Source organism: Ruegeria sp. BHSB196, assembly GCF_059613135.1.
On the sequence record NZ_JBXWRY010000015.1, the window covers coordinates 1 to 56,599 of the forward strand.

Genomic DNA, 56,599 nt, shown 5'->3' on the forward strand with positions numbered 1-56,599 from the left:
GTTCTGGCGCTGGCGGCAGGGTACGAATTGGACGATGCCATCGCCGCTGCGGTCGAGCGTGTCAATGCATCCGGCCAGTTGACACCGTCCGTGCTGGAACGTGTCGTCGGCCCGGCGATCTGGGACATCCTGTGCCCCGAAGCGCCCCTGCGCCGTTGGCGCCTGATCGAGTTGGAGGATCGCGGGCCGCTCCGCGCCCGCGCCATCCGGCTGGACGAGCGCATCCTGCAGGCGTTGCTGGGCGTTCACTACCTCGACGCGCGTCTTCAGGGGCTGGTGGCCTTGTGCCCACCGGAAGCCAATAGACCTGTCCGCGAGCCGGAGCTGGCACAGACGATTGCGAAACTGTGGCAGGATCCGGCCCATTTGCCGCTGGTGCAATTGGCGGGGCGGACGCGCGCTTCGCGGCGCCAGGTGGCCCAAAACGCCGTGCGGCGGCTGAGTATCCCGCTGTTCCGCCTCAACGCCAGCGACATTCCCGGCGACTGGACTCAGCGTCAGGCGCTTGCCGTGCTGCTCAACCGTGAACTAGCCCTGTCGGCCGGCGCCGTCCTGATCGAAGCCGACACGGAAACCGCCGCCCCTGCCGCCGCGCTGGCGGAACTTCTGAACGGCCCGGTCATTCTTTCCGCCGACGAGCCCGTGCATGTCGAACGCACCCCGCGCGTACGGCTGGACCTCTGCGCGCCGGGTTTTGCCGAGCGGCAGGACATCTGGCGGCACGTTCTGGGTCCGCAGGCTGAGGCGCTTGGCCCGGCGCTGGACCGCCTGTCCGGGCAGTTCGCGCTCGACCCGCCCGCCATCGAAGCCGCAGTATCCATGGCCGGGCAACCGGGAGGCGATCTGACCGGCCAACTATGGCAAGCCGCGCGTGATCAGGGGCGGCGGGCGCTGGATGGGCTGGCAGAACGCATCGAAAGCCGCGCCAGGTGGAACGATCTGGTGTTGCCCCAAGGCCAGACCTCCGTCCTGCACGATCTGGCGGGCCATCTGCGCGACGCCTGGCGCGTCAACAACGCCTGGGGTTGGGAGAGCCGAAATCCGCGCGGGCTCGGCGCGGCGGCGCTGTTTGCGGGGCCGTCGGGCACCGGCAAGACGATGGCGGCGGAGGTGCTGGCGGGGGAACTGCAACTCGACCTTTATCGCATCGACCTGAGCCAGGTGGTCAGCAAGTATATCGGCGAGACGGAAAAGAACCTGTCCCGCATCTTTGCGGCGGCCGAGGATGGCGGGGCCATCCTGCTGTTCGACGAAGCCGATGCGCTGTTCGGCAAGCGCAGCGAGGTGAAGGACAGTCATGATAGGTACGCGAATGTCGAGGTCAGCTATCTCCTGCAGAAGATGGAGGCATATCGCGGCCTTGCGGTACTGACCACAAATCAGAAATCGGCGCTCGACACCGCGTTTCTGCGGCGGTTGCGCTACGTGATCACCTTTCCCTTCCCCGACGCCAATGCGCGCGCCGAAATCTGGGCGCGCATCTTTCCGCCGGAAACACCGCGTGAGGGGCTGGATTATCCTGCACTGGCGCGTCTTGCACTGTCGGGTGGCTCGATCCGGTCGATCGCGCTCAACGCCGCGTACCTCGCCGCCTCGGTCCCGGAACCCGTGCAGATGCGCCATGTCGCAAAGGCCGCGCAGCGTGAATACGCCAAGCTTGAAAAGCCGTTCTCCGCAAATGAGCAGGGGGTGTTCGGATGACACGGATAAGATTGCGGATCGACAAGGTCACGACCAATGGCACCCCGCTGAATCGGGAAGCGTTCGAGGCGGCCCTGCAGCGGGAGCTGTCGCAACTGGTGCAGTCGAATGGGTCGGACGCGCTGGGGAGCAACCGATATCGCGCCACGGCCCGCACCGTGGCGCCCAAGGGCGACAGCAGCGCGGACGGCATCGCCGCCGCGACGGTCCGGGGTGTCCGCAAATGATCCGGCCCCAGCATATCCCACGGAGGTCCGGCCATGGCTGAACAGACCCGCATCGCGCGACCGGAAGCGGTCACGGCCCCGCCCGCCGTGACTGGCGTGTTGCAGCGCGCCTGCAGCTGCGGCGGCAGTCCGGGCCCATCGGGCAAATGCGCCTCGTGTGCGGCCGAGGACAAGCTGGGCGTGCAGACCAAGCTGACCGTCGGCCCGCCCGGCGACGCCTACGAACAGGAGGCCGACCGTATCGCCGACCGGGTGGTCATGGGGAGGGACGCCGGTGCGATTTCGGCGGTCGGACCCAAGGATCTGCGACGGCAGATGGACCCGGAAGAGGAGGAGGAGCTTCAGCTCCAGAGGCAGGAGGAGGAAGAAGAGGAACTCCAGCTGCAACGTCAGGAGGAGGACGAGGAGGAGCTTCAGGCCAAGCCCGCGACGGGGCCTGGCACATCGACGCGGTCGAATGGCTTTGCCCATCGCCTGAGGTCCGAAAGCTCGGGTGGGCGCCGTCTCGATGCCGGGACACGCGCCACGTTCGAGCCCCGCTTTGGCCGCGATCTGTCCCACATCCGGCTGCACGACGGAAGCGGCGCGCAGGCACTCAGCCGTGAGATCGGCGCACGGGCGTTCACCCATCGCAACCACATCTATTTCGCCGCCGGGCAACACAGCCCGGACTCCGCCGAAGGCCAGCGTCTTCTGGCGCACGAGATCACCCATACCTTCCAGCAATCCGGCGAGGACAGGTGGCTGGTCCAGCGTGATCTTGCAATCGCTCCGGAACGGCCCGGCGCCGCCCCGCGCACCCTTTCGGCGCGCGACATCCGGGTTGCGGTCGATTTCAACCGCCGCCGGTTCGACGATCCCTATACCCTGGCGGTCATTCGGGACGTGATCGGGATTTCCCGTTATCCCGCCGTATCCGACGAGGCGCTGGCCCGCGCCATCGGCGGCTGGCAGGCGCGCAACGGCATCGCCGAGGATGGCCGCATCGGGCCGGTCACGGCGATGTTCGTGGTCGAGGAACTGCAGGCCGAAGGCAATCAGACCGACGCGCTTCAGGTCGTTTCCGAGTTTCCGGGCGGAACCTTCCTCGATATCGACACGTCGTTCTGCGGGTGCCAGACCGAACTGGCGGGCGAGGTGCAGGACGCCAATTTCTTCATCGCCGAATACACCGCCTGCGGGGCCGACCCGTCGAACACCTCGGGCGACGACATCGAACAATGCATCGACGACCGGGCAGCGGCCCGCGGCCAGACCCTGACGACGGCAGGCACCACCAGCGCGTCAGGCCAAATTCAGGTCGCGCAGACATCCGGCCCCTGCGGCGCCCTGGTCGACCGCCTGACACTGGCCCATGAACAGATCCATGGCGAAGACGTTTCCACCTTGCGGCAGCAGCACGGCTCGGGCGCGGCCTTCAACGCCGCGTTCAACGATCCGCAGGCCTGGGTCGCCGATGAAATCCAGTCGCGCGAGACCGACATCGCCGTGGCCAACTGGATGACCCGCGTTCTGGACAGGATTTGCCCATGATCAGATCGAAACGCGCCCCGAAAAAGTCCCGCAAGAGCACCAGCGGCCGCGCGCCTCGACATGGCGCGATGAATTCAACCGGCCGGACCGCCGCGGCGGCGGTCGCCATGGCTTCGGCTGGCCGACCCCTGTCGAGCGGCGAGCGCGCCTATTTCGAGCCGCGGTTCGGACGCGATCTGTCGCATGTCCGGCTGCATGACGATCCCGCCGCGGCCCGCGCCGCACGCGGCATCAACGCGCGGGCCTTTGCCCTGGGCCACCACATCGGATTTGCCGCCGGGCAGCATGAGCCGCAGTCGCGGCGTGGGCGGCACCTGATCGCGCATGAACTGGCGCACACGCTGCAGGATCAGGCAGCATCGACGATCCGGAAGGTGCCTGACGGGTTCGGTCTGGACGAGGATCCGGGGCGGCGCCGCGATCCGTTCGCCATGCCGCCGCGTCACATGGAAGATCCGCGCGGCCCGGGCGACCGATCGACGCTCACCTACCGCCAGGCGCGGGAATTGAACCGGTGCATCGAGGTCATGGGCGACGATGCCTGGGGGCGCGCTTCTTGCGCGAACACGGTACTGGGAACGCCTATTCCGGACTGGCTGTCGGTTCAGGGCGTTTCCACGCCGGTTCCGTCCACCGCACGTCCGCGCGCGGGCGGCGGGGCGACGATGCAGATCGGCCCGGTCACGCTGACCATTCTACCTGACACCCGAACGTCGGACCCGGCCATGATGGACAAGGCCAAGACCCAGATCATACCGGAGCAGCTTCCTTCGGGGGCCAATCTTGTGGACGGGGCGACCATGAACAACCGGGTAACGTCCTTCACCGTTCATCCCTCCGCGTTCCGGCTGTCGATCCGCACGACCTTTGGCCCCGGCGTGAATGCGCAATCGACCTCGGGATACGGGCGCGGGCGGGCGCAAAGCGACCGCGACGTGGGAAGCACGTCCCTCGGGTTTCACGAAGGCGAACACGGGCGCGATTTCATCACTTTCCTGCGCAACAACCCCTATCCGGCATTTCGGGGCCGCAACGGTCAGACAAGCGCGGCGTTCTCGGCCCGCATCACGCAATTCGAGGCCGCCTTGCAGGCCTATGTCAGCCGCATGAACCGGGCCTCGGAACTGGCCACCGACTGTGCGGGTGAAGTGACCATCGACGATTTCAACGCCGAGCACGGCACCGCGACCACCACCTGCGTCGTGCAGCCGGGCGATCCGACACCATGAGGAACACATGACGGGATTTCCGGGATCACCGAAACTCATCCGCGCCGGGCTGGTGCTGATCTCGGCCGAGACAGGTGCGGTCGAACGGATCATCACCCTGCAATACGCGCCCGAGACCCTGTCGCGGCAGATCGAGGCGCAGGCCATGGACGAGGCCGGAAACCGCGCACAACCGCTGCGGCTGCGTGCGCCCGCGGTCGAAACCATCACTCTGGAGGCCGTCATCGATGCCACGGATCAGCTCGAATTTCCCGATCGCAACCAGACCACCGTCGATCACGGCATCTTTCCGGCGCTGTCGGCGCTCGAGACCATGCTGCACCCGACCACGGCACAACTCAACCGCCAAAACACCCAGGCCGGTGCCGGATCGTTCGAGATCGCGCCGGCCGAAACCCCGCTTGCACTGTTTGTCTGGAGCGCGAGCCGCATCGTTCCCGTGCTGCTGAAATCCATCCAGATCACCGAAGAATTCTTCGATCCCAACCTCAACCCGATCCGGGCCAAGGTGTCGTTGTCGCTGCGCAGCCTTTCGGTCGATGACCTGGGGTTCAGCCATCGCGGTTCCGGCCTGTTCATGGCCTATCTACAGGCCAAGGAACAACTGGCTGCCCGCGCAACCGCCGGATCGCTCGACGCGCTGGGCGCAGGAGGTGCGCTATGAAGAACCCCGTTCAGGCCATGCTGGAGGCCGGGATCGTCGAAGCCACCGATTTTCCGCCCGAAAGCCGGTATCACGGTATTCCAACGCGCACCTTCTCGGCGCCCGATGGCCGGCTGATCCCGTATCTGACGCGCAGGTTCTCGCCCGCGCCCGAGCATTTCGCCACGCTGGGATACCGCATCGTGGCCGAAGGCGACCGGCTGGACCGGCTGGCGGCCGAAACCATCGGCAATCCCGAGTCCTTCTGGCTGCATTGCGATTCCAACCGCGCGATCTGGCCGGAAGAGCTGGAAACCACAGGATTCCAATTGCGCCTGACGCTGCCCGAAGGCGTGCCCGGCCCAGAGGAAGAGTCATGATCAAGGGCATCGACATATCGCTGTTGTTCGGGCCGGGCATTCCCGCGCCCGCTCCGCGCGAAGTGATCGAGGCGCTGGAAACCGTGCGCGTCGAAGAAAACGCGGGCGAGGTGCAATCGGGGTTCGAGCTGGTCTTTTCAGTCGAGAAGGACTCGCCCCTTAACACAATTTTCCTGCTGGCCGGCGGATCGACACTGCCGATCCTGCGGGTGGCGCTTGTCGCCACGATCGGCGGGCAGGCGACCGCCCTGATCAACGGTGTCGTGACCAAGACCGACATCCGGCCCGGATCGGGCGGCGATCCCGCACGGCTGTCGGTCAAGGGCAAGGATCTGACGGCGGCGATGGACGTGATCGATTTCTCGGGCCTGATCCCCTATCCGGCCATGCCGCCCGAGGCGCGGGTGGCTCTGATCCTGGCGAAATACGCCTGGCTTGGGATAATCCCGCAGGTGATCCCGAGCCTCGAAGGCCCGCCGCTGCCGACCGAGGTGATCCCGCGCCATCAGGATACCGATCTGGCCTATATCCGCGCGCTGGCGCGCGAGGCCGGATACACGTTCTTCATGAAACCCGGACCGGCGCCCGCGACCTCGTTCGCCTATTGGGGGCCGGATATCCGCATGGGCGACATACAGCCGGCCCTGACGGTGGACAGCGGCTCGGCCAGCAATTGCGAGAACCTGAGTTTCAGTTTCGACAAGGAACAGTCGGAAATCCCCATCGTCTATATCCACAACGCGCTGACCAAGGCGCCGATCCCGATTCCGATACCGGGACAGATCCCCTTCATGCCCCCGCTCGGCGCCGTGCCGCCGCTGCCGCCAAAGATCACGCGGCTGCGCGACACCGCGCGGCTGAACCCGCTTCAGGCGCTGGCGCGCGGCTTTGCGCGGGCAGCGGAAAAGAACAACGCCGTCAGCGGACAGGGGTCGCTGGACGTTCTGCGCTATGGCCGCGTCCTGCGCGCCCGCGCCCTGGTCGGCGTGCGCGGCGCGGGCCAGCCGTTTGACGGCGTGCACTATGTCGAACGGGTCACGCATGAAATGTCGCGCGGCCAGTACAAGCAAAGCTTCACCCTCAAGAGGAGCGGGCTGCTGCCAGCCCGTGCGTCGATACCGGCATGACGGAACGCTATCTGGGCAAATATCGCGGTACGGTGGTCAACAATGTGGACCCGATGATGACCGGGCGCATCCAAGCCATCGTGCCGGATGTCAGCCAGGTGGCTTTGACCAGCTGGTGCATGCCCTGTTTTCCGATGGCCGGAACCCAGACCGGCGCGATCGGCGTGCCGCCCATCGGCGCGGGTGTCTGGATCGAGTTCGAGCGGGGCGATCCGGACTATCCGATCTGGACCGGGTGCTTCTTCGGATCGGCGGCCGAGGTTCCGGCGCTGCACCAGTTGACGCCGCCGGGGGTCAGCGCGGTGACGATTCAGACCCTGTTGCAGAACGGGATCACGGTGACTGACCTGCCCGGACCCACGGGCGGTATCGTCCTGAAAACCGCAACCGGCGCGTCGCTGATCGTCAATGACACCGGCATCTACATCCAGAACGGGCGCGGCGCATCGATCGTGATGACCGGCCCGACCGTGACCGTGAACAACGGCGCGCTGACCGTGATCTGAGGAGGAACGGACATGAGCGGACCAATTCTGCATCTCGGCGCGACCGTCACCTGCTCGCACGGCGGGCAGGCGCTGCCGGTCTCGCCCTCGGCGCGGGTTCTGGTGAACGGGCAGCCCGCGGTGGCGCAAACCTCTCCCTGGACGGTGGCGGGCTGCGGGTTCGTGCCGCCGGGTGGCAACGGCCCCTGCGTGACGGCCACCTACACCGTCGCCGCGACACGGGTGCTGATCGACGGCGCACCGGCGGTGCTGATGTCGTCGGTTTCTATCTGCGCGCCGACGGGCACGCCGTTGATCCCGGTGCAGGCGCAGACTCGGGTTATCGGGACATAGGCGATGCAGGTCGATTTTCCATATCACTTCGACGGGCGCGACAGGACCGCGGAAACCGACGAGGCGGACCATATCCGCGATCTGATCGAATTGATCCTGTTCACCAATCCCGGCGAACGGGTGAACCGGCCCGAATTCGGCTCGGGCATCTATCAGCTGCTGTTCGCGCCGGTCAGCGCCGAGCAGGTGGCCACCACCGAATTCATGATCCGGGGCGCGTTGCAACAGCATCTGGGCCGCCGCATCGAAGTGCAGGACATCACCGCCGAGGCTCAGGACGCGACGATCATCATTACCATCGCCTATCGCATCCTGAGGACCGGGGTACAGGATCGGGCAAGCTTTGCTTTGGGAGATGGCGCATGATCTATCATTGCTGCGATCCCCGCCGCCGCGAGCGCGTGCTGACCGCCATCGACGATGGAGTTGCGATCAACGGCATCGACTTTCTGGAAGTCCTGGACCGCGAAGCGCCCGCCGACACTCCGGCCCAGCGCACCCTGTTGCTGCGGTTTCTCGATACCGCACCCGTTCTGACACTGGAGAATTTCGAACTGACCGGCGGCGAGCGCGTCACCAACATCACGCTGGAGTGGGTGACGCGGGCCGACGCACCGGATGCGACCCTGGCCGAACCCGGCCTGACCGCCTGGCTGGCAACCTTGCCGGACCCCGATCAGGTGCTGGTGCTGCGCACGTCGTCAAACGGAGATTTCTCGACCTACACCTTGCGGCTGGTTGCCAATCCCGGCGATCTGTCGCCCCCGCCCGGCATCGACCGGGTGCTTTCGCAGGTCGATTTCTCGTTCAAGGTCGAATGTCCCTCGGATTTCGACTGCGCGCCGAAACACGCCTGCCCCGAAGACCCGCCGGAGCAACCGGCGCTGAGCTATCTGGCCAAGGACTACCGCAGTTTCCGCCGCCTGATGCTGGGCCGGATGGCGCAGATCATGCCGGACTGGCGCGAACGCAACCCGGCCGATCTGGGCATCACGCTGGTCGAGGCGCTGGCCTATACCGCCGACCGGCTGTCCTATGCGCAGGATGCGGTGGCGACCGAAGCCTATCTGGCCACGGCGCGGCGGCGTTCTTCGGTGCGTCGCCATGTGCGCTTGGTGGACTATCACATGCATGACGGCGCAAATGCACGGGTTTGGGTGCATTTCGACGTATCCGACGACGTGTCGCTGCCGGAACGCACGCGCGTTCTGACCCGCCTGCTGGGCTTTGAACCGGTGATCGCGGAGGGCAGCGATGAGGAGCGCGATGCGCTGAACCTGACGCCGCTGGTATTCGAAACACTGCATGACAAGGAGTTGTTCGAAGACCACAACCAGATGTTCTTTCACGAATGGTCCGACGCCGAGTGCTGCCTGCCCAAAGGCGCCACACGCGCGACGCTGGCCGGCGATCATCCGGACTTGTCCGCAGGCGATGTGCTGGTTCTTGAAGAACGCCTCGGTCCCCGCACCGGGCGCGCGGCGGACGCCGATCCGGCCAAGCGCCATGCGGTGCGCCTGACCGCGGTTCAGGCCGGTCTGACCGACGATCTGGAAGGGGTGCCGATCACCGAAATCCGCTGGGCCGAAGAGGATGCCCTGCCCTTCCCGATCTGCGTCTCGTCCGAACTGGACGAGGCGGCCGGCGGCGGGTTGCAGCGCGACGTTTCACATGTGCTGGGCAATATCGTGCTGGCCGATCACGGGATGACCATCGAAGGTGAGGATCTGGGCGCGGTGCCGCAACCGCATCTGCAACTGGTACCGGACCCCTCGGACGATCCCTGCGATCATCCCGAACCGCGCGCCGTCCCGCCGCGCTTTCGCCCACGGCTGAACGAAGGCCCGGTTTCGCAAGTGGCCGGATACGATGCGGACGCGCCCTCGGCCTTCGCCGCCGTCGATCTGCCCCCCTCGACGCGAAAACCCTACGTGACGCTGCTGTCCGGCACGCCGCCGGCCACCGAGGGCTGGGAGGCCCAGCGCGACCTGCTGCAATCCCTGCCCGAACAGACCCATTTCGTGGTCGAGACCGAAGCGGACGGGTCGGCGCATCTGCGGTTCGGTGACGACCAGAACGGCCGCCGCCCGGCGGCCGGCACGCCCTTCGCGGCGACCTATCGGGTCGGAAACGGGCGGGTCGGCAATGTGGGGTCCGACGCGCTGTCGCACGCAATCACCGGCGTGAGCCAGATCAGCGCGGTGCGAAACCCGATTCCTGCAACCGGCGGCATGAACCCCGAGTCGATGGAAGAGGCGCGCCAGGCCGCCCCTTACGCCTATCGCCGACAGGAACGTGCTGTGACACCGCAGGACTATGCCGAGATGGCGCTGCGCCACCGGGACGTACAGCGCGCCGCCGCCACGTTCCGCTGGAACGGCCACGGTCACACCGTCTTTGTCACCGTGGACCGGTTCGGCAACCGGCCAATCTCCGAGGAGTTCGAGGCCGAGCTGCGCGAGGAACTGAACGCCGTGCGCATGGCGGGTTATGATCTGGAAGTCGATGCCCCGCGCTTCGTGCCGCTGGAAATCGGGCTGTTCATCTGCGCGCATTCCGACCATTTCCGCGCGCAGGTCCGGCAGGAAGTGCTGCGGGCGCTTTCGGCGGTGCGCAGCGCGGACGGCTCGACCGGCTTCTTCCATCCCGACAACTTCACCTTTGGCGATCCGGTCTATCTGTCCGCGATCTATGCCCGCGTGATGCGGATCGAAGGTGTCTCATCGGTCAAGGCCACGCATTTCCGGCGCCGGGGATCGACCCGCACCGAAGCCCTGGACGACGGTGTTCTGACCTTTGGCCGGCTGGAAATCGCGCAGCTCGAAAACAACCGAAACTTCCCCGAGCGGGGCGCGCTGGAGATCGAGATGGGAGGCGGAAAATGACGAATGGCCCCATTCGCATCGGGTTTCCCGACCAGGGCGCAGAAGCCGACATTTGCGGCTGCTGCGATGGAACCGAGCTTGCCACTTTGCAAGACACCGCCAACCGACCGAACCTGTCGGCCATCGCTTTCCGCGTGGGCGATCATGCCCGGTTCAAGGCATCCATGCTCACCGGATTGGCGTCGGCCGCGCATCCCGCGCTTGCCCGTTTGCGAACGCGAGCCGACGACGATTTCTCGATTGCCCTTATCGACGCATGGGCCGCCGCCTGCGACGTGCTGACCTTCTATCAGGAGCGGTTCGCGAACGAAGCCTATATGGGTACTGCGACCGAGCGGCTTTCGATTTCCGAACTCGCCCGCCTGATCGGCTATCGCCTGCATCCCGGATCGGCGGCCGAGACCGATCTGGCGATCCTGATGGAAGACCCCCCCGGCGCGGAACCGGACGTGGCGGCGCTGACCGTGCCGGTCGGAACCCGCGTTCAGTCGCAACCCGGACCGGAAGAAGACGCGCAAGTGTTCGAAACCATCGAACCGCTGCAGGCGCGCGTGGCCTGGAACCGCTTGCGGCCGCAGCTTACCAGATCGGAGTTGCCCGGAAACGGCGCGACCCATGCCTGGCTGGCAGGTACGCCCAACCTTCAGGTCGGCGATGCGGTGATATTCCTCGACCGCGAGCGTTGGGACCGGGATTTCAGCGGTTTCGACACCGACTCGCTGCGCTGGAACTTTCGCATATTGCAGAGTGTCGATGCTGCCGCCGACGGTTCGCGCACGCGCATCTCCTGGTCCGGCGGTCTGGTCAACCTGACCGCAACGGGCGGAGACGGCGAACCGCCGCTGAAGCTGTACCACCTGCCTGAGCGCGCCAATTTCTTTGGCTACAACGCTCCGCATCCGCTCGTCCTGACCCCCCGCCAGCGCAATGGGTTCGGCTTTGCGGACAGCCCGCCGCAACCGAACTCGCCCTCGACCATCGGCGGCACCTCGACCGCTCCCGACGACTGGGTGTTCGAGCTTGACACCAACAACCGCATCCATCTCGACAGCATCTACAAGAGCTTTGTCGTGGACAGCTGGATCGTCATCCGCCGACCCCTGGGCGCGCAGCGGCCTTACCGCATCACGGCGGCGGACGATGCCAGCCTGGCGCGGTACGCGATCAGCGGCAAGGCTTCGCACCTGACGCTCGACACCGGTACCGCCACCAGCATCTTCGAAGGCGATCAGTTTCGTGGCAGCGCCATCTTTGGCGGCAGTATCGAGCTGCGGTTTGCCGACGTTCCCGTGACCGAGTGGGTCGCCGGCGACCGGATCGAACTGGACACGCGCGCCGACGGTCTGCCCGAAGGCCGCCGCCTGATCTTGCGCGGCAAGCGGGCGCATCTGGAGTATCGCGGGCAGGTCGGCACTTTGGAGCACGAGGACGGCGCGGTGCGCAGCGTGGTCCGCGGACAGATCCTGACTCTGCTGGACGCCCCTGAGGATCTGGGCGCGAACCTGCGGTACAGGGTGGAAGACGAAACCGGATTTGCCGGAACCATGACCGAACCCGCACACCGGTTCCGCCCGGTTCCCGCCCCCGACGATGCCGAAACCATCGCGGTTCCGGCCTTTCTCGAGCGGGTCGTAACCATCAGCGCCGAACGCTCGCGCCTGGACTTGACGGAGCCGCTGGGCGTGGCCTTCGACCGAGAGAGCCTGGTCATTCACGCCAACGTGGCCCGCGCCGCGCATGGCGAGGGCGCCACCGAGATCCTCGGTCATGGCGATCCGTCTGTGCCATTCCAGAAATTCCTGCTGAAACAGGCGCCCGTCACGCATCGCCTGGCGCCCACCGAGACCGGTGTCGAAAGCACCCTGAGCCTGCGCATCGACGGCGTGGAATGGCACGAGATGCCAGATCTGTATCAGCGGGGTGCTTCGGCACGGGTCTACAAGACATCGCTGACCGAAGCGGGCGAAACCGTCGTCGAATTCGGCGATGGCATATCCGGCGCGCGGCCCACGGCTGGGCGGGACAACATCGTTGCGGAATACTCGCGCGGGATCGGCGCGGCTGGCAACTTGCGCGCCGGACAACTGAAGCTGCCGCTCGACCGGCCACTGGGCCTGAAGGAGGTCGAAAACCCCTTGCCCGCCACTGGCGGCGCGGATGCCGAGGCCGCGACGGACGCGCGGCGCAATGCACCGATCTATACGTTGACACTAGGCCGAGTCGTTTCGCTGACCGACTATCGGGATTTCGCGCTGGGCTATCCGGGGATCGCCAAGGCCGAGGCGCGCTGGGTCTGGCAGGGACAGACACGGCGCATCGTGGTGACGGTGGCCGGCGACGACGGCGCCGAGGTTCCGCCGGAGTCGACCATCCACGACAACCTGCTGCTCGCATTCCGTCAGTTGGGCGATCCGCTGGTCGGCGTCGATCTGCTCTCTTACCAGCCCGCCACCTTCCGCCTGGGTCTGCGCGTCGCCGTCAACGCCGCTCATGACCAGGACACGGTGCTGGCGGCGACCGAGGCGCATCTGCGGCAGGCGTTTTCTTTCGAGACCCGCGATTTCGGCACGCTGCTCAGCCTGTCCGAAGTGGCCGCCGCCGCGCATCAGGTGGCTGGCGTCGATGCCGTCGATATCGACCTGCTCTACCGGACGGTCCATCCGCAGAACGCGGTCACGGCCCATGCGCGTCTGGTGTCCCGGACCGGCCGGGCCGCACCCGACGGAACCCTGCTGCCCGCCGAGATCCTGACGCTCGATCCGCGCCCGCTGGACAAGCTGGAGGTGATGTCATGAACCGGATCACGCCCGAGTCGCTCTACCGCCTGCTACCCGCGATCCACCGGTTGCGCGATGCCGGCGAGGGTGGGCCGCTTGCGGCACTCGTGGCGGTGCTGGCGCGTGAGGGCGCGGTGGTCGAAGAGAATATCGAACAGCTGCTCGACAACCTCTTCATCGAAACCTGCGAGGATTGGGCGGCGCCCTATATCGGCGGAACCATCGGGTACCGGGCCCTCTATCCCATCGAGGGCACCGATGTCGGCAATCGCGCCGAGGTGGCCAACACCATCGGCTATCGCCGTCGCAAGGGCACCGCCGCAGTGCTCGAGGCGCTGGCCCGCGACGTGACGGGATGGCCGGCGCATGTGGTCGAATTCTTCCAGATCACCGCGACCTGCCAGCACATGAACCATATTCGCCCCGCGCATCATCTGGCCCCCGATCTGCGCGATCCGCTGGATCTGGAGCCCATGTCTCACGCTTTCGACCGCGTGAGCCATACCGTTGACGTGCGCGCGATCCGGCAGGGGCCACGGATCAAGTCCAGCGGCGGCAAGCACAACTTCCCGAATATCGGCCTGTATCTGTGGCGATTGCTGCCCAAGGACCACATTCGCGTGCCGACGACCCAGGTCGATGGACGGCGCTATCTGTTCGACCCCTTGGGCGCCCCGCGCCAACTGGTCAACCTGCCTCAGCCCGAAGACACGATCAGCTCGATCTCGCGTCCCGAACACGTGCCCGGCGACATCTCGCGCCGCGCGCTCGATCGCGATCCGGCGCTTTGGTACGGGCCGGGCCGTGCGTTCGAAATCTTCCTTGACGACGAGGCCGTGCCCGTCACCCGGATCGAAGCCTGCGATCTGTCGGATGACGGACCCGGCTGGAACCACTCCCCACATGACGCGATCTCCGCCGCCGACCTTGCCGAGATCGAAGACACCGACCCTCTCGTGCCACCTGCAAACGCCTTGGTCAGGGTCGATCCTGTGCTGGGGCGGATCGCCTTTCCGAACCCTGAGGACGGCGAGGTGCGCACCACCTTCCGAACCGGATTTCCGGCACGCATCGGCGGCGGTCAGTACAATCGCGCCGCCACGTTGACCCGCGACCCGGGCCAGGCGCTGATTCCGGTTCCGACCGTCACGCACCCGACCATTCAGAGTGCAATCGACGATGTGCTGGCCTTGGGCGGAATCGTCGAGATCACGAATTCGGACACGTTCGAGGAAGCGGTCGCAATCGATGCCGAGCCCGATACCGAAGTCATCCTGCGCGCCGCTGACGGCCAACGCCCGGTTCTGCGGCCTCCAGCGGCGCTGGCGCTGAGCGGAGGCGAGAATGCGCGGATAACCGTCGATGGGATCGTGCTGGATGAGCAACCGATGACCCTGGCGCCGAACGGCGACGGCGAGTCGCCCAAGTCGGTCACTCTGCGTCATGTGACCCTGATTCCGGGATTGTCGTTCACCGACACCGGCGCGCCGTCCACCCCCGAGGCGGTCAGCCTCACCGTGACGACAACCGGGGTTGAATTGCTGATCGACCGCGCGATGACCGGGCCGGTCCGCATGGATCAGACCACCAACGCCACGTTCAGGGACAGTATCGTGGATGCGGCCGCCCTGCCGGCCCGCGACAGCGCCGAGGCGCTGGCGATTGCCGGACCGGCGGGCGAAGGCGACCCGGCCGGAGCGCTGACCCTGATCGCCTGCACCGTTCTGGGCCGCATCGTGGCGCGCAGCTTTCCTTTGGTTTCCAACAGCATCCTGCACGCGCGCGGCGACTCCCCGATACAGGCGCGGCGTCGGCAGGAGGGTTGCATGCGGTTCAGCTATGTTCCCGACGGCTCGATCACCCCGCGCCGCTATCGCTGCCAGCCGCAACTGGCCATCGACCAGGCCGTCGATGCCGCCGAAGAAGCCGCGGGCGGCGAGATCCCGCAAGCCCAGCGCGATCTGATCCGCAGTCGCATCGTCCGGTGGCTGCGCCCCGGTTTCGTGGCGCAATCGGCGTCGCACCCGGCCTATGTGCAACTGCGCCTCGCCAGCCCCGCGGAAATCCGCAAAGGCGCGTCGGACGAAGGCGAGATGGGGGCCTATCACCTTCTTGCGGCCCCGCAGCGCGAAGCCAACCTGCGGATCCGGCTGGAGGAATACCTGCGCTTCGGCCTGGAAGCGGGAATTTTCTATGAGACATGATTTTGAAGGAGCGACCCAATGAGCGGTGACTACAGCAGAGACAGCTTCGACGCCCTGAGAAGCTTCGCCGGGGTGTTTCTTCAGCAGGGCCGTGCGGTTCTCGACAGCGACTGGAACGAAATGGTCGAATTGTTCGAGCGCCGGATTCGCGCCGGGACCGTCGATACGATCGGGCGGGCGGTGGTGCCGCTGGAAACAGAACTGGCGTTCGAAATCCAGCTCACCGCCACCGGTTTCGAATACGGTCGCGGCAGGCTCTATCTCGACGGAATGGTGTGTGAATCCTTCGGGTTCGCCAATTTCGACGGCAGCGATCCGACCCGGCCCGACCCGGTGTTCGACCGGGCGCGACCCGGCGTCGATGGACCCGAAGGCGTTCTGGACGAAATGATCTCGCCGCCCGAAGGCGATTTCACCGACTACTTGGCACAACCCTATTGGCCGACGCCCGAGGATCTGCCCGGGGACGGGCGGCATCTGGTCTATCTGGTCGCCTGGCAGCGCGAAGTGACGCCGACCGAAGTGCCGGCGCTCTTGGATCCGGCGCTGGGTGGGCTCGATACGACGACCCGCTGGCAAACCGTCTGGCAGGTGCGGGTCTTCCCGGATGTGGACGATGCCGTCACCTGTGCGACGCCGGATGACGAGATCGAAGGCTGGCTGGACGAAATCGCGCCGTCCACTGCACGGCTGACGAACGGAACCGTCGACGTGGACGAGCCGGAAGATCCCTGCCTTGTGCCCCCGACCGAGGGCTATTCCGGAGTCGAAAACCAGTTCTACCGCGTGGAGATCCATGGGCTGCGCGCCGATTTCGATCCCGACGACACGCCGACGCAAGGCGACTGGCGGTTCAAGTTCAGTCGCGAAAACGCTTCGGTCCGGGCTTCGGTCACGACCATCGCGGCGGACGCGGAATCCGTGACCGTGGCGCGGATCGGGCGCGATGAAGTGCTGCGTTTCGCCCCTGGCGACTGGGTCGAGATCACCGACGATCATCGCGAGTTGAACCACCGCTCGGGCCAGATCCTGCGGGTGGCGGATGTGGATGCCGAAACGCGCACGGTGGAATTCGAGTCGGCGATCGACGCCGATCTGGTCCCCTCTGGCGCGGGCGGGGACACGACGGAAACCCGCCATACCCGCCTGATCCGCTGGGACCAGCGCGGAGTGATCCGGCTTGCCGACGGCACGGAATGGGCCGATCTGGATCTGCCGGGTTCGGACGGCTTGATCCCGGTGCCGCCCGATGGAACCGAAATTCTGCTGGAAAGCGGAATCACCGTCAGTTTCGCGACCGTGGACGGCCCCGGTCACTGGCGCGAGATGGATCACTGGCGGTTCGCCGCGCGCACCGCGAACACCCAGATCGAACCCGTGACGATGGCGCCGCCGGATGGGGTTCAGCGCCACTATACGCGCCTTGCGGTCATCGTGCCGGGTGGACCCAACGTTCCGGGGCAGGTTCTGGACTGCCGGACCTTCTGGCCGCCGGAATTCGAGGCGGGCGAAGGCTGTGCCTGTACCGTCTGCGTCACCGCCGAAGAGCACAATTCCGGGTCGCTGACGATTCAGGACGCAATCGATCAGGTCGGCGCCCTGGGTGGCAGCGTGTGCTTGGAGGCTGGGATCTACCTTTTGGAGCAGCCCGTCCGGATCGCCAACAGGGCAGGCATTCGCCTGGTCGGACAAGGAATCGGCACGATCCTTGTCTACAACGGCGCGGGCGGCGCCGTGCAGGTCGAAACCGCGGTGGATACAAGGCTTGAGCGGTTCTCGGTGCTGGCGGCTCCGGTCGAGGATGCCAACGGCACCTTGCTCCCCGTGCACGGGGTGGCCGCGGTCAACACCTCGCTTCTGGCGCTGCGCCGTCTGGCGGCGGTTGTGCTGTCCCCGAACCCCGAGGACCGGGCAGATTTTGGCATCGCGCTGGACGGAAACCAGATCGCGACCAAGATCGAGGAATGCATCGCCGTCGCGCCGAATGCGCTTGGCTCGCGGTCGTCCTATGGCCTTGACGAGGATGGCGACCTGCAGTTCGCCGCCTTTGCCGAGCTGCGGGTTCTGGATTGCATCCTGTTCGGGGCGCGCTTTGCCGTGCGGATCGACCGATCCGCGATCAACATCGCGGCGGCGCTGCTGTCGCGAAACCTGGTCCTGTCCTTCGAAACGGGAATGCAGATCAACTGGGCCGAAATCCCTGCGGCTCAACTGTCCATCGACGCGACGACCGCAATGGCGAACCGCTCGGCCATGCGGCTGTCGGCGGGCACGATGCGCGTTCAGGACTGCGAGATTTCGGCCGGCGACGGCGCTGTGGACGGGATCACGCTGATGCCGAACATCCTGCCGGAAACCCTGACGGATGCGCAGATCGTCGGCAACACGATCTTTGACCTCGGCGGCGCCGGAGTCCGTATCGCGGGCCAGCATGACACGGTGTTGATCAAGCGCAACATCCTCCGCGACTGCGGCGAGGCCGGGGTCACGATCGAACCCGATGCCTCGGTCCGGCATCTGGCGATAGACAACAACAGCTTCCAGCGCATCGGTCTGACCGCGGGTCAGGATTTCGCAGTGGGCGTTCTTGCCACCAACGTGGAAACGGGACAGATCGCCGGCAATTCGATCCGTGGCGTAGGCGAGGCCGGCTTTTCCGGTCAGGTCTATGCCGGCATCGCCGTGCAGGGCAGCGGCAGCGTGGACGTTTCCGGCAATACGATATCCGAGATCGGGGCCGGCCAGCCGGAAAGCGCCGCATATGGCATTCTGGCGATGCCGCCTTTCGTCGGGCTGAGCATCGGGGCCAACCGGATCTTCGGACAGATGGCTCGGTCCGATGACATCAGCGACTGGCGCGCCATTCGCATCGGCCCCTCGGGCGGACCGAATGTGGGCGGAATCGGAGGGCTGACCACCGGCTTCCTTGCCGCCCTGCCGGGCCGTGCACCGGACGGGCATGTGTTCTTCCGCGTCAACGAGGCTGTCTGGACCGCCTCCGCAAACCGGTTCCGCATCGCGCTTCCCTCGGTGGCATCGCAGATCTCTGTCCGGGGAAACCAGGCTCAATCGGCGCAACAGCTGACCGATGCCATGGTCTGGATCGTCAGCAACGGGGCGCGCAGTCTGGGTTTCTCGGACAATCAATTCGACCTGCAAAGCGGCGGCGGGTTGAACCGGGTCGTTCTGGTGGCAGGTCAACGCCTTACGATTTCCGCCAACTCGGTGACGCACAGCACCGACGCGAACTCGATGCAACTGTTCACCGGGGCGAACGGCGCGGCGGCCGTCGTGGGCAACATCACCACGTCCGGGATCACGTTGAACAATACGGCCCTGCCTGCGCCGTTCAACGCGCTCAACCTGACGAATTGACGAAAGGAACGCAGGATGTCGACGACTCGAATTGCCACATTGGGGCGGGAACGCACGCTCAGTACGCTGGCCCGGCGCGTCTTTCAGATCGAAGCCGGGCGCGCCTCGCGCGAGCAGCTCCGCCGGGCCGAAGCGGCCCTGCTGGCGGCCAATCCCCGGCTGGCCAGCCCGGAAGGATTCAGGTTTGGCGCCAGCATCGTGGTACCGGCCGTGTCGGGCCTGAAACTGGCCGAAGAGATCGCGTCTCCGGAGCTTGCGGGGGACAGCCCGACGGCCGAGGCCGGGTTGCGCCTCAAGGCGGCGGCCAGCCGGATCGAAGACGCCTTCCGCATCGCCGCGCAACAGCGCAAGGACACCGTCGAGCGGTTCAACGACCGCCGGTTCGTTGCCGCCGCACGGCGGGCGCTGCCACAGGCTGGAGACCACATCGCCAAGACCAGGGAACGGCTCGCCCGCGAAGAGGCGCAGGCCGAGGAATCGCAGGCGCGGTTTCTGAAGAATGTCGAGGAGGCCGCAGCAGCCCTTGAAGCACTTGACCGTCTGACACCCAAACCCGGTCGGAATTGATCGGGGCCAAATGGCCTACAAATGCCCCTTGACGAATTTCGCGGCGGCCAGCGCACGCGAGGACACGTCGAGTTTCTGGTATATCTGCTTCAGATAGTACTTGACCGTGTTCTCCGACAGTCCGAGCCGGGTCGCGATCTGGAAATTTGTCATTCCTTCGCTGATCAGCTTCAGGATCTCGTGTTCGCGGCGGGTCAGCGCATCGCCCTTGTCCAGGGTCAGGCGGCGCATGATCGCGGTCGGGATCTGGCTGTGACCGCTCAGCAGGCTCTGAACCATCCGGGGCAGCATCCGCTCGATGTCGTTCAGGCAGCACAAGGCATGAACACCCTTTTCCACGGCGAGCCGGATATGGGAGAGTTCACCCTCGTCCGCCAGAACCAGGACCAGAACCTCGGGGTGGTTCTTGCGGAGCATGTCCAGGATCTGCCCGAGTTCGGCATCCAGAAGACGGGTGCCGACGATCGCGATGTCGTCGGCGCCGAAATTACGCAGCGCGGTCCGCAGGCTGGCCATGTCGCACGCGGAACGCGGCGGCGCGAAGCCCGGCACGTCACCGAGCATGGCCTCGACCCCCCGGCAGACGATGGCCTGACGATCGGCGACGGCCAATTGGCGGATATGCGCGGCTCGTGTCATGATTCACAAGCCAAGCACGGAAGGCTTGCCCATGCGGAAGAAAAACCGACATTGCATGGTCGATTCTCGTACGCGATCTCGAAAAAGTGCGATTTTTTTGTTGTTTTTCTGCATGCTACGGGATACATACGCGCTTTTTTCGTATGCCGTCGGATGCAACGCGACAGCCGAAACGCCGGTCTTTGGGGATCGGGTGGGATGGATCCTACCCGTTTGCGCGGCCAACTCATGACCGGGTAGTCCCGGTCCACTCCAACTTTCCGAAAATCTACCCTCGCGGGCGTGGTGCAGGCGTGCCTTGTCCCCGATGCTGTCCCGAAATCCAGGGAGCATGCGATGTACGGCAATCACCACCTTTTCGTGCCCGGCCCGACAAACGTCCCCGAACCGGTGCGGCAGGCCATGAACATTCCGATGGAAGACATGCGCGCGCCGGATTTCGGCGCCTTCGTGATCCCCCTTCTCGACGACTTGAAACAGGTGTTTCGAACCGAAACCGGCTCGGTCCTTGCATTCCCCTCTTCGGGAACGGGGGCATGGGAAGCCGCGATCAGCAACACGCTGAACGAAGGCGACACGGTTCTGATGTCGCGCTTCGGTCAGTTCTCGCTGCTCTGGGCGCGGATGTGCGAACGATTGGGGCTCGACGTGCAGGCGATTGACGCCGGCTGGGGCACGGGCGTTCCGGTTGAAGACTATGCCGCCCGCATCGAAGCGGACAAAGCGCATCGGATCAGGGCCGTCTTCGTCACCCACAATGAAACTTCCACCGGAGTCCGGTCGGATGTGGCCGCCGTGCGCGCCGCGCTCGACGCCGCCGACCACCCGGCGCTTTTGTTCGTCGATGGGGTGTCCTCGATCGCGTCGGTCGAATTCGAGATGGAAAAATGGGGCGTCGATCTGGCGGTCGCGGGTTCGCAGAAAGGGTTCATGCTGCCGGCGGGCCTCGGACTACTCGGGGTCAGCGAAAAGGCGCTCGAGGCTTCCAGGTCTGGCGGAATGCGGCGGGGCTACTTCGATTTCGCCGACATGCGCGCCATGAATGCCAGCGGCTACTTTCCCTATACGCCGGCCACGCAACTGTTGCGCGGGCTGCGCGTTTCGGTGGACATGCTGCTGGGCGCCGGCATGGAGTCCGTCTGGGCGCGCCATTCCTGGCTGGCCGAAGGTGTGCGCAAGGCGGTGTCGGCCTGGAACGGATGTGCGCTCGTCGCATCCGGGCCGGAATGGGCATCGGACACCGTTTCGGCAATCTATGTGCCCGAGGGTGTGGATGCGGCCGAAGTGATCGCCACCGCCTATGCCAAGTACCAGACTTCGCTGGGTTCCGGTCTGAACAAGCTGTCCGGTCGCGCATTCCGGATCGGGCATTTGGGTTCGCTCAACCCCGTGATGCTCTGCGGCGCGATATCGGCTGCGGAAATGGCCCTTGTCGATGCCGGTGCCGCCGTTGCGGCGGGCTCCGGCGTCGCGGCCGCACAGGACCACTATCGCGGCACCCCCACAAACCTGGCCCTCGCCGCCTGAATCACTGCAAGAGAACGCGAAAGACACGCACCATGAGCTACACTTTGCACCCCTTCAAGAAGCAGCGCCTGCAGCGGTCGGAACTGGCCGTACCCGGCTCGAACCCTTCGATGATCGAAAAAGCCGCGGACAGCGCCGCCGACTACATCTTTCTCGATCTCGAGGACGCGGTCGCGCCGCCCGACAAGGTTCGGGCGCGAAGGAACATCATCGAGGCACTCAACGACATCGACTGGAAGGCCAAGGGCAAGACGATGTCGGTGCGGATCAACGGCCTGGACACGCATTACATGTATCGCGACGTGGTGGACGTTCTGGAACAGGCCGGCCGGCATGTGGACACCGTCCTTGTGCCCAAGGTTGGGGTGCCGGCGGACCTGTATGCGGTCGAGATGCTGATCAGCCAGATCGAAACGCAGGTCGGGCTGACCCACGGGATCGGGACCGAAGCACTGATCGAAACCGCGCTGGGCATGGCAAACGTCGAAGCCATCGCCGCATCCGGCGGACGTTTGGAGGCGCTGCATTTCGGCGTTGCGGACTATGCCGCGTCGAACCGAGCCCGCACGGTCGTGATCGGAGGGCTCAACCCCGACTATCCGGGCGATCAGTGGCATTTTGCCCTGTCGCGCATGACCGTTGCCTGCCGCGCCTACGGGCTGCGGGCCATTGACGGGCCTTTCGGCGACTTCTCGGACCCCGACGCCTACCTGGCCTCGGCAAGGCGAGCGGCTGCGCTTGGGATCGAAGGCAAATGGGCAATCCACCCAAGCCAGATCGATCTCGCGAACGACGTCTTCTCGCCTCCCGCCAACGAGGTCGATCGCGCCCGCCGGATCATTGCCGAACTCAAGAAGGCCGAAACCGAAGGCCGCGGCGCCGCCGCGCTGGACGGAAAGATGATCGACGCCGCAAGCGAACGGATGGCGCGCAACGTGATCGTGGTGGCTGACGCCATCGAAGCCCACTCCGCCTAGGAGGAAGTCATGGACATTCACGAATACCAGGCCAAAGCCCTGCTTGCCGAATTCGGCGTCGCGGTTCCGCGCGGCGAGATCGCCTATAGCCCGGAACAGGCCGCCTATCGCGCGCAAGAGCTGGGCGGCGACGGTTGGGTGGTCAAGGCGCAGATCCATTCCGGGGCGCGGGGCAAGGCCGGTGGCGTGCGCCTTTGTCGGTCGCTGCGCGAGGTGGAAGAGGCCGCCGAGTTCATGCTGGGCCGAAAACTGGTCACGCACCAGACCGGGCCGGCCGGAAAGCTGGTGGGCCGGATCTATGTGGAAGAGGCCAGCGACATCGCTCAGGAGGTCTATCTGGGTTTCGTGCTGGATCGTACCGAAGAGCGCGTTGTCGTGGTCGCCTCGGCCGAAGGCGGTATGGAAATCGAAGACATCTCTGCCGAAAAGCCCGACTCGATCATTCGATCCGTCGTGGATCCGGCCGTCGGGATGGAACCGTTTCAGGCGCGCGAGATCGCGTTTTCCCTGGGCCTCGATCCATCCCTGATTCCGCAGGCGGTCCGCACCATCATCGGCTGCTACAAGGCGTTTCGAGATCTGGACGCGACCATGGTCGAGATCAACCCTCTGGTCGTGACCGGCGCGGGCGAGATCGTCGCGCTGGATGCCAAGCTGTCCTTTGACGACAACGCCCTGTTCCGCCGGCCGCAGATCTCGGAGCTCCGCGACAAGAGCCAGGAAGACCCGCGCGAAACCTATGCCAGCGACCGGGGCTTGAGCTATATCGGGCTGGAAGGTCACATCGGCTGCATCGTGAACGGCGCCGGCTTGGCCATGGCCACGCTGGACATGATCAAGATGGCCGGTGGCGAACCGGCCAATTTTCTGGATGTCGGCGGCGGCGCCTCGCCCGAACGCGTTCTGAAATCGTTCAAGGCGGTTCTGAACGACCCAAAGGTTGAAACAATCCTCGTCAACATCTTCGCGGGCATCAACCGGTGCGACTGGATCGCCGAAGGCGTGGTGCGCGCGGTCCGGGAGCTGAACCTGACCTTGCCCCTGGTGGTGCGCCTGTCAGGCACGAATGTCGAGGAGGGCCGCCGTATCCTCGGGCAGTCCGGGCTCAACATCGAAACCGCGGACACGCTGGCCGAAGCGGCGGAAAAGGCCGTCGCAGCCTGGCACAGAACAACCCCCAAATTGGCGGAGGCCATCTGATGTCGGTCATCATCAACAAAGACAGCAAGGTTCTCGTCCTCGGCTTCACCGGTCGTATCGGAACCTTTCACGCCCAGGAAATGATCGACTACGGCACCAATGTCGTCGGCGGCGTGACGCCGGGAAAGGGCGGCACTGTGCATCTGGGCCTGCCGGTCTTCAACACGATAAAGGGCGCGGTGGCCGAAACCGGGGCCGACATTGCCCTGGCCTTCGTTCCACCGCCCTTCGCCGCGGATTCGCTGATGGAGGCGGCGGATGCCGGCATCCAGACCGCAGTCTGCATCGCCGACGGTATCCCGGCTCAGGACATGATCCGCGTCAAACGGTTCATGCGCCGCTACAAGGCCGAGAACCGGATGCGCTTGATTGGCCCCAACTGCGCCGGGATCATCACGCCGGGCGAGGCGTTTGCCGGGCTGATGCCGCCGCACATCTACATGCCCGGACATGTGGGCATCGTCGGGCGGTCGGGCACCTTGGGGTATGAGGCCGCATCCCAGATGAAGGAGTTCGGCATCGGCGTTTCCACCTCGGTCGGCATCGGCGGCGACCCGATCAACGGGTCGAGTTTTCGCGACATTCTCGAACTGTTCGAAAACGATCCTGATACCGAGGCGGTGGTGATGGTCGGTGAGATCGGCGGCCCGCAGGAGGCAGAAGCCGCCGGTTACATCCGCGATCACATGACCAAGCCCGTCGCCGCTTACATTGCCGGTCTTTCAGCACCAAAGGGCCGTCGCATGGGTCACGCTGGCGCCATTGTCCAAGCCTTCGGAGAAAGCGCACAGGAAAAGGTGGACATCCTTCAGGATGCCGGGGTCGCCATCGTTCCGACTCCGTCATCCTTCGGCGAAACCGTGCGGGAGTTGCTGCAATGATTCGGACCGCGCTTGACGCAAGCGCATCCGCCGCTGGCAAGTCGCGGGGGCCAATGGTTGCGACCGGCCTGAGGGGCGAAGCGCGCCGCATCCGCGATCTCAACACGCCGGGATTCGTGACTGTGGTGCTGATCGGTGAGATGCCCGCCGCCATGTTTCGGGAGTTCTGCGACCTGGCCGGAGCGGACCGCACCGTCGAGCTGGTAGGGGAAGGTGCAGAAACGTGTGAAACGCTCCTGTCCCGCGCATGGATCGACGACCTGATCGTACTGCTTTGGGGCGAAACCGGCGGACCGCACGGATCGGCGAAAGCGATGGCCATTGTCGAAGAGTTGCTGACCGCCAAACTGCCTTCAGACCTGATCTCCGTCGGGCGCGCTCTCCAACAGTAGCTCGCCCTCGGACGACAATTCCGCCTGCATTGCACCCGGTCCGCCCTTTGCCCTGAAATCTTGAACGGCCGGTCTTTACGATCCCGGTCCTCCGTATTCGAAGTAGACCGCGGAAACATCGTCATCCAGACCGGTGTCGGGCGGCATGAGCTGTGTCAAACGACGGAACAGGTCGTCCAGAAAATCCTGCCCTCCGAGGTTGGAGTCGCTCTGCCGAACGAGATCCAGCAGTCCTTCGGACTCCAGCATTCCGCCCCGAGCCGTACGGCATTCGACAAAACCATCGGAATAGAGCAGCAAGCGGTCACCCGGGCGCAGATAGGTTTCGACCCGTTCGAAGGTCACGCCTGGCAGGAGGCCGATCGGTATTCCGCCGTGGCCCAGGAACTCGAAACCGCCATCCGCACGCATCAGCAACGGATGGGGATGGCCGGCCTGGACCATCTTGAGATGCCCGTTTCTCAGATCGACGATGGCGTAGACCATGGTGAAGTACTCTTCGACGCCTGTATCCGCGATCAGCCGCGAGTTCAGGGTTGCCGCCACCTCCTCTGGGGGCAATAGCGCATAGAAACGGTCGAACCTTTTCTCCATCGCGACGTTCTGATCGAAATAGGTGCTGGACAGGTAGCTGCCCAACCGGGCCGTCATCATGGCCGACGTGATGCCGTGACCGGACACGTCGATGCTGTAGATGCCCAGCCTGTTCACACCTGGCGAAAAGACACCGACCAGATCCCCGCCAATGTGGCCACAAGGTTTGAGCAGCAGGCTGACACGCGAGTTCCCGAAAACCCGGCTGAGTTCGGGCATCAGCGATTCCTGTATCTTTCGCGCCTGAATGAGATCCTTGTCGATGGCCTCGTGCGCCAGCCGCAATTCGCCCAGCGCAGCTTCGATCAGGCGGTTTTTTTCGGACAATTCCCGCTGCATGCTCAGAATTCGCGCGCCGGCAGCGATCCGGGCCCTAAGCTCGTCCGCGCCCAGGGGCTTGATCAGAAAGTCGTCGGCCCCGGCATCGAGGCCCTTGGCGACCTCTTTCTGCTCGCTTTTCGAGGTCAGAAGGATGAAATAGGTATAATTGTCGAAATCGAGTTGGCGGAACGCGGCGCAGAACTCCAGCCCACTCATCCCCGGCATGACCCAATCGCTGAGGATCAGATCGGGTGGCTGGCTTCGGCAGAGTTCGATGGCTGTTTCGCCCGACTCGGCCTCGATCACCTCGAAGCCCCATTTTCGGAGCGATCCAACGAGAATCCGTCGTTGCAAGCGGCTGTCATCCACCACCAGAACCCGACGGATCGCACCAAGATCCTGTTCGGCCCGGAGTTCTGCACTGTGACCTCGCAACACTCTCACGCCCCTGTTGGCCGCACCTTTCCAATCCGCTGCAAGGCTAGGCTTCCGTCCTTAAGATCGTGTAAAACCCGGCCTTTGCCGTTTGCTGCGCGCTTTCTTTTACGGTGCGTTTACCTGCCCGGCCTAACAAGGCAAGACCCGTCCTTTCCCCTGAGGTGCACGATGATCGACTGGTCCCGAGTCAAACAGCTGCATTCCGAAGTCGGCGCCGATGAGTTCGGTGAAGTGGTCCAGATCTTTCTTGAAGAAGTCAGGGAAACGATCGGGCGTATCCGCGCGGATGCGGGCCGGAGCGACCTGGAACGCAATCTCCATTTTCTCAAGGGCAGCGCCCTGAGCCTCGGGTTCGAGACGTTTTCGCGCCTCTGCCAGGACGGTGAGCGTCAGGCTGCGTCCGGCGACGCGGCGGCTGTCGATCTGGATGAAATCGTGGCCATGTTCGAACGGTCGCGGGCCGCCTTCCAGGCGGAATTGGACCGATACGTGTGACGGTCAGATCACGAACTGCGCCAGCGTCTCGTCATCGGTGATGTCGGTATAGGTGAAACCGGCATCGTCCAGATGGGCGAACAGGCGCACGAAGTTCTCGGGCTTGCTGGTTTCGATCCCGATCAGGACCGAGCCGAAGTTGCGGGCCGATTTCTTCATGTACTCGAAACGGGCAATGTCGTCATCCGGCCCCAGGATTCCCAGAAACTCCTTCAGCGCGCCGGGGCGCTGAGGCAGGCGCAGGATCAGGTATTTCTTGACTCCGGAATAGCGTTGGGCCCGTTCCTTGACCTCGGGCAGGCGCTCGAAATCGAAATTCCCGCCCGACGTGACGCAAACCACGGTCTTGCCCCGGACAAAGCTTTGCACGTCGGCGATCGCTTCGATGGCCAGGGCGCCGGCGGGTTCCAGAACGATGCCTTCGACGTTCAGCATCTCGATGATGGTGGTGCAGATCCGGTCTTCGGGCATCACCAGAACGTCCGACAGGTGACGGGTCTTCAACAGTTCAAACGGCTTGTCGCCGATCCGCCCGACGGCAGCGCCGTCCACGAACGTATCGACCCTGCCCAACGATACCGGATGCCCCGCTGCCAGGGCGGCGCGCAGGCAGGCTCCGCCGCCGGGCTCGACAAACAGGCAATGCGTGCGGTCGCCGAACCACGTGGCCACGCCTGCCGACATGCCGCCACCGCCCACCGGCAACACGACATGGTCAGGCACCCGGCCAAGCTGCTCCTCGATCTCGACGGCCAACGAAGCCTGTCCTTCAATCACATCCGCATCGTCGAAGGGCGACAGGAAATGCCCGCCCTGTTCGGCGCACCACCGTTGCGCGGCGGCCAGCGTGTGGTCGAAATAGTCGCCGGTCAGATGGATCTCGACGTTGCCGCCACCAAACATCCGGGTCTTCTGGATCTTTTGCTGCGGAGTCGTCACCGGCATGAAGACGACGCCGCGCACATCCATGTGCTTGCACATGTAGGCCACGCCCTGCGCGTGGTTTCCCGCGCTGGCGCAGACGAACAGGGTCTGCCCCTCCTGCTTGCGCATGGCGTTGAAAGCGCCGCGAATCTTGTAGGAGCGCACCGGGCTCAAATCCTCGCGTTTGAGCCAGATATCGGCATCGTAGCGCTCGGACAGATGCGCGTTCCGCTGCAACGGGGTGGCGGGGAACACGGTGCGCATCGCCTGCTCGGCGGCGCGGGCGCGGGTCATGAAATCACTCATGCCGCTTTCCCTGCCCCATCAGTTCGATGAGGGCAAGGAATACATCGGTGTGCTGAGGATCAGGTCAACTCGCGCCCTTCGACAAAGACGCCGTACATCGTGGTCAGAATGCTGACATTGATCATCGGAACGATCAACGCGCCAAGGAATATCGCGATCAGGAGTCCCAAAACCGGTATGACGGCCAGCGCTCCAATCGCGAGCTGCACCAGAAACTGGAATGCAACGGACACCAGGACCAGCACGATGATCGCCCCACCGATGCCCTGCGTGTTGCTCCAGGCCTGGCCCACCGTGATTGGTTTGCCGATCGCGGCCGCGGGCAGAATTATCGACAGGCGATAGAAACACACGACCAGAAAGATCGAATAGGCAATGACCAGAAATATCGAAACGACGATGAGGCTTTCCCCCAAGGCGGCCAGCAGCAGACCAATGGGCAGATACGCGATCAACATGAGGATACCCAGCATGATGCCTCTGCCAAAATAGGCCAGAATCCGATCAAATCGGAAGGCCGGCAAAAGCCCGCCCGGAAACTCCTCAAGCAGGATGAACCGGTGCCAAGCCACGGCAATCCAGCCCATGGTGACAAGCATCACGACGACCAAAAGAACGACGAGCAAAATGTAGGTTCCCGGGTTCACGCCCGGCGGCAAATCCGTTGCGGTGTCGTCAAGGCTCTCAAGCGGGATGCCGGAAACCATGAACAGTCCAACAAGCACGGCGGTTGCAATCAATGCGGGGCCAACAACGATCTGCAGAACCTGCAACAGGTTGCCGAACACCATCCGCAGCGAGTGCGCGAAAATCTTCCATCCAAGCATTCAAAAAATTCCTGTGACAATCTTTGGTTGTCAAAGGATTGCCCGCAAACCGGCCGCCCGGTCAACCCACTGCTTCTTGCCCCCGCGTCGAAAACCCGCTAGGGCGCAGTCGTTCTACGCATCAGAGGGAATCCAGATGTCCGCGCCCAAGAAAGTCGTTCTGGCCTATTCCGGCGGCCTTGATACTTCGATCATCCTGAAATGGCTGCAGACCGAATACGGGTGCGAGGTTGTGACCTTCACCGCGGATCTGGGTCAGGGTGAGGAACTGGAGCCGGCCCGCAAGAAGGCCGAGCTGCTGGGGATCAAGCCCGAGAACATCTATATCGAGGACATCCGTGAGGAATTCGTCCGCGACTTCGTCTTTCCGATGTTCCGCGCCAACGCGCAGTACGAGGGCCTTTATCTGCTGGGCACCTCGATCGCGCGGCCGCTGATTTCCAAGCGCCTGATCGAGATCGCCAGGGAAACCGGCGCCGATGCGGTGGCGCATGGCGCGACCGGCAAGGGCAACGACCAGGTGCGGTTCGAACTGGCCGCCTATGCGCTGAACCCCGACATCAAGGTGATCGCTCCCTGGCGGGAATGGGATCTGACCAGCCGTACCAAGCTGCTGGAATTCGCCGAGGCGCACCAGATCCCGATCGCCAAGGACAAGCGCGGCGAGGCGCCGTTCTCGGTGGATGCGAACCTGCTGCACACCTCGTCCGAGGGCAAGGTTCTGGAAGACCCCGCCGTTCAAGCACCCGACTATGTCTATCAGCGCACCGTCCACCCCGAGGACGCCCCGAACGAGCCCGAATATATCGAGATCGGCTTTGAAAAAGGCGATCCGGTCAGCATCAACGGCGAGGCCATGAGCCCCGCGACCCTGCTGACCAAGCTGAACGAATACGGCGGCAAGCACGGCATCGGCCGCCTCGATCTGGTCGAGGGCCGGTTCGTGGGCATGAAGTCGCGCGGCATCTATGAAACACCGGGCGGCACCATCCTGCTGGAAGCGCATCGCGGCATCGAATCCATCACCATGGACCGCGGCGCGATGCACCTGAAGGACCAGCTGATGCCGCAATATGCCGAGCTGATCTACAACGGCTTCTGGTACAGCCCCGAGCGCGAGATGCTTCAGGCCGCCATCGACAAAAGCCAGGAACACGTCACCGGCACCGTTCGCGTGAAACTCTACAAGGGTCTGGCCTCGACGGTCGGCCGCTGGTCGGATCATTCGCTGTATTCCGAGGCGCATGTAACCTTCGAAGAAGACGCCGGCGCCTATGACCAGAAAGACGCTGCGGGCTTCATCCAGCTGAACGCGCTGCGGCTCAAGCTGCTGGCGGCACGCGACAAGCGGTTGTCCAAGTGACCGAGGATGACGGCCTGAACGACGAACTGGAAATGTTCATCGAAGCGCAGGACACGGTGTGGTCCGATGTCCTGCGCGAACTGGAACAGGGGCAAAAGACCAGCCATTGGATGTGGTTCGTCTTTCCGCAACTGGCCGAACTGGGCCAGTCTCACATGGCACAGCTCTACGGAATCGAGGATCTGGACGAGGCTGCGGCCTATCTGGCCCACCCCGAACTGCGCCGCCGCCTTACCCAGGTCAGCCGCCTGATGCTGACCCACGCGGGAACGGAAGCCGCCGACATCCTCGGCAGGATCGACGCCAAGAAACTCCGCTCGTGCATGACGCTCTTTTCTGCCGTTTCCGGTGCGCCGCCCGAGTTTCGGGCGGTTTTGGACGCGTTCTTCGAAGGCAACGAATGCCCGCGGACCAAAGGCGTCCTTGAGCAGGGCTAAAGCTTCTCCGCCTTCATCCGCTCGTAAAAGGGCAACGCCGCGTCCAATACCGGTTGCAGCTCTTGCGAAACGCGCGGCAGCGGTCCCTCGGGCCCGGCAAATCCGGTAGAGTTCCACACGGCGCCGTACCAATGCGGCGCCCACACCCCGTCATCCGGATGCCCGCCCTTGGGCCATTTCAGCATGAGAGGCGACCAGGGCACGCCGATCTTGTCGCAGAGCCGCTCAAGCATGGCGGCCGGGTCGGCACGGATGTCGTAGCTGTCGATCACCACCGGATCGCCGCCCCAAGCCTTGACCAGATCGAACAGTTCCGCCTGCTGCCGGAACCCGATATCGTCGAGCGTCGGGCTCTCGCGCTTTTCGGCATAGCTGGCGATCACGCGCGCAGGGTGCCGGATCAGAAAAACGTTGCGGGCGTCGCGCATCCAGTCCCGCGGGATGCCGGGGATCATGTGCTGGCTCATGTGTTTCTGGTACCAGAAAGGCCGTGCACCGGGATTGGGACCAGCCAGCATCGCCGCAACCTCGTGCGGATCCTGCGATTGCGCGGCCAGAATCTCCTCGCGCATCGGATGATCCAGCCCCGTCCTGGCAAGGTATGCGGCATAGAACGGCTCGTCGATCACCGCGCAATCGGTGCGCGCGCCAAAGCTGTACATCAAGGCCGTCGACAGGTTGCGCGGCCCGGACCACATCACGATCTTCACGTCGAAACCTCCTTTGCGACCAGAGTCTTGTAGAGTTCGCGCAGTCGTTTGGTCATCGGTCCCATCTCGCCCGTTCCGATGATCCGCCCGTCGATCTCGCCCACCGGTGTCTGTGCGCCGAACGTACCGGTCAGGAACGCCTCGTCGGCGCCATAGGTATCGACAAGGGAATAGTTGCGCTCGAAAACCGGAATCCCGTTTTCGCGACACAAGTCGATGACCTTCTGCCGGGTGATCCCGTTCATGCAATAGTCCCCGGTCGAGGTCCAAACCTCGCCCTTGCGCACGATGAAGAAGTTGCATGCATTGGTGGTGTTCACGAACCCGTTCACATCCAGCATCAGCGCCTCGTCCGCGCCGGCCTTTTCGGCCGCGATACAGGCCAGAATGCAATTCAGCTTGGAATGCGAATTCAGTTTTGGATCCTGGGTCATCGGCAGGCCACGCATATGCGGCACCGTTGCCAGACGGATGGGGCGCGGCAGGTTCGGGCGGGAATGTTCCATGATGATGACCATTGTGGGACCGGACCGGCTGAGCGACGGGTGCTGGAACGGGCGCGTCTTGACCCCCCGCGTCACCATCAGGCGCGCATGGGCGTCGGTGGTCATGCCGTTGGCCTCCTGCGTCGCTTTCAGCGCGTCGATCACCCCCTGCCGGTCCATCCCGATGTCCAGATCGATCGCCTTTGCCGCCTCGAACAGACGATCCAGATGTTCGTCCAAAAACGCCCAGCGCCCGTCATAGAGCCGCAGCCCCTCCCACACCCCGTCGCCCAGCATGAAGCCGCTGTCGTAAACGCTGACTGCCGCTTCGGCCTTGGGGACGATCCGCCCGTTCACGTAGATCATGATGGCCTCGTTTCGGGCATCCTCCCGGGCCTGATGGGTGCTGATCTTTTGACTCATGATTGTCCTCCTGTCGGCGGCAAGCTAATCGCGCGGCGGATGGGGGCCAAGGGGTAAACTCCACTCACCAGTCTGTGATTTATCATGACGCCCGATTGCCGGGGATCGCCACCCGAGGCACCCTGTCTTGCAAGGAGACTCATCATGACTTTGACCCGTGATCTCAAGACCGTTGCCCTTGGTGCGCTGATCCTGGTTGCCGCGATCCTGCGGTGCCTTCCCGTCGCTGCGGCGGAAACCCGGACGCTGACCGTTGCAGGCGGCTGTTTCTGGTGTGTCGAAGCGGATTTCGAGACGGTTCCCGGCGTGATCGAGGCAGTGTCCGGCTATACCGGCGGGACAACGGAAAACCCGACCTACCGGCAGGTCACGTCGGGCGGCACCGGCCATTACGAAGCCGTGCAGATCACTTTCGATCCGGCGCAGGTTTCGCGCGAAACGCTGCTCAACCTGTTCTTCCGCTCGATCGATCCCACCGATCCCGGCGGTCAGTTCTGTGATCGCGGAACCAGCTATCGCACGGCGGTATTCGTCTCTAACACTAAGGAAAAAGCATTGGCCGAGCGCGCAAGGGCCGCCGCGCAGGCGGAATTGCGCCAGCAAGTCGTCACGCCAATTCTGAATGAAACCACGTTTTACCGGGCCGAGCCGTACCACCAGGATTACTACAAGGGCGCAAAGCTGATTCTGACCCGGTTCGGACCCAAGCGCCAGGCCAGCGCCTACAAAGCGTATCGTGAGGCGTGTGGCCGGGATGCCCGCGTCCGCGAGCTTTGGGGGAGCGCCGCGCCCTTTGCCGGCAGTTAATCCAGCCGGGCCGCCTCGACCTCCTCAAGGCTGGGAATCACGTCTGCCGTGCCGTGTCGCGTGACCATGATGGCCGCGGCCTTCATGGCGCGGCTCATGGCAAGCGGCATCTCAAGTCCCTGATCCAACGCAGCAAGCACGTAACCGGTGAAGGTGTCGCCCGCGCCGGTCGTATCGACCGCCCGGACACGATGGGCGGCAAAGTCCTGCACCTCGCCGGATCCGGTGTCGAACAGCCGGGCACCTTCTGAGCCGAGCGTGACGATCACCTGCTTCACGGGAAGCTGCCCCGGCGCGTACCCCGTTGCCTGTTGCAACTGTTCGGCCTCAATTTCGTTCAGAATCAGCAAGTCCAGATACGGTAGCACCGCCTGGACGGCCTCCGCATCGAACGGCGCGGCCGCATAGCAGACGGTCAGTCCCCGCTCATGGCCCAAGCGCGCTGCCTCGACCTGCGTATTGGTCTCGTTCTGCAGAACCAATAGATCACCAGGCAGAGCCTCGGCCAGCGCCGATTGCAGGCGCGCTTCCGAAATCGCGCGGTTTGCGCCCGGAAAAAGGATGATCTGGTTCTCGCCGCCGTTTTCGACCGCGATGATCGCATGCCCGGTCGGCACGTCGGCCTGAGCTACGTGGCGAGTGTCAACACCATAATCCGACAGCCGCTGCACCGCCCATCGCCCTTCCGGACCGATCGCCCCAATATGGTGCACGACCGAGCCGGCCCGCGCCGCCGCCACCGACATGTTGGCCCCCTTGCCGCCCAGAAACTGCGAGAATGCGCTTGCCGCAAGGGTCTCGCCCGGTTTCGGAAGGTGCGGCACCGAATAGAACATGTCCGCGTTGATCGACCCCAGGTTCCAGACGGTCATGATCTATCCGATCTTGGCAGAGGCCAGCACCGCCATGTTCAGGATGTCGTTGGCGGTCGATACGGTGGAGCAGATCTGGATCGGCTTGTCGATGCCGGTCAGGATCGGCCCGATTACTGTCGCGCCTGCCATCTCCTGCATCAGTTTCGTCGAAATCGAAGCCGAATGCCGCGCCGGGACGATCAGGATGTTTGCGGGGCCGGTCAGGCGCGAAAACGGGTATGCTTCCTGCGATCTCACGTTCAGCGCCACATCCACCGTCATTTCGCCTTCGAACTCGAAATCGACTCCGCGCGCCTCCAGAACCCGGGGCGCCTTGTAAAGCTTTTCGGTCCGTTCGGACACCGGATAGCCAAAGGTCGAAAAGCTGACGAAGGCCACTCTGGGATCGAGACCCATGTGGCGGGCGACATCCGCCGCGCGTTCGGCGATGTTGGCAAGATCGTTCTCGTCCGGCCATTCGTGCACCAATGTGTCACCGATCAGAACGATCCGCCCCTTGTGCAGCAATGCGGTGATACCGGCGGCCCCATGCGCGGCATCGGCATCGAAGACGTGGTTGATCTGATCCAGCACATGCGCCGACTTCCGCGTCGCGCCGGTGACAAGCCCGTCTCCGTGACCATGCGCCAGCATCAGGGCCGAAAACACATGCCGGTCGCGCGCGGCCAGCCGATGCACGTCCTTGCCGTCAAAGCCCTTGCGTTGCAGGCGCTTGTAAAGAAATTCCTTGTAGGTATCGAGATGCGTGGTATTGGCGGCATTCACCACCTCGATCTCGCGCACGGCATCGCCGAGACCGGCGACCTCGAGCTTTTTCTTCACGTCATCCGCACGCCCGACGACCAGAGCCTTGCCAAAACCCGAACGCTGATAGGTGACGGCGGCGCGCAGCACCCGCGGATCGTCACCTTCGGCAAAGATCATCCGGCTTTGCGCCTGACGCGCCCGCGCGTTGATGCCGCGCAAGATGCTGGCAGTCGGGTCCATCCGCGACTTCAGCCCAACCTCGTAAGCGTCCATGTCGATGATGGGGCGCCGTGCCGCGCCGGTGTCCATGCCGGCCTTGGCCACGGCCGGCGGAATGCGGTGGATAAGGCGCGGGTCGAATGGCGTCGGGATGATGTAATCGCGGCCGAACGTCAGGTTCCGGCCATAGGCCATCGCCACCTCGTCTGGCACATCCTCGCGCGCCAGACGCGCCAAAGCATGGGCGCAGGCGATCTTCATCTCGTCATTGATGGCGCGGGCATGGATGTCGAGCGCGCCGCGGAACAGATAGGGAAAGCCCAGAACGTTGTTGACCTGATTGGGATAGTCGCTGCGCCCGGTGGCCACGATGGCGTCCACGCGCACCTCATGCGCCTCTTCCGGGGTGATCTCGGGATCGGGGTTGGCCATGGCGAAGATCACCGGGTTGTCGGCCATGCTGGCGACCATCTCCTGCGTGACCGCGCCCTTGACGGACACACCCAGGAACACGTCGGCGCCCTTCATCGCCTCTTCCAATGTGCGCAACTCGGTCTGGATCGCATGGGCCGATTTCCACTGGTTCATGCCCTCGGTCCGCCCCTGATAGATCACACCCTTGGTGTCGCAGACGATGCAGTTGTCATGCTTGGCGCCCATCGCCTTGAGCAGTTCGATACAGGCGATACCGGCCGCGCCCGCGCCGTTGAGGACGATCTTTACATCCTCGATCTTCTTGTCCGAGATATGGAGCGCGTTGATCAGACCCGCCGCGCAGATCACTGCCGTGCCGTGCTGATCGTCATGGAAGACGGGGATGTCCATCTCTTCCTTCAGGCGCTGTTCGATGATGAAACACTCGGGCGCCTTGATGTCTTCCAGGTTGATGCCCCCGAATGTCGGCCCCATCAGCTTGACCGCACGGCAGAACTCGTCCGGATCCTCGGTATCCAGCTCGATGTCGATCGAGTTCACGTCGGCGAACCGCTTGAACAGGACCGATTTCCCCTCCATCACCGGCTTGGACCCCAGCGCCCCCAGGTTGCCCAACCCCAAAACCGCGGTGCCGTTCGATATGACCGCCACGAGGTTGCCTTTGTTGGTGTAGTCATAGGCGGTCTCGGGCGAAGCGGCGATGGCTTCGCACGGAACCGCCACGCCCGGGCTGTAGGCCAGCGACAGGTCGCGCTGTGTCGTCATTGGGACCGTGGCCTGCACCTCCCACTTGCCGGGGGTGGGTTCCAGGTGAAAGGCCAGCGCCTCTTCGGGAGTGATTTTCGTTTTGGGCATATGACGGGTCGTTTCTTGATTGTGGAAGGCCTCGTGCCTCTTACCGTAGGCAACGGTGGTCCTCAACGGCAATGCGTTTTCGCCTTTCACAGCAGTTGGCGGATTTGTAAGGTCGCCACCGGACCGGACCACGCGCGGAGAAGTTACTCTTGACCACCGTCACGCCGATGATGGCGCAATATCTGGAGATCAAGGCGACACATCCGGAGGCGCTTCTTTTCTACCGGATGGGCGATTTCTACGAAATGTTCTTTGACGACGCGGTTCAGGCCGCCGAGGCGCTGGACATCGCCCTGACCAAGCGCGGTAAGCACGACGGCGCTGACATTCCGATGTGCGGTGTGCCCGTCCATTCCGCCGAAGGCTATCTGCTGACGCTGATCCGCAAGGGATTCCGCGTCGCCGTCTGCGAACAGATGGAAAGCCCGGCCGAAGCGAAGAAGCGCGGGTCGAAGTCCGTGGTCAAGCGCGATGTGGTCCGGCTTGTGACTCCGGGAACGCTGACCGAGGATGCCTTGTTGGAAGCGCGCCGGCACAACTTTCTGGCGGCCTATGCCGCGGTCCGGGATCAATCCGCGCTGGCCTGGGCAGACATCTCGACGGGATCGTTCCACGTTCTTCCGGTTTCCGCCGCGCGGCTGAGTCCCGAGCTCGCCCGACTAGCGCCTTCCGAGCTGATCGTGGCCGACGGGATCGACGCCGAAATCTCCGATGTGACCGACGATCTGGGCATTCCGGTGACTCCGATCGGGCGGGCGAGTTTCGACAGCACCTCGGGCGAGAAGCGGATCCGCGACCTGTTCGGCACAAGCGCGCTCGACGCATTCGGGAGTTTCGACCGGGCGGAGGTCGCCGCCATGGGCGCCGTGATCGACTATCTGGAGATCACCCAAAAGGGCAAGCTCCCCTTGCTTCGAACGCCCCAGAAGGAGTCCCAGGATCGTGTGGTGCAGATCGACGCCGCCACCCGGCGCAATCTGGAACTGACACGCTCACTGGCGGGCAACCGCGCCGGATCCCTGCTTGCCGCCATTGACCGGACGGTGACACCGGGCGGCGCACGGCTGCTCGAACAACGCCTGTCCAGCCCCTCACGCGTTCTCGGAACGATCCGCGCCCGCCACGATGCCGTCGATCACTGCGTCGAAGACAGGCCGTTTTCCTCGGACCTTCGCGACGCTCTCAGGAAGACACCGGATCTGGACCGTGCGCTGTCGCGGTTGTCGCTGGACCGAGGCGGGCCACGTGATCTGGCCGCGATCCGCAACACGCTGGCTCAGGCCGAACAGATTGCAACGCTTTGCAACGCGCGCGACATGCCCGAGGTTCTGGCCAAGGCGGCGCGGGGTCTGACCGGATTTCAGGATCTTCTGAACTTGCTGGACACGGCGTTGGTGGCCGATCCCCCGCTTTTGGTCCGCGACGGCGGGTTCATTGCCGCAGGGTATGATAGGGAACTGGACGAAGCCCGCACTCTGCGGGACGAGGGACGGTCGGTAATAGCAGGGTTTCAGCAGAAATACATCGAGCAAACCGCTATCGCGTCTTTGAAGATAAAGCACAACAACGTGCTGGGCTATTTCATCGAGACCACGGCGACCCATGCCGACAAGATGCTGAACCCGCCCTTCAGCGAAACATTCATCCACCGCCAGACCACCGCCAATCAGGTGCGATTCACGACGGTGGAACTCAGCGAGATCGAAACGCGAATCCTGAATGCCGGGAACCTCGCGCTGGAGATCGAAAAGCGGCTCTACCAAAGGCTTGCCGAGGCCGTTCTTGCCGAGGCGGCACGGCTGAACGACACCGCACGCGGATTGGCCGAGATGGACCTGACGACGGCGCTGGCCGATCTGGCGCGCGAGGAGAACTGGTGCAGGCCGAGGGTCGATGCTTCGCGCACTTTCGCCATCCAAGGCGGCCGCCACCCGGTGGTCGAACAGGCACTGCGCCAGCAGGGCGGCGATGCGTTCATCGCCAACGACTGCGACCTGACCGCCGACACCGGGGCTGCGATCTGGTTGTTGACGGGTCCGAACATGGCGGGCAAGTCCACTTTTCTGCGCCAGAACGCCCTGATTGCGCTGCTGGCGCAAATGGGCAGCTTCGTTCCGGCCGACTCGGCCCATATCGGCCTGGTCAGCCAGCTATTCAGCCGGGTTGGCGCCTCGGACGATCTGGCGCGAGGGCGATCTACTTTCATGGTCGAGATGGTCGAGACCGCCGCCATTCTCAATCAGGCCGATGAGCGTGCGCTGGTGATCCTTGACGAAATCGGCCGCGGAACCGCCACCTATGACGGGCTGTCGATTGCCTGGGCCACGCTGGAACATCTGCAGGCGGCCAACCGGTGCCGGGCACTGTTCGCGACCCACTATCACGAGCTGACCGCACTGGCCGGCGTGCTGGACGGGGTGGAGAATGCCACAGTGGCCGTCAAGGAGTGGGAGGGCGAAGTCGTTTTCCTGCACGAGGTGCGCAAGGGCGCGGCCGACCGGTCTTATGGGGTGCAGGTCGCGCAACTGGCCGGACTGCCGCCATCCGTCGTGGAGCGCGCGCGTCTTGTACTGGAACAGCTGGAACGGAACGAGCGCGAGGGCGGCAAGCAGAAGGCGCTGATTGACGATCTGCCACTCTTTTCGGTTGCACCTCCGCCCCCGCCGGCTCCGAAACCGTCAAAAACCGACGAGATGCTCAAGGATGTCCTGCCAGACGAACTCAGCCCGCGGCAAGCCTTGGAGTTGATCTACAAACTGAAAGAGGCGGCCAGTTCCTGACCGCCTTCTGGTACCGGTCTCGCCGGCGTTTTCCCGATCAGTTCGCCGGGGTCGAAGACACACCGACCTGCGCCGGGCGCAGCAGCCGATCGTGCAGCATGAACCCCTCGGCCGAAACCTGGATGATTTCGCCCGCCTTGGTACCAGGTACAGGCGCTTCGAACATGGCTTCGTGCTGTTGCGGGTCGAAACGGTCGCCGACTTGCGGCGAGATCACTTCGATTCCGTGTTTCTGGAACACGTCGCGCAGCGCCCGCATGGTCAACTCGATTCCTTCGATCAGACCGGCGGCCACCTCCTTCTGTTCCTCGGTCACGGCTTCGAGGGCGCGTTTCATGTTGTCGTACACCGGCAGCATATCGCGTGCGAGCCTTGAGCCGCCATATTGCTCGGCGTCCCGACGGGCCTTTTCGCCGCGCTTGCGCGCATTCTCGGCGTCAGCCAGCGCCCGCATGAACTTGTCCTTCAGTTCATCGCGTTCGGCCCGCAGCGCATCCAGCTCCAGCGCCTCTTCGCTGATTTCCGCCAGTTCTTCGGCCAGTTCCTCGGCCTCGGCGGTTGCAATATCGTCCAGAAATTCTTCGTTCTTCGGCTCTGCCATGTCTCTACCTCTAGCTCCGGTCGGATATGAGCTTGCCGACCAGTTGTGCCGTATAATCCACGATCGGCACGATCCGTCCGTAATTCAGGCGCGTCGGGCCGATCACACCGACCGCTCCGATTATCTTTCGATCAGCGTTCATATATGGAGACACCACCAGAGAGGAACCCGAAAGTGAGAAAAGTTTGTTCTCTGACCCGATAAAAATGCGCACGCCCTCGCCTTCCTCGGTCAATTCCAGGAATTCGGCGATGTCCCGCTTGCGCTCGAGGTCATCGAACAGGCTGCGGATACGCTCCAGTTCTTCTTCCTGACCGGTTTCGGCCAACAGATTCGCCCGTCCGCGCACGATCAACCGGGCCGATTCTCCGCCGTCGCTATCCCAGACTGCCAGGCCGCTTTCCACCATCTCGCGGGCCAAAGCATCGATTTCCTGCCGGCGTTGCGCGATTTCGTTTTGAATGATCTTGCGAATCTCGCTCAGCTTTCGCCCTTCGATCAACGCATTGAGGAAGTTGGCCGCCTCGCGCATGGAGCTGGGCGTCTGGCCCGGCGGAGGCGTGAACAGGCGGTTTTCGACGTGACCATCGGCAAAGACCAGAACCACCAAGGCTCGGTCATGCGCCAGCGACACGAATTCGATATGTTTGACTTCGGCCTCATGCTTGGGCGTAAGCACCAGCGACGCGCCATGTGTCACGTTCGACAAGGCGGCGCCGATCCGATCCAGCATCCCGCCGACATCTCCGGCATTGTCGCCCAGGGTCGCGTCCAGCTTTTCCCGGTCTTCATTGTCAAGATCGCCCAGCTCCAGCAGCCCGTCCACGAACATGCGCAGCCCCATCTGTGTCGGCACCCGTCCCGCGCTGACATGCGGGCTGTTGAGCAGGCCCAGAAATTCCAGATCCTGCATCACGTTGCGCACGGTGGCCGCGCTGACCTTTTCGCTCATCGAACGGCTCAGGGTGCGGCTGCCCACGGGCTCGCCGCTGTCGAGATAGCTTTCGACGATCAGCCGGAACACCTCGCGGGACCGGTCGTTCATCTCGTCAAGTATCTTGCTCGCTTCGCTCATCAGCAGCCCCTTGATGGGTCGCCATTAAATCGCAGCGCCATGAAAGGTCAATCGGGGTTGCATCGCCACACAAACGGACGCTATCCCGAGACCGGACAACAAAGGACGTCTCATGCGACCCTCTGGACGAGATTTATGCGAAATGCGGCCGGTTTCAATCGAGACCGGCTTTACGAAACATGCCGAAGGTTCCTGCCTGATCAAGATCGGCGATACCCACGTGCTGTGCACCGCCACGCTTGAAGATCGCGTACCGCCCTTCATCAAGGGGTCGGGTCTGGGATGGGTCACAGCTGAATACGGCATGTTGCCACGCGCGACCAATACGCGGATGCGGCGCGAGGCCGCCGCAGGAAAACAGGGCGGTCGAACCGTCGAGATCCAGCGGCTGATCGGCCGGTCGCTGCGCGCTGGCGTGGATCGGGTCGCGTTGGGCGAGCGCCAGATCACCATCGACTGCGATGTGATCCAAGCCGATGGCGGCACCCGCTGCGCGGCAATCACCGGCGGTTGGGTCGCCCTGCGTCTGGCGGTCAACAAGCTGATGAAGGCCGGCGAAGTTCTTTCGGACCCGTTGGTCGATCCCGTCGCCGCGGTCTCCTGCGGTATCTATGCCGGTCAACCGGTGCTTGATCTGGATTACCCGGAGGATAGCGAGGCCGGAGTGGACGGCAATTTCATCATGACCGGATCGGGCAAGCTGATCGAGGTGCAGATGTCTGCCGAAGGCGCGGTGTTCAGCCGGGATCAAATGAACCAGCTTGCCGATCTGGCGGAAAGAGGCGTGGGCGAACTGGTCGCCGCGCAACGGGCTGCCACCGCATGACTCGCAGGTTCGTCGGCGATACGCTGCTGGTGGCCACCCACAACCGGGGCAAGCTGGAAGAAGTTGCGCATCTTCTCGAACCGTTCGGCGTCAAGGTCGTGGGTGCCGCCGAAATGAACCTTCCGGAACCGCAGGAAACCGAAACCACCTTTGTCGGCAATGCTCGCATCAAGGCCCACGCCGCGGCGCGGGCCACCGGATTGCCGGCTTTGTCGGATGATTCCGGGATTACCATCGATGCGCTGGATGGCGCGCCTGGCGTCCACACCGCCGACTGGGCCGAAACCGGCAACGGGCGGGACTTCGTCATGGCGATGACTCGGGCGCATGAGGCGCTCGAAGAAAAAAACGCCCCGCATCCCCGAACCGCTCAATTCCGGTGTACGCTGGTCCTTGCCTGGCCTGACGGGCATGACGAGGTGTTCGAGGGCGTCGCGCCCGGGCACCTGGTCTGGCCGATCCGCGGCAAGGACGGGTTTGGCTATGATCCGATGTTTGTCCCGGACGGTTATGACATTACCTATGCCGAGATGGACCGTTGGGAAAAGAACAAGATCAGCCATCGCGCCCGTGCGGTGGAGAAGTTCGTAAAGGGCTGTTTTGGCGGATGACTGGCGCAACGGGGGCTTTGGGCTCTATGTGCATTGGCCCTATTGCGAGGCCAAATGCCCCTATTGCGACTTCAACAGTCACGTATCAAGAAAAATTAATCAAAAGCAATGGCTTGACGCCTATTTGATGGAACTGGACCGTGCCGCTGCCGAGACACCGGACCGTGTTCTGAATACCATCTTCTTTGGCGGCGGGACGCCGTCGCTCATGCAGCCAGACACGGTTGCGGCGGTAATCGACAAGGTCCGGACAGTGTGGCGCACGTCAAATGACATGGAAATAACGCTCGAGGCGAATCCGGGTTCGGTCGAAGCCGGCAGGTTTTCCGGCTATCGGGCGGCCGGCGTCAACCGCGTTTCGCTCGGCATCCAGGCCCTGAATGACGATGACCTGCGCCGCCTGGGCCGAATCCACTCGGCGGCCGAGGCGCGGGCTGCTTTCGACATTGCCCGCGCGTGCTTTGAGCGGGTCAGCTTTGATCTGATCTATGCGCGGCAGCTCCAAACACTGGACGCCTGGCGTTCGGAATTGTCCGAAGCGTTGAAGATGGCGATCGACCATCTGTCGCTGTATCAACTCACTATCGAAGACGGTACGGCCTTTGGCGACCGCTACGCCCGGGGTCGGCTGAAGGGTCTGCCGGAAGACGACCGGGCCGCGGATATGTATTTGGAAACCCAGGAAATCTGCGATGCCCATGGGATGCCTGCCTATGAAATTTCGAACCATGCCCGAAACGACGCGCAGTCGCTCCATAACCTGATCTATTGGCGTTACGGGGACTATGTCGGGATCGGACCGGGCGCGCATGGGCGCTTGACCATCGGCGGACAGAGATTCGCCACCGAAACACTTCGCGATCCCGCGGCTTGGTTGAAGGCCGCCTTTTCCGCTGGTGGCGAATGTGACAGAACCCAGCTCACCGCGCGGGAACAGGGCTTTGAATACCTCATGATGGGGTTACGTCTCACAGAGGGACTAAATATTGAGAGGTATGAGCGACTATCTGGCATGTCGCTGCCGCAGGACCGGCTCGACCACCTGACCGAGATCGGCATGGTCGAGCACGAAGCGAACACCCTGCGCGTCACGCGCAAGGGCCGAGCGGTGCTGAACGCCGTGATCCGCGATCTGTTGGCGGTTTAGGCGATGCAGTACCTTTGGGCCGCGTTGGGTTTGGTTTGCGTCGCGCTTGCCACATTGGGCGTGTTCCTGCCGCTGCTTCCGACCGTGCCGTTCTTGCTGCTGGCAGCGTTCTTTTTTGCCAGATCCTCGTCTCGCCTGCACACCTGGCTGCTGACGCACCGCACGTTCGGCCCGCTGATCATCGACTGGCAGACGTCGCGCGCCATAAACCCCGCGGCCAAGCGCGCGGCAACCCTGTCCGTAGCTGCAGTTTTCCTGATTTCCCTGCTGCTTGGCGCCCCGTCATACGTCCTGATCATTCAGGCCGTGGTATTGAGTGGCGTCATGGTCTTTATCTGGACCCGCCCTAACGGCTGAGCTTGGCACAGAGGTCGTCCAGCTGGTCCAGGTTTTCGTAGGTCAGCACCACCTGCCCCGACTCGGTTCCGGGCTTGTGATTGATGGCGACTTTCATGGCCAGGATCGCCGACAAGTCCTTTTCCAGAGCACGGGTGTCGGCGTCCTTTTCGGCACCGGCAGGTTTCCTGCGCGGGGCATCGGCCTGCGTCTCACGTTGCTGCTGCTTTCTGACCAAAGCTTCGGTCTGCCGAACCGACAGCCCGTTCTGTACCACGGTTCGGGCCAGTTCCGACGGGTTGCTGGCCGTGATCAGCGCCCGGGCGTGGCCTGCCGACAATTTGCCTTCGATCACAAGGGCTTGCACATCCGCCGGCAAGGACAGCAGACGCAGCAGGTTCGCGATGTGGCTGCGGCTTTTGCCCAAAGCCTCAGCCAGCTTTTCCTGGGTGTGCCCAAACCGTTCCATCAGTTGCCGATACCCGGCGGCCTCTTCAACCGCATTCAGATCGGCGCGCTGGATGTTCTCGATGATCGCAACTTCCAGAACCTCAGTATCGTCAAATTCTCTAACGATTACAGGTACTTCGTGTAGTTGCGCCAGTTGCGCGGCCCGCCATCTCCGTTCACCGGCTACGATTTCGTAATCCCCGGCCTCCATGGGGCGGACGATGAGCGGTTGAATGATGCCTTTTTCCCGGATCGAGGCCGCCAGCTCGTCGAGCTGGTCCTGAGAAAACGACCTGCGTGGCTGGTTCGGATTTGCCCTCACCTTTTCGATGGGCACGCGCGTGTTCGGGCGGCGTGGCTCTTGACCAGCGGATCCGGCCGTGTCCTGAGTGACATCCGCCATCAGAGCGGACAGGCCGCGCCCCAACCCCCGTGGCTTGCCCTTTTTGATGTTCACCTGACCCTCCTCTCCGCCGTTCATGCGGCAACTCTTCTATGCCTGCTCAGGATTTCCCGAGCGAGATGGCGATAAGCCATGGCGCCCAGAGAACCGGAATCGTATTGCAGGACCGGGAGCGAAAAGGACGGCGCTTCGCTGACCCGGACATTCCTTGGTATCTTGGTTTTAAATACCATCTCGCCCAGATTGTCACGTGCATCCTTCTCGACCTGACGGGACAAGTTGTTGCGGTTGTCATACATGGTCAACACAACACCTTCGATGCGCAGCCCTGGATTCGCCGTCTGGCGCACCTCTCTGACCGTCAACATCAGCTGTGACAACCCCTCCAGGGCAAAGAACTCGCTTTGCAGGGGGATCAGAACGGAATTGGCGGCGACCATGGCATTCACCGTCAGAAGGTTCAGCGACGGCGGGCAGTCAATCAGGATGTAGTCGAAGTGGAATCTGTCCATCCCGGTCTGCCGGAGCGCGTCATGCAGGAGAAAGCTGCGTTTTTCATTGGAAATGAGTTCGATATCCGCCGAACTCAGGTCCACCGTCGCCGGGACAATGGAGAGCCCCTCGATCGCGGTTTCTTGTATGACCGCCTCCAACGGGGCCTCGTCGATCAACAAATCATATGTGGTCCAGTCGCGATCATCGACTCCCAGACCTGTCGAGGCGTTCCCCTGCGGATCCAGATCGATCACCAGCACACGGCACCCGATTTCCGCCATTCCTGCCGCAAGGTTTATGGCCGTCGTGGTTTTCCCCACCCCCCCTTTCTGATTTGCGACCGCAATGATCCGGGGGCCTTCCGGGCGAGACAGATCAATCACGTGACACTCCTTTGATTTTCAGGATGACGGCCTGGGGCTCGGTTAAACTAGTAATCGGGTCCGCGTCGAATTTCCATTCCTTGCTGGCTTCGGCGACTTCTTTCTCCCAGCTTGCGCCCTTTGGAAACAACGCCGTTCCCGACCTCTTCAGATGGCGTTCACACCAGGAGAGCAAAATCGAAAGGTCCGCGACTGCCCGCGCCGAGAGGATGTCGGCAGAGAGGGGATCAATGGCCTCGATCCGGCGGCTGATCACGGTACACCTGGCACCGCATTCGCGCGCCGCCGTTCTGAGAAACGCCGACTTGCGCTGATCGCTTTCCACCAGCGTGAATTGGGTATCCGGCGCCTCTTCTTGCGCCATGATTGCGCAGATCAGCCCTGGAAATCCACCGCCGCTGCCCAAGTCCACCCAATGCCCCCGTGCGCCCACGCAACGAAAGACCTGAATGGAATCAAGGATATGTCGTTGCCAAAGCTGGGAAAGACTGGCTCTGGAAACAAGGTTGATCCGGGAATTCCAGCGGATCAGGTGCTCTGAAAAGACCTCCAGCCGGTCCAATGTTTCACGTGAAACATTCAGCGCATCCGGAGTTGCGGGGCCATCCCCCTTCATGCGCCGCGCACCTTCAGAGCCCTTCGAACTCGGGCAAGGATCAGCGTCAGCGCCGCCGGCGTAACACCTTCGACCCGGCTGGCCTGTCCGATGTTCACCGGCCGCACGGTCGAGAGTTTCTGCTTGAGTTCGTTGGACAAGCCATCCAGCGCATAGAAATCGAAATCCGCTGGGATTTCCTGCGCCTCGTCCCGCCTCATCGCCTCGACATCCCGTTGTTGCCGCAGGATGTAGTTTGCGTACAGCGCATCCCGTTCGACCTGGCGGCGCGTTTCCTCGTCGACATCGTGGAGATCGTCGAACAGCGGCAGAATATCCTGGAACCGTACCGTTGGAAACGCGAGGAGCGCCATTCCGTCCCGGCGGTTGCCGTCCTGATTGACCGCGATCCCGGCCTCGCGGATCTCGCGCGGCGTGAAGGTTTGTTCGGTCAGCCGGGATTTTACCGCTTCCAGCCGTTCCATCTTGCGTTCAAAGGCGTGCTTGCGCGCTTCCTCGACACAACCGATCGTCAGACCCACCGGCGTCAGACGTTGATCGGCGTTGTCCGCCCTCAGGGACAGCCGAAACTCGGCCCGAGACGTGAACATCCGATATGGCTCGGCCACACCACGGGTTGTGAGATCGTCGATCATCACCCCAATATAGCTGTTCGCGCGGGTGAAATGCAGCGGTTCGCGCCCTTGAACTTCCAGCGCCGCGTTCAGTCCTGCGACCAGGCCCTGGGCCGCCGCTTCCTCATAGCCCGTCGTACCATTGATCTGACCCGCCAGATACAATCCCGGCGCCTGTGGCAGGGACAGTCGTGGCGTCAGAACGCGCGGATCCACATAGTCGTACTCAATGGCGTAACCCGGTTGCAGGATTTTCGCGTTCTCCAACCCCTTGATCGACCGCACATATTCCAGCTGCACGTCCTCGGGCAACGATGTCGAAATGCCGTTCGGGTAGATGGTGTGATCGTTGACGCCCTCTGGCTCCAGAAAGATCTGATGCGACTCCTTTTCGGCGAACCGGACAATCTTGTCCTCGATGGAGGGACAATACCTTGGGCCGACTCCTTCAATGTGCCCACCATACATGGCCGAGCGGGAAAGATTGCGTTCGATGATCTCGTGTGTGCGGGTGTTGGTGTGCGTAATGCCACACCAGATCTGTGGCGCCGTTGGCGATTTCGAAAGGAAGGAAAACAGCGTCGGCTCTGCGTCGCCGTCCTGCCGCTCCAAGTCCGACCAGTCGATGCTGCGTCCATCCAGCCTTGGTGGTGTACCCGTCTTGAGCCGCCCCAAAGGCAGATCAAAGCTGTCCAGCCGCTCGGCCAGCTTGACAGACGGCCGATCACCCATGCGTCCGCCGGGTCTGGACACGTCCCCGATGTGAATGACGCCGCGCAGAAACGTGCCCGAGGTCAGAACCACGGTTCTTGCGCGGACTTCCGACCTATCCGCCAAAAGAACCCCGGTCACACGATTTCCGTCCATCAGAAAATCGGTGACTTCGCCCGTGATGACCTGCAACCCCTCCCGTTCGGCGGTTTCCTGTTGCATTGCGGCACGATACAACGCGCGGTCTGCCTGCGCCCTTGGGCCCTGCACGGCCGGACCCTTGCGGCGGTTCAGCAGGCGGAACTGGATTCCGGCCCGGTCCGCAACCCGCCCCATGACACCGTCCAGCGCATCGATTTCGCGCACCAGATGCCCCTTGCCAAGGCCGCCGATGGCCGGATTGCAGGACATGACGCCAATATCGGTCGGCGACAGAGTGATCAATGCCGTGCGGACGCCCATCCGCGCCGCCGCGTGGGCCGCTTCGGTACCGGCGTGTCCCGCGCCGACGACAGCGACATCGAAGTGTGAATGTTTCACGTGAAACACTCCCTATTTTCCCAGGCAGAAACTCGCAAAGATCTCGTCCAGCAAGTTTTCCACATCTATTCGTCCAACCAGAGATTCCAAGGCGCGGATGGCCGTACGCAGCTCTTCTGCCGCAATATCATACAGGTCCGGGCCCGATTCCAGAACGGCCATTCCTGCCTTGATCGATGCCAGTGCCTTGGTCATTGCCGCGCGATGCCGTTCGCGCGTCGCTATACCAGCAGTAGTGGACCTCTCACCAAGAATACTCGAAATCTGCGATATCAGGCAATCAATCCCCTGCCCGGTTCGTCCCGAGATCCCTTCCCGACCATCCGTGCGCAAATCCGCCTTGGGAAACACGTGAATATCACCTGGCCGGAATGCCACACCCAGATCATCCGTGGATTCGGCAAGAAAAACCCTCAGATCCGCCGAATCCGCCCGTTTGCGTGCCAGCGCAATTCCCAACCCTTCGACGTGGTCGCGTGTTTCTCGCATACCGGCCGTATCCAACAAGGTTACAGGCAAGCCGCCAAGATCCATGCGCACCTCGATGATGTCCCGCGTCGTGCCGGCATATTCCGACGTGATCGCCGCCTCCCGGCCCGCCAGTGCATTGAGCAGCGTGGATTTTCCGGCATTCGGGGGTCCGACGATGGCCACTTCGAAACCGTTGCGGATTCGCTCGGCCATACGGACACCGGCAACCTGGCGTTCAAGGTCGTCGGAGACGCCCGAGATCAGTGCGCGCACTTCGGGTGTCACGTCGGTCGGAACATCCTCGTCCGCAAAGTCGATGACCGCCTCGATCAGGGATGCCGCGCGGATCAAGTCGCGACGCCAGCGTTCCGCCAGCTTCCCGAGCTCGCCGGCAAGGACTGTCTGCGCCTGTTTGCGCTGCGCCTCGGTTTCGGCATCGATGAGATCGGCCAGACCCTCGACCTGGGCCAGATCGAGCTTTCCGTTTTCCATGGCGCGGCGGGTGAATTCCCCTGGTTCCGCCAGCCGCAGGCCATCCATCTCCGCCAGTTCCCGCAGTACAGCATTCACTGCGGCGGTGCTGCCGTGGATCTGGAATTCGACAACATCCTCGCCCGTGAAACTGGCGGGGCCTGCAAAAGTCAGGACCACACCATCGTCCAGTCGTTCGCCTTCGGAGGACCGGAGCCGACGCACTCGCATGCCACGGCGCGGCAAACCGGGTCCGGCCAACCTTTCGGCCGCGGAATATGCCAAAGTCCCGGATAGCCGGATGACCGACACGCCCGCCTTGCCCTGCGCGCTGGCCAGGGCGAAAATCGTATCCATAGCAACGCCCCGCGACAGTGGTGAAACCGGTTCAGGTGTTCATCGAGTCGAAGAACTCGGAGTTCGTCTTGGTCTGTTTCAGCTTCGAGAGCAAGAATTCGATGGCATCGGTGGTGCCCATCGGGTTGAGGATGCGGCGCAGGACATAGGTTTTTGCCAGATCGGCCTTGTTGACCAGCAGATCCTCTTTCCGTGTGCCGGACTTGAGGATATCGATGGCCGGGAACACCCGCTTGTCGGCGATCTTGCGATCCAGGACGATCTCGGAGTTGCCGGTGCCCTTGAATTCTTCAAAGATCACCTCGTCCATCCGGCTTCCGGTGTCGATCAGCGCGGTGGCAATGATGGTCAGCGAACCGCCCTCTTCGATATTCCGCGCCGCACCGAAGAACCGTTTGGGCCGTTGCAATGCGTTGGCGTCCACGCCACCGGTCAGAACCTTGCCCGAGGAGGGTACGACGGTGTTAAAAGCCCTACCAAGTCTTGTGATCGAATCGAGAAGAATAACAACATCTCGTTTGTGTTCGACCAGACGCTTGGCTTTTTCGATCACCATTTCCGACACAGCGACATGCCGCGTCGCCGGTTCGTCAAAAGTCGAGGATACAACTTCGCCCTGCACCGAACGCTGCATGTCGGTCACTTCTTCCGGACGTTCGTCGATCAGCAGAACGATGAGATAGCACTCCGGATGGTTCTTTTCGATGGAATGCGCTATGTTCTGCAGGATCACCGTCTTACCCGTCCGCGGCGGCGCCACGATCAGCGACCGCTGGCCCTTCCCGATCGGTGCCACCAGGTCGATGACGCGGGCCGACTTGTCTTTGATGGTGGGATCTTCGATCTCCATCTTCAGGCGTTCGTCGGGATAAAGCGGCGTCAGGTTGTCGAAGGCGATCTTGTGCTTCGCCTTTTCCGGATCCTCGAAATTGATCTTGGTGACGTTGGTCAGCGCGAAATACCGCTCATTGTCATCAGGCGCCTTGATCGCGCCTTCCACCGTGTCTCCGGTCCGCAGAGAGTACTGACGGATCATGTCAGGCGAGACATAGATATCGTCCGGACCCGGCAAATAGTTCGCTTCGGGCGAGCGCAGGAAACCGAAACCGTCCTGCAGCACCTCCAGAACGCCGTCACCACCGATGGTCCAGCCTTCGTCCGCGCGTTCGCGCAGGATCTGGAACATCATCTCGCCCTTTCGCATGGTCGAGGCGTTTTCGATTTCGAGCTCCTCGGCCATGGATAGCAGGTCTTTCGGGCTTTTGACCTTGAGATCGGAGAGGTTCAGGGATTGGATTGTCATGGTGATACGACCCTTGGCCGCCGGTGACGCGGCGCAGATATGTTTTCAGACAGGAAGACGTTCCGCCCGGACGGGCGGCTTGACCTCTACATAAAAGAGCGGTGCAGCGGAGTCAAACCGTGCTCAGAACTTCAGGATCACGGCCAGGACGATGATGACCATCAAGATTGTCGGCACCTCGTTCATCAGGCGATACTGACGGCCGGTCAACGTGTTTCGGCCTTCTGCAAAGTCCTTTCGGCGTGCCAAAAGCCAATGGTGAAACCACGTCATGGCGATGACGGATACGCCCTTGGCCCAGGGCCACACCCATTGCCAATCCACCACCCCCGGCGTGAACACCATGATCAGGCCACAGACCCACGACACGATCATTGCCGGGCGCATGATCACCCGCAGAAGCTTTTCTTCCATTTCCAGGAATATTCGGGGTGCGCCATCCACGGTTTGCGCCTGTTCCACGTGATATACGAACAAGCGAGGCAGATAGAACAAGCCCGCCATCCATGAAATCACAGCCATGATGTGCAGGGATTTCACCCAGGGATAGATGGTAAAGAGAAGGTCGGTCATTCAAGTCCTCACCGGTGTTCGGATCTTCCCTAATAAAAAAGAAAGAAGAGAGAAAGGATGATGGATTTGTTGGCCGCTAGAATTTCGTGGATTATTCGGTTGTCCAGACGGTTTTCCTCAACCGGATTTTTTCCAAACAGATTGTCCACAGGTGTGGAAATCACGGATTTTACTATTTAATTACAATAAGATATAGGAAATTCGCCTGCCGGCGTCACTGGATAGCTTCTGGGGGCTTGCTGAGTATCTCCGTTCTCCAACGGGTCGGACTTATCCTTCTCCCTATGGGACAGAACCAGAGCGAATCCTGGATGTTTGCAGCCAGGGTGGCGGACTTGCATGTCAACCGGAAAGCCATACAAAGCATTCAAGCCGACTTGGTACCTTGCCCACGGGGTTTTCCACATGACCATCCCTCTTGTCCTTGCGTCTGGGTCCGGAATACGGGCCAAGCTCCTGGAGAATGCGGGTGTGCCTTTCACCATCACCGTGCCCAGAGTCGATGAAGACGCCGTGAAACGCGCCTTGCTGGCCGAGAATACATCTCCACGTGACATCGCGGATGCGTTGGCCGAACTGAAGGCCCGAAAGATCAGTGATCGCACACCGGATGCGCTGGTTCTGGGGTGCGATCAGGTTCTCGATTTTCGCGGCCGGCTGTTGTCCAAGCCCGAGAGTCCCGACTCGGCCCTTGACCAGCTTAGGGAAATGCGCGGCCGGTGCCATATGCTGTTTTCGGCAGCGGTCATTTGCCAGGACGGTCAACCCATTTGGCGGCACGTCGGCCAGGTTCGGCTACGCATGCGGGACAGCTCCGACGCCTATCTGCAGGAGTATGTGACGCGGAACTGGGACAGCATTCGTGATTCTGTTGGAGCCTACAAGTTGGAAGAGGAAGGCGTCCGGCTCTTCTCCGCCATTGACGGTGACTATTTTAACGTTTTGGGTATGCCCCTGTTGGAGCTTCTGGGATTTCTGGCCATACGGGGAGTGATCGAGCAATGACGGCAAAGCGCATACCTCTGGCCGGGGTGATCGGTCATCCCGTCGCGCATTCCAGATCGCCGAAGCTGCACGGCCATTGGCTCGCAACCTATGGTTTGCCGGGGCATTACATTCCGATGGATGTCAAACCGGACGACCTGGAACAGGTTCTGCGCGTCTTGCCCCGCGCTGGTTTCGTGGGCGCGAACGTCACCGTGCCGCACAAGGAAACGGCCTTGGCCCTGGCCGATCAAGTGACGGAAAGAGCGCAACGGATCGGAGCGGCCAATACCCTGACCTTCTCGCCAGATGGAGAAATCTTGGCTGACAACACAGATGGTTACGGCTTCATCGAAAACCTGCGCAGCGGTGTGCCCGGCTGGGATCCCGAGCAAGGCGCGGCCGTTGTCTTCGGCGCGGGCGGCGCCGCCCGCGCCGTGATCGCCGCTTTGATCGAAGCCGGTGTAACCAAAATCATCGTGACCAACCGGACGCGTTCCCGCGCCGAAACACTGAGCGACGATTTCGGTCCGCGTGTTTCGGTTGCGGATTGGATACAGGCGGGCAACGTGGTCGAAGATGCGTCCCTGGTGGTGAACACGACCTCTTTGGGCATGATCGGCCAACCGGAGCTGAGAGTGCCGCTGGACGGTCTCAAGCCGGGCATGACCGTGACCGATCTGGTCTATGCGCCGCTCAAGACCCGGCTATTGCAAGAGGCGGAGGCGGCCGGCTGCGCTACCGTGGATGGATTGGGTATGTTGCTGTATCAGGCGGTACCCGGATTCGAGCGTTGGTTCGGTCAGCGGCCCGAGGTCGATGCGGCGACCCGCGCGGCGGCGCTGGCATGAGTTTCGCGCTGGGGCTGACAGGCTCGATCGGCATGGGCAAGAGCACCACGGCACGGATGTTTGCCGATGAGGGGTGTGATCTGTGGGACGCCGACGCCGCAGTCCATCGCCTCTATGCGCCCGGCGGCGCGGCTGTCGAGCCCATGGGTTCGATTTTTCCCGATGCCATCGAGGATGGCGCAGTCAGCCGGGAAGCCCTGAAACGCATCATAGCCGATGACCCCGCCGCCCTCAGGAGGATCGAGCGGATCGTTCATCCCCTCGTCGCTCAGGATCGGGCGGAGTTCCGGGCGCGCGCCTCCTCGGACATTGTGGTGTTCGACATCCCGCTTCTGTTCGAAACCGGCGGCGACGCGGCGATGGACGCGGTGGCCTGCGTGTCGGTTTCGCCCGAAATCCAGAAACAACGGGTCATGGCGCGCGGCACGATGACCGAAGAGCAGTTCGAACACATTCGTGCGAAACAGATGCCAAATGACGAAAAATGTGCCCGTTCGGATTATGTCATTGTCACCGACACGCTGGACCATGCCCGCGCGCAGGTGCAGGATATCGTCAGGCAGATCAGGGCGGGGCTGAAGAATGCGTGAGATCGTACTCGACACGGAAACCACGGGCTTTGATCCCGAAAGCGGTGACCGGATCGTGGAAATCGGCGCGGTCGAACTGTGGAACCACGTCGCCACGGGCGAGACGTTTCACGAATATGTCAATCCCGAACGCGCGATGCCGGCCGAAGCCTTCGGCGTGCACGGCATCGGCCCCGATCTGCTGGAGCCGCCTCAGGAGCCGGCGCCGGGCCAGATCACGCTGCGGGACAAGCCGGTCTTTGCAATGATCGGGCAGAAGTTTCGCGATTTCGTTGGCGATGCGAAGCTGGTGATCCACAATGCGGCTTTCGACATGAAGTTCCTGAACGCCGAATTGGGCTGGATGGGCTTGCCCCCGATCCCGATGGAACAAGCGGTGGACACTCTGGCGATCGCGCGCAGGAAATTCCCGGGCGCGCAGGCATCGCTGGATGCCTTGTGCCGCAGGTTCAACATCGACAATTCGAACCGGGTGCTGCACGGGGCTCTGCTCGACTCCGAAATTCTGGCCGAGGTCTATCTGGAACTGATCGGCGGCCGGCAGCCGGATTTCGGTTTGACGGCAGAGGTGTCGCGCAGTCCCGGTCAGGATGACGATACCTGGCGTCCCACCGCGCGCCCGGTTCCGCTCGCCAGCCGGATCACCGATCAGGAGCGGATGGCGCATGAGGCGTTCGTCGAAAAACTCGGCGACAACGCGATTTGGAAACGCGCCCGGTAAGACCGGGCACGAAGCCGGGAATCAGGCGTCGGTTTTCTGGGCCTGCTCGGCCTGACGGCGCATCAACTCGTTCCGGTAGAGCTGAACGAAATCTATATTGTCCAGGTTGACCGGCGGATACCCGCCGTCGCGCGTCACGTCGGCCACGATCCGGCGCAGGAACGGGAACAGCATCCGCGGGCATTCGATCAGCAGGAAGGGGTGCAGCTGATCCTCCGGTACGCCCTCGACATGGAACAACCCGCAATAGTCGATCTCGAACAGGAACATCACATCTTCCATGCCCTTGACCTTGGACTTGAGGTTCAGCTTGATCGAAACCTCATACTGGTGGTCGGGCTTCCGCTTTTTGGCGTCGAGGTTGACCTGGACGTTGATTTCGGGCTGTACGTCGCCCGATGCGCCCTTCTGGGCCATCACGTTTTCAAAGGACAGATCACGGATGAACTGTCCCAGAACCCGCATCTGAACTTGCGGCGGCTGTTGGGCGGCTTTGGGCGCTTCGGCGCTGTCGTCTGTCATGGGAAGTCTCCGGTGATGAAGGTCGTGGCTGCTTAACAACTCGGGGCGGGTTTCTCAATGGCGATCAGGGCCTTCGACCCATCCCGAACGCTCTGTAGGGTCGCGGCGGGGGCGCACTTCGTGATACTCGCCTTCGATGATGTCTCCGTGCGCGAAAGGGTCCGGACCCGCGCGTGTCCGGCCGGCTCCACCCATGGTGAAATGCGTGACCGTGACCCGTGACCGCAGATAGCGAAAGACCGCCACACGAACGCCGGGGATCAGCAGGGCAAAACCCACGGCATCGGTGAAGAAGCCGGGCGTCAGCAGCAATGCACCCGAAAACAGGATCATCGCACCATGCGCCAGCGGTTCGGTCGGATCGTCGAGGTCGGAGAAGGCGCGCTGCAACTGGCCCAACGCCATGCGGCCTTGCGTCCGCACCAGACAGGCGCCCAGAACCGCGGTCAGCACCACGATCAGAAGCGTCGGCCAAAGTCCGATCAGACCGCCGATCTGTATGAACAGGGCGATTTCGACGATCGGCACCAACAAAAAGGCCAGAAACAGATACATGAGATGCGTCCTTTCGCTTTGACCGGGTGGTGGACTTGCCCCCGTGTGTCCCCTACATAATGACTTGAGGCCCAGTGCACAAAGTCTCAGTTCTGAAATGAGGACGAAATGAACTCACCCCTGATCCAGCTTCTGGTGCTGGCCGGCATCGCCGTTTTCCTGATCCTGCGCCTGAAAAGCGTTCTGGGCACTCGGGAGGGCTTTGAAAAGCCGCCTCTTCCGCAGCAGCCGGCAAACAAGTCCCGGCGCGACTTCGAGGTGATCGAGGGCGGTCCGGATCAGGACATCATCGACCACGTGCCCGAGGACAGCCCCCAGGCCGAAGCCCTTGCCGCCATGAAGCGTGTCGAGCCGGGTTTTTCGGTCACCGAGTTCGTGCAAGGCGCGCGCGGCGCCTATGAACTGATCGTCATGGGATTCGAGCGCGGCAATCTCGATGAAATCCAGCCTTTCCTTTCGGAAGAGGTGTTCGACACCTTCGTGTCGGTCGTTGCCGCCCGCGAGGATCAGGGCCTGACCATCGAGGCCGAATTCATCGGTGTGCGCGAAACCACTCTGTCTGACGTGCAGTTCGACAAGGACACCAACAGGGCCGAGATCACCATGCGTTTCGTGGGCGAATTGACCTCGGTCGTTCGGGATCGCGGCGGCGACATCGTCGAAGGCAGCCCGAACACCGTCAAGCGACAAAAGGACAGCTGGACCTTTGCACGGGTGATGGGCAGCGACGATCCGAACTGGATGCTGGTCGCAACGGACGCATGAGCGCCAAACTCCGGTCTGTTGTCCTGGCGACGGCTCTCATGACTTTCGCCAGCGCATCCGGGGCCGAGGTAAGGCATACCGTTCTGACCTTCGAGAAACTGGACGGTTGGGCCGCAGACGATCATGCGGCGGCTTTGTCGGTGTTTCTGAACACATGCCGTGACCTGAACGACCCCGACTGGCGCGCGCTGTGCGCGGTGGCCGAGGCGCATTCCGGCGCCGCCGCGAGGTCGTTCTTCGAGCTTTTCTTTCGTCCCGTATTGATCGAGGACGGCCGCGAGGCCCTTTTCACCGGCTATTTCGAACCGGAACTCGAAGGGTCGCTGCACCGGACCGAGAGGTTCCGCTATCCGGTCTACAGAATGCCACCCGAAGCGCGCGACACCAGCCCCTGGCTCACCCGGCGCCAGTTGCTGAGCGATGGCGTGTTGGAGAACCGGGGGCTCGAAATCGCCTGGGTGGACGATCCGGTCGAATTGTTCTT

The 56,599-nt window shown here is 63.0% G+C and carries 54 protein-coding genes (1 of these 54 cut by a window edge); 35 read left to right on the forward strand and 19 right to left on the reverse strand.

Going from position 1 to position 56,599, the window contains the following annotated elements:
- The 15 genes from AC2FNJ_RS09465 to AC2FNJ_RS09535 all read left to right on the forward strand — a co-directional run.
- Positions 1 to 1,701, forward strand: a 1,701-nt coding sequence (locus tag AC2FNJ_RS09465; protein ID WP_496763980.1) for an ATP-binding protein, incomplete at its 5' end; no start/stop codon positions are given.
- Positions 1,698 to 1,928: a hypothetical protein gene (locus AC2FNJ_RS09470; RefSeq protein WP_496763981.1), complete on the forward strand. Its 231-nt coding sequence runs from the start codon at positions 1,698 to 1,700 to the stop codon at positions 1,926 to 1,928. The genes AC2FNJ_RS09465 and AC2FNJ_RS09470, both read left to right, overlap by 4 nt.
- 33 nt (positions 1,929 to 1,961) lie before the next feature.
- The gene (locus AC2FNJ_RS09475; RefSeq protein ID WP_496763982.1) at positions 1,962 to 3,461 is read left to right on the forward strand and encodes an eCIS core domain-containing protein; all 1,500 of its coding nucleotides are present in this window, start codon (positions 1,962 to 1,964) and stop codon (positions 3,459 to 3,461) included.
- Positions 3,458 to 4,690 carry an eCIS core domain-containing protein gene (locus AC2FNJ_RS09480; RefSeq protein WP_496763983.1) on the forward strand — a complete coding sequence of 411 codons (1,233 nt, stop codon included), beginning with the start codon at positions 3,458 to 3,460 and terminating at the stop codon, positions 4,688 to 4,690. Before AC2FNJ_RS09475 ends, AC2FNJ_RS09480 begins: the two co-directional genes overlap by 4 nt.
- A gap of 7 nt (positions 4,691 to 4,697) precedes the next feature.
- The gene (locus AC2FNJ_RS09485) at positions 4,698 to 5,354 is read left to right on the forward strand and encodes a CIS tube protein (RefSeq protein WP_496763984.1); all 657 of its coding nucleotides are present in this window, start codon (positions 4,698 to 4,700) and stop codon (positions 5,352 to 5,354) included.
- Positions 5,351 to 5,713 (forward strand): hypothetical protein, encoded by a 363-nt coding sequence (locus tag AC2FNJ_RS09490; RefSeq protein ID WP_496763985.1) that lies wholly within the window; start codon positions 5,351 to 5,353, stop codon positions 5,711 to 5,713. Before AC2FNJ_RS09485 ends, AC2FNJ_RS09490 begins: the two co-directional genes overlap by 4 nt.
- A complete protein-coding gene (locus AC2FNJ_RS09495) occupies positions 5,710 to 6,840 on the forward strand; it encodes a hypothetical protein (protein WP_496763986.1) in 1,131 nt (376 codons plus the stop codon). The genes AC2FNJ_RS09490 and AC2FNJ_RS09495 overlap by 4 nt, the downstream gene beginning before the upstream one ends.
- Positions 6,837 to 7,346, forward strand: a complete 510-nt coding sequence (locus AC2FNJ_RS09500; protein WP_496763987.1) for a phage baseplate assembly protein V — start codon at positions 6,837 to 6,839, stop codon at positions 7,344 to 7,346. The genes AC2FNJ_RS09495 and AC2FNJ_RS09500 overlap by 4 nt, the downstream gene beginning before the upstream one ends.
- 12 nt (positions 7,347 to 7,358) lie before the next feature.
- Complete coding sequence (locus AC2FNJ_RS09505; RefSeq protein ID WP_496763988.1) at positions 7,359 to 7,679, forward strand: hypothetical protein; 321 nt, start codon at positions 7,359 to 7,361, stop codon at positions 7,677 to 7,679.
- 3 nt (positions 7,680 to 7,682) lie between these two features.
- Entirely contained in the window at positions 7,683 to 8,045 is a 363-nt protein-coding gene (locus AC2FNJ_RS09510; RefSeq protein WP_496763989.1) for a GPW/gp25 family protein, read from the forward strand.
- Complete coding sequence (locus AC2FNJ_RS09515; RefSeq protein WP_496763990.1) at positions 8,042 to 10,564, forward strand: putative baseplate assembly protein; 2,523 nt, start codon at positions 8,042 to 8,044, stop codon at positions 10,562 to 10,564. Before AC2FNJ_RS09510 ends, AC2FNJ_RS09515 begins: the two co-directional genes overlap by 4 nt.
- Positions 10,561 to 13,359, forward strand: coding sequence for a putative baseplate assembly protein (locus AC2FNJ_RS09520; RefSeq protein ID WP_496763991.1), 2,799 nt, complete (start codon positions 10,561 to 10,563; stop codon positions 13,357 to 13,359). Before AC2FNJ_RS09515 ends, AC2FNJ_RS09520 begins: the two co-directional genes overlap by 4 nt.
- Complete coding sequence (locus AC2FNJ_RS09525; protein ID WP_496763992.1) at positions 13,356 to 15,545, forward strand: hypothetical protein; 2,190 nt, start codon at positions 13,356 to 13,358, stop codon at positions 15,543 to 15,545. The genes AC2FNJ_RS09520 and AC2FNJ_RS09525 overlap by 4 nt, the downstream gene beginning before the upstream one ends.
- An 18-nt stretch (positions 15,546 to 15,563) precedes the next feature.
- Positions 15,564 to 18,920: a DUF6519 domain-containing protein gene (locus tag AC2FNJ_RS09530; RefSeq protein WP_496763993.1), complete on the forward strand. Its 3,357-nt coding sequence runs from the start codon at positions 15,564 to 15,566 to the stop codon at positions 18,918 to 18,920.
- 15 nt (positions 18,921 to 18,935) lie between these two features.
- Positions 18,936 to 19,487 (forward strand): hypothetical protein, encoded by a 552-nt coding sequence (locus AC2FNJ_RS09535; protein ID WP_496763994.1) that lies wholly within the window; start codon positions 18,936 to 18,938, stop codon positions 19,485 to 19,487.
- 15 nt (positions 19,488 to 19,502) lie between these two features.
- On the opposite strand, the gene AC2FNJ_RS09540 is transcribed toward AC2FNJ_RS09535, so the two are convergent.
- Positions 19,503 to 20,126: a helix-turn-helix transcriptional regulator gene (locus AC2FNJ_RS09540; protein WP_496763995.1), complete on the reverse strand. Its 624-nt coding sequence runs from the start codon at positions 20,124 to 20,126 to the stop codon at positions 19,503 to 19,505.
- A 336-nt stretch (positions 20,127 to 20,462) separates the two neighbouring features.
- On the opposite strand from AC2FNJ_RS09540, the gene AC2FNJ_RS09545 reads away from it, so the two are divergent.
- The 5 genes from AC2FNJ_RS09545 to AC2FNJ_RS09565 are packed head-to-tail and all read left to right on the forward strand — an operon-like array spanning position 20,463 to position 25,103.
- On the forward strand, positions 20,463 to 21,653 hold the full coding sequence (locus tag AC2FNJ_RS09545) for an aminotransferase class V-fold PLP-dependent enzyme (RefSeq protein ID WP_496763996.1): 1,191 nt from the start codon (positions 20,463 to 20,465) through the stop codon (positions 21,651 to 21,653).
- A gap of 32 nt (positions 21,654 to 21,685) precedes the next feature.
- Positions 21,686 to 22,630: an HpcH/HpaI aldolase/citrate lyase family protein gene (locus tag AC2FNJ_RS09550; protein ID WP_496763997.1), complete on the forward strand. Its 945-nt coding sequence runs from the start codon at positions 21,686 to 21,688 to the stop codon at positions 22,628 to 22,630.
- Positions 22,631 to 22,639: 9 nt separating this feature from the next.
- Entirely contained in the window at positions 22,640 to 23,830 is a 1,191-nt protein-coding gene (locus AC2FNJ_RS09555) for a malate--CoA ligase subunit beta (RefSeq protein ID WP_496763998.1), read from the forward strand.
- On the forward strand, positions 23,830 to 24,711 hold the full coding sequence (gene sucD / locus AC2FNJ_RS09560) for a succinate--CoA ligase subunit alpha (RefSeq protein ID WP_496763999.1): 882 nt from the start codon (positions 23,830 to 23,832) through the stop codon (positions 24,709 to 24,711). Before AC2FNJ_RS09555 ends, sucD begins: the two co-directional genes overlap by 1 nt.
- A gap of 53 nt (positions 24,712 to 24,764) precedes the next feature.
- Complete coding sequence (locus AC2FNJ_RS09565; protein ID WP_496764000.1) at positions 24,765 to 25,103, forward strand: hypothetical protein; 339 nt, start codon at positions 24,765 to 24,767, stop codon at positions 25,101 to 25,103.
- Between the two features lie 75 nt (positions 25,104 to 25,178).
- Here the strand turns inward: AC2FNJ_RS09565 and AC2FNJ_RS09570 are convergent, their stop codons facing one another.
- Positions 25,179 to 26,456, reverse strand: coding sequence for a PP2C family protein-serine/threonine phosphatase (locus AC2FNJ_RS09570; RefSeq protein WP_496764001.1), 1,278 nt, complete (start codon positions 26,454 to 26,456; stop codon positions 25,179 to 25,181).
- 168 nt (positions 26,457 to 26,624) lie between these two features.
- On the opposite strand from AC2FNJ_RS09570, the gene AC2FNJ_RS09575 reads away from it, so the two are divergent.
- Positions 26,625 to 26,951 carry an Hpt domain-containing protein gene (locus AC2FNJ_RS09575; RefSeq protein WP_496764002.1) on the forward strand — a complete coding sequence of 109 codons (327 nt, stop codon included), beginning with the start codon at positions 26,625 to 26,627 and terminating at the stop codon, positions 26,949 to 26,951.
- Between the two features lie 3 nt (positions 26,952 to 26,954).
- Here the strand turns inward: AC2FNJ_RS09575 and ilvA are convergent, their stop codons facing one another.
- A complete protein-coding gene (gene ilvA, locus AC2FNJ_RS09580; protein WP_496764003.1) occupies positions 26,955 to 28,181 on the reverse strand; it encodes a threonine ammonia-lyase IlvA in 1,227 nt (408 codons plus the stop codon).
- Positions 28,182 to 28,240: 59 nt separating this feature from the next.
- Complete coding sequence (locus AC2FNJ_RS09585; RefSeq protein ID WP_496764004.1) at positions 28,241 to 29,008, reverse strand: hypothetical protein; 768 nt, start codon at positions 29,006 to 29,008, stop codon at positions 28,241 to 28,243.
- A 136-nt stretch (positions 29,009 to 29,144) separates the two neighbouring features.
- On the opposite strand from AC2FNJ_RS09585, the gene AC2FNJ_RS09590 reads away from it, so the two are divergent.
- Entirely contained in the window at positions 29,145 to 30,371 is a 1,227-nt protein-coding gene (locus AC2FNJ_RS09590; RefSeq protein WP_496764005.1) for an argininosuccinate synthase, read from the forward strand.
- A gap of 32 nt (positions 30,372 to 30,403) precedes the next feature.
- Positions 30,404 to 30,808 carry a DUF1810 domain-containing protein gene (locus AC2FNJ_RS09595; RefSeq protein WP_496764035.1) on the forward strand — a complete coding sequence of 135 codons (405 nt, stop codon included), beginning with the start codon at positions 30,404 to 30,406 and terminating at the stop codon, positions 30,806 to 30,808.
- Here the strand turns inward: AC2FNJ_RS09595 and AC2FNJ_RS09600 are convergent.
- Together AC2FNJ_RS09600 and AC2FNJ_RS09605 are read right to left on the reverse strand one after the other, a co-directional pair.
- Positions 30,805 to 31,518, reverse strand: a complete 714-nt coding sequence (locus AC2FNJ_RS09600; protein WP_496764006.1) for a sulfotransferase-like domain-containing protein — start codon at positions 31,516 to 31,518, stop codon at positions 30,805 to 30,807. The two genes, AC2FNJ_RS09595 and AC2FNJ_RS09600, sit on opposite strands and share 4 nt — an antisense overlap.
- Complete coding sequence (locus AC2FNJ_RS09605) at positions 31,515 to 32,426, reverse strand: D-amino acid aminotransferase (protein WP_496764007.1); 912 nt, start codon at positions 32,424 to 32,426, stop codon at positions 31,515 to 31,517. The genes AC2FNJ_RS09600 and AC2FNJ_RS09605 overlap by 4 nt, the downstream gene beginning before the upstream one ends.
- A gap of 144 nt (positions 32,427 to 32,570) precedes the next feature.
- On the opposite strand from AC2FNJ_RS09605, the gene msrA reads away from it, so the two are divergent.
- The gene (gene msrA, locus AC2FNJ_RS09610; protein ID WP_496764008.1) at positions 32,571 to 33,233 is read left to right on the forward strand and encodes a peptide-methionine (S)-S-oxide reductase MsrA; all 663 of its coding nucleotides are present in this window, start codon (positions 32,571 to 32,573) and stop codon (positions 33,231 to 33,233) included.
- Here msrA and AC2FNJ_RS09615 read toward each other — a convergent pair.
- Together AC2FNJ_RS09615 and AC2FNJ_RS09620 are read right to left on the reverse strand one after the other, a co-directional pair.
- Positions 33,230 to 34,105 (reverse strand): ribokinase, encoded by an 876-nt coding sequence (locus AC2FNJ_RS09615; protein ID WP_496764009.1) that lies wholly within the window; start codon positions 34,103 to 34,105, stop codon positions 33,230 to 33,232. The two genes, msrA and AC2FNJ_RS09615, sit on opposite strands and share 4 nt — an antisense overlap.
- A gap of 3 nt (positions 34,106 to 34,108) precedes the next feature.
- Positions 34,109 to 36,364, reverse strand: a complete 2,256-nt coding sequence (locus AC2FNJ_RS09620) for an NADP-dependent malic enzyme (protein ID WP_496764010.1) — start codon at positions 36,362 to 36,364, stop codon at positions 34,109 to 34,111.
- 167 nt (positions 36,365 to 36,531) lie between these two features.
- On the opposite strand from AC2FNJ_RS09620, the gene mutS reads away from it, so the two are divergent.
- Positions 36,532 to 39,144, forward strand: a complete 2,613-nt coding sequence (gene mutS / locus AC2FNJ_RS09625) for a DNA mismatch repair protein MutS (RefSeq protein WP_496764036.1) — start codon at positions 36,532 to 36,534, stop codon at positions 39,142 to 39,144.
- 37 nt (positions 39,145 to 39,181) lie between these two features.
- On the opposite strand, the gene AC2FNJ_RS09630 is transcribed toward mutS, so the two are convergent.
- A complete protein-coding gene (locus AC2FNJ_RS09630; RefSeq protein ID WP_496764011.1) occupies positions 39,182 to 39,745 on the reverse strand; it encodes a nucleotide exchange factor GrpE in 564 nt (187 codons plus the stop codon).
- A 10-nt stretch (positions 39,746 to 39,755) separates the two neighbouring features.
- Positions 39,756 to 40,820, reverse strand: coding sequence for a heat-inducible transcriptional repressor HrcA (hrcA, locus tag AC2FNJ_RS09635; RefSeq protein WP_496764012.1), 1,065 nt, complete (start codon positions 40,818 to 40,820; stop codon positions 39,756 to 39,758).
- A gap of 112 nt (positions 40,821 to 40,932) precedes the next feature.
- On the opposite strand from hrcA, the gene rph reads away from it, so the two are divergent.
- From rph to AC2FNJ_RS09655, 4 genes are read left to right on the forward strand one after another with little or no spacing between them, the layout of a single operon-like run.
- Positions 40,933 to 41,646, forward strand: a complete 714-nt coding sequence (rph, locus tag AC2FNJ_RS09640; protein WP_496764013.1) for a ribonuclease PH — start codon at positions 40,933 to 40,935, stop codon at positions 41,644 to 41,646.
- Positions 41,643 to 42,257: an RdgB/HAM1 family non-canonical purine NTP pyrophosphatase gene (gene rdgB, locus AC2FNJ_RS09645; protein ID WP_496764014.1), complete on the forward strand. Its 615-nt coding sequence runs from the start codon at positions 41,643 to 41,645 to the stop codon at positions 42,255 to 42,257. Before rph ends, rdgB begins: the two co-directional genes overlap by 4 nt.
- Positions 42,247 to 43,404: a radical SAM family heme chaperone HemW gene (gene hemW, locus AC2FNJ_RS09650; RefSeq protein WP_496764015.1), complete on the forward strand. Its 1,158-nt coding sequence runs from the start codon at positions 42,247 to 42,249 to the stop codon at positions 43,402 to 43,404. Before rdgB ends, hemW begins: the two co-directional genes overlap by 11 nt.
- A gap of 3 nt (positions 43,405 to 43,407) precedes the next feature.
- Entirely contained in the window at positions 43,408 to 43,761 is a 354-nt protein-coding gene (locus AC2FNJ_RS09655) for a YbaN family protein (RefSeq protein ID WP_496764016.1), read from the forward strand.
- Here AC2FNJ_RS09655 and AC2FNJ_RS09660 read toward each other — a convergent pair.
- The 7 genes from AC2FNJ_RS09660 to AC2FNJ_RS09690 all read right to left on the reverse strand — a co-directional run bounded on the left by AC2FNJ_RS09660 (position 43,751) and on the right by AC2FNJ_RS09690 (position 51,127).
- Positions 43,751 to 44,647, reverse strand: coding sequence for a ParB/RepB/Spo0J family partition protein (locus AC2FNJ_RS09660; protein WP_496764017.1), 897 nt, complete (start codon positions 44,645 to 44,647; stop codon positions 43,751 to 43,753). The genes AC2FNJ_RS09655 and AC2FNJ_RS09660 overlap by 11 nt on opposite strands.
- A 20-nt stretch (positions 44,648 to 44,667) precedes the next feature.
- Positions 44,668 to 45,471: a ParA family protein gene (locus AC2FNJ_RS09665; RefSeq protein ID WP_496764018.1), complete on the reverse strand. Its 804-nt coding sequence runs from the start codon at positions 45,469 to 45,471 to the stop codon at positions 44,668 to 44,670.
- Entirely contained in the window at positions 45,464 to 46,087 is a 624-nt protein-coding gene (rsmG, locus tag AC2FNJ_RS09670) for a 16S rRNA (guanine(527)-N(7))-methyltransferase RsmG (RefSeq protein ID WP_496764019.1), read from the reverse strand. The genes AC2FNJ_RS09665 and rsmG overlap by 8 nt, the downstream gene beginning before the upstream one ends.
- Entirely contained in the window at positions 46,084 to 47,952 is a 1,869-nt protein-coding gene (gene mnmG, locus AC2FNJ_RS09675) for a tRNA uridine-5-carboxymethylaminomethyl(34) synthesis enzyme MnmG (protein ID WP_496764020.1), read from the reverse strand. The genes rsmG and mnmG overlap by 4 nt, the downstream gene beginning before the upstream one ends.
- 12 nt (positions 47,953 to 47,964) lie before the next feature.
- Positions 47,965 to 49,251, reverse strand: coding sequence for a tRNA uridine-5-carboxymethylaminomethyl(34) synthesis GTPase MnmE (gene mnmE / locus AC2FNJ_RS09680; protein ID WP_496764021.1), 1,287 nt, complete (start codon positions 49,249 to 49,251; stop codon positions 47,965 to 47,967).
- A 31-nt stretch (positions 49,252 to 49,282) separates the two neighbouring features.
- On the reverse strand, positions 49,283 to 50,554 hold the full coding sequence (gene rho / locus AC2FNJ_RS09685) for a transcription termination factor Rho (protein WP_496764022.1): 1,272 nt from the start codon (positions 50,552 to 50,554) through the stop codon (positions 49,283 to 49,285).
- 123 nt (positions 50,555 to 50,677) lie between these two features.
- Positions 50,678 to 51,127 carry a CopD family protein gene (locus tag AC2FNJ_RS09690; protein ID WP_496764023.1) on the reverse strand — a complete coding sequence of 150 codons (450 nt, stop codon included), beginning with the start codon at positions 51,125 to 51,127 and terminating at the stop codon, positions 50,678 to 50,680.
- 405 nt (positions 51,128 to 51,532) lie between these two features.
- On the opposite strand from AC2FNJ_RS09690, the gene AC2FNJ_RS09695 reads away from it, so the two are divergent.
- Genes AC2FNJ_RS09695 through dnaQ form a run of 4 tightly spaced genes read left to right on the forward strand, consistent with a single transcriptional unit; the run spans position 51,533 to position 54,273 of the window.
- Complete coding sequence (locus AC2FNJ_RS09695) at positions 51,533 to 52,132, forward strand: Maf family protein (protein ID WP_496764024.1); 600 nt, start codon at positions 51,533 to 51,535, stop codon at positions 52,130 to 52,132.
- On the forward strand, positions 52,129 to 52,962 hold the full coding sequence (locus AC2FNJ_RS09700; protein ID WP_496764025.1) for a shikimate dehydrogenase: 834 nt from the start codon (positions 52,129 to 52,131) through the stop codon (positions 52,960 to 52,962). Before AC2FNJ_RS09695 ends, AC2FNJ_RS09700 begins: the two co-directional genes overlap by 4 nt.
- On the forward strand, positions 52,959 to 53,552 hold the full coding sequence (coaE, locus tag AC2FNJ_RS09705) for a dephospho-CoA kinase (protein WP_496764026.1): 594 nt from the start codon (positions 52,959 to 52,961) through the stop codon (positions 53,550 to 53,552). The genes AC2FNJ_RS09700 and coaE overlap by 4 nt, the downstream gene beginning before the upstream one ends.
- Entirely contained in the window at positions 53,545 to 54,273 is a 729-nt protein-coding gene (gene dnaQ / locus AC2FNJ_RS09710) for a DNA polymerase III subunit epsilon (RefSeq protein WP_496764027.1), read from the forward strand. Before coaE ends, dnaQ begins: the two co-directional genes overlap by 8 nt.
- Positions 54,274 to 54,294: 21 nt before the next feature.
- On the opposite strand, the gene secB is transcribed toward dnaQ, so the two are convergent.
- Both secB and AC2FNJ_RS09720 read right to left on the reverse strand, forming a co-directional pair.
- Entirely contained in the window at positions 54,295 to 54,795 is a 501-nt protein-coding gene (secB, locus tag AC2FNJ_RS09715; RefSeq protein WP_496764028.1) for a protein-export chaperone SecB, read from the reverse strand.
- Positions 54,796 to 54,849: 54 nt separating this feature from the next.
- Positions 54,850 to 55,350, reverse strand: a complete 501-nt coding sequence (locus AC2FNJ_RS09720) for an FxsA family protein (RefSeq protein ID WP_496764029.1) — start codon at positions 55,348 to 55,350, stop codon at positions 54,850 to 54,852.
- 108 nt (positions 55,351 to 55,458) lie between these two features.
- Here AC2FNJ_RS09720 and AC2FNJ_RS09725 point away from each other — a divergent pair, with 108 nt between their 5' ends.
- On the forward strand, positions 55,459 to 56,115 hold the full coding sequence (locus AC2FNJ_RS09725) for a Tim44/TimA family putative adaptor protein (RefSeq protein ID WP_496764030.1): 657 nt from the start codon (positions 55,459 to 55,461) through the stop codon (positions 56,113 to 56,115).
- Positions 56,112 to 56,599, forward strand: partial view of a murein transglycosylase A gene (mltA, locus tag AC2FNJ_RS09730; RefSeq protein ID WP_496764031.1) — the 5' portion only. It continues 553 nt past the right edge of the window; only the first 488 of its 1,041 coding nucleotides appear in the window; it begins with the start codon at positions 56,112 to 56,114; the stop codon falls past the right edge of the window. The genes AC2FNJ_RS09725 and mltA overlap by 4 nt, the downstream gene beginning before the upstream one ends.

Coding starts and splice junctions, on each gene's coding strand:
- AC2FNJ_RS09470 (WP_496763981.1), top strand. CDS start 1,698: ATGACACGGATAAGATTGCGGATCGACAAGGTCACGACCAATGGCACC.
- AC2FNJ_RS09475 (WP_496763982.1), top strand. CDS start 1,962: ATGGCTGAACAGACCCGCATCGCGCGACCGGAAGCGGTCACGGCCCCG.
- AC2FNJ_RS09480 (WP_496763983.1), top strand. CDS start 3,458: ATGATCAGATCGAAACGCGCCCCGAAAAAGTCCCGCAAGAGCACCAGC.
- AC2FNJ_RS09485 (WP_496763984.1), top strand. CDS start 4,698: ATGACGGGATTTCCGGGATCACCGAAACTCATCCGCGCCGGGCTGGTG.
- AC2FNJ_RS09490 (WP_496763985.1), top strand. CDS start 5,351: ATGAAGAACCCCGTTCAGGCCATGCTGGAGGCCGGGATCGTCGAAGCC.
- AC2FNJ_RS09495 (WP_496763986.1), top strand. CDS start 5,710: ATGATCAAGGGCATCGACATATCGCTGTTGTTCGGGCCGGGCATTCCC.
- AC2FNJ_RS09500 (WP_496763987.1), top strand. CDS start 6,837: ATGACGGAACGCTATCTGGGCAAATATCGCGGTACGGTGGTCAACAAT.
- AC2FNJ_RS09505 (WP_496763988.1), top strand. CDS start 7,359: ATGAGCGGACCAATTCTGCATCTCGGCGCGACCGTCACCTGCTCGCAC.
- AC2FNJ_RS09510 (WP_496763989.1), top strand. CDS start 7,683: ATGCAGGTCGATTTTCCATATCACTTCGACGGGCGCGACAGGACCGCG.
- AC2FNJ_RS09515 (WP_496763990.1), top strand. CDS start 8,042: ATGATCTATCATTGCTGCGATCCCCGCCGCCGCGAGCGCGTGCTGACC.
- AC2FNJ_RS09520 (WP_496763991.1), top strand. CDS start 10,561: ATGACGAATGGCCCCATTCGCATCGGGTTTCCCGACCAGGGCGCAGAA.
- AC2FNJ_RS09525 (WP_496763992.1), top strand. CDS start 13,356: ATGAACCGGATCACGCCCGAGTCGCTCTACCGCCTGCTACCCGCGATC.
- AC2FNJ_RS09530 (WP_496763993.1), top strand. CDS start 15,564: ATGAGCGGTGACTACAGCAGAGACAGCTTCGACGCCCTGAGAAGCTTC.
- AC2FNJ_RS09535 (WP_496763994.1), top strand. CDS start 18,936: ATGTCGACGACTCGAATTGCCACATTGGGGCGGGAACGCACGCTCAGT.
- AC2FNJ_RS09540 (WP_496763995.1), bottom strand. CDS start 20,126: ATGACACGAGCCGCGCATATCCGCCAATTGGCCGTCGCCGATCGTCAG.
- AC2FNJ_RS09545 (WP_496763996.1), top strand. CDS start 20,463: ATGTACGGCAATCACCACCTTTTCGTGCCCGGCCCGACAAACGTCCCC.
- AC2FNJ_RS09550 (WP_496763997.1), top strand. CDS start 21,686: ATGAGCTACACTTTGCACCCCTTCAAGAAGCAGCGCCTGCAGCGGTCG.
- AC2FNJ_RS09555 (WP_496763998.1), top strand. CDS start 22,640: ATGGACATTCACGAATACCAGGCCAAAGCCCTGCTTGCCGAATTCGGC.
- sucD (WP_496763999.1), top strand. CDS start 23,830: ATGTCGGTCATCATCAACAAAGACAGCAAGGTTCTCGTCCTCGGCTTC.
- AC2FNJ_RS09565 (WP_496764000.1), top strand. CDS start 24,765: ATGGTTGCGACCGGCCTGAGGGGCGAAGCGCGCCGCATCCGCGATCTC.
- AC2FNJ_RS09575 (WP_496764002.1), top strand. CDS start 26,625: ATGATCGACTGGTCCCGAGTCAAACAGCTGCATTCCGAAGTCGGCGCC.
- ilvA (WP_496764003.1), bottom strand. CDS start 28,181: ATGAGTGATTTCATGACCCGCGCCCGCGCCGCCGAGCAGGCGATGCGC.
- AC2FNJ_RS09585 (WP_496764004.1), bottom strand. CDS start 29,008: ATGCTTGGATGGAAGATTTTCGCGCACTCGCTGCGGATGGTGTTCGGC.
- AC2FNJ_RS09590 (WP_496764005.1), top strand. CDS start 29,145: ATGTCCGCGCCCAAGAAAGTCGTTCTGGCCTATTCCGGCGGCCTTGAT.
- AC2FNJ_RS09595 (WP_496764035.1), top strand. CDS start 30,404: ATGTTCATCGAAGCGCAGGACACGGTGTGGTCCGATGTCCTGCGCGAA.
- AC2FNJ_RS09605 (WP_496764007.1), bottom strand. CDS start 32,426: ATGAGTCAAAAGATCAGCACCCATCAGGCCCGGGAGGATGCCCGAAAC.
- msrA (WP_496764008.1), top strand. CDS start 32,571: ATGACTTTGACCCGTGATCTCAAGACCGTTGCCCTTGGTGCGCTGATC.
- AC2FNJ_RS09615 (WP_496764009.1), bottom strand. CDS start 34,105: ATGACCGTCTGGAACCTGGGGTCGATCAACGCGGACATGTTCTATTCG.
- AC2FNJ_RS09620 (WP_496764010.1), bottom strand. CDS start 36,364: ATGCCCAAAACGAAAATCACTCCCGAAGAGGCGCTGGCCTTTCACCTG.
- mutS (WP_496764036.1), top strand. CDS start 36,532: ATGATGGCGCAATATCTGGAGATCAAGGCGACACATCCGGAGGCGCTT.
- AC2FNJ_RS09630 (WP_496764011.1), bottom strand. CDS start 39,745: ATGGCAGAGCCGAAGAACGAAGAATTTCTGGACGATATTGCAACCGCC.
- hrcA (WP_496764012.1), bottom strand. CDS start 40,820: ATGAGCGAAGCGAGCAAGATACTTGACGAGATGAACGACCGGTCCCGC.
- rph (WP_496764013.1), top strand. CDS start 40,933: ATGCGACCCTCTGGACGAGATTTATGCGAAATGCGGCCGGTTTCAATC.
- rdgB (WP_496764014.1), top strand. CDS start 41,643: ATGACTCGCAGGTTCGTCGGCGATACGCTGCTGGTGGCCACCCACAAC.
- AC2FNJ_RS09655 (WP_496764016.1), top strand. CDS start 43,408: ATGCAGTACCTTTGGGCCGCGTTGGGTTTGGTTTGCGTCGCGCTTGCC.
- rsmG (WP_496764019.1), bottom strand. CDS start 46,087: ATGAAGGGGGATGGCCCCGCAACTCCGGATGCGCTGAATGTTTCACGT.
- mnmE (WP_496764021.1), bottom strand. CDS start 49,251: ATGGATACGATTTTCGCCCTGGCCAGCGCGCAGGGCAAGGCGGGCGTG.
- rho (WP_496764022.1), bottom strand. CDS start 50,554: ATGACAATCCAATCCCTGAACCTCTCCGATCTCAAGGTCAAAAGCCCG.
- AC2FNJ_RS09690 (WP_496764023.1), bottom strand. CDS start 51,127: ATGACCGACCTTCTCTTTACCATCTATCCCTGGGTGAAATCCCTGCAC.
- AC2FNJ_RS09695 (WP_496764024.1), top strand. CDS start 51,533: ATGACCATCCCTCTTGTCCTTGCGTCTGGGTCCGGAATACGGGCCAAG.
- AC2FNJ_RS09700 (WP_496764025.1), top strand. CDS start 52,129: ATGACGGCAAAGCGCATACCTCTGGCCGGGGTGATCGGTCATCCCGTC.
- coaE (WP_496764026.1), top strand. CDS start 52,959: ATGAGTTTCGCGCTGGGGCTGACAGGCTCGATCGGCATGGGCAAGAGC.
- dnaQ (WP_496764027.1), top strand. CDS start 53,545: ATGCGTGAGATCGTACTCGACACGGAAACCACGGGCTTTGATCCCGAA.
- secB (WP_496764028.1), bottom strand. CDS start 54,795: ATGACAGACGACAGCGCCGAAGCGCCCAAAGCCGCCCAACAGCCGCCG.
- AC2FNJ_RS09720 (WP_496764029.1), bottom strand. CDS start 55,350: ATGTATCTGTTTCTGGCCTTTTTGTTGGTGCCGATCGTCGAAATCGCC.
- AC2FNJ_RS09725 (WP_496764030.1), top strand. CDS start 55,459: ATGAACTCACCCCTGATCCAGCTTCTGGTGCTGGCCGGCATCGCCGTT.